The sequence below is a fragment of the Sphingobium sp. C100 genome (assembly GCF_000508185.1).
GTDB lineage: Bacteria > Pseudomonadota > Alphaproteobacteria > Sphingomonadales > Sphingomonadaceae > Sphingobium.
Map to the genome: position 1 here is coordinate 1 of NZ_AYOY01000079.1, position 57671 is coordinate 57671.

53 protein-coding genes and 1 pseudogene are annotated in these 57671 nt (G+C 60.0%); 24 read left to right on the forward strand and 30 right to left on the reverse strand.

Annotation, left to right across the window (positions count from 1 at the left end; genetic code table 11):
• Nucleotides 1–68: 68 nt before the first annotated feature.
• The 8 genes from C100_RS31160 to C100_RS31195 all read right to left on the reverse strand — a co-directional run bounded on the left by C100_RS31160 (nt 69) and on the right by C100_RS31195 (nt 7339).
• Nucleotides 69–992 (reverse strand): catechol 2,3-dioxygenase, encoded by a 924-nt coding sequence (locus C100_RS31160; protein WP_024018961.1) that lies wholly within the window; start codon nt 990–992, stop codon nt 69–71.
• Between the two features lie 18 nt (nt 993–1010).
• Nucleotides 1011–1862 (reverse strand): alpha/beta fold hydrolase, encoded by an 852-nt coding sequence (locus tag C100_RS31165; protein ID WP_008828135.1) that lies wholly within the window; start codon nt 1860–1862, stop codon nt 1011–1013.
• Nucleotides 1863–2029: 167 nt separating this feature from the next.
• Nucleotides 2030–2635, reverse strand: coding sequence for a glutathione transferase GstA (gstA, locus tag C100_RS31170; protein ID WP_008828134.1), 606 nt, complete (start codon nt 2633–2635; stop codon nt 2030–2032).
• A 42-nt stretch (nt 2636–2677) separates the two neighbouring features.
• On the reverse strand, nt 2678–3166 hold the full coding sequence (locus tag C100_RS31175) for an aromatic-ring-hydroxylating dioxygenase subunit beta (protein ID WP_008828133.1): 489 nt from the start codon (nt 3164–3166) through the stop codon (nt 2678–2680).
• Entirely contained in the window at nt 3163–4443 is a 1281-nt protein-coding gene (locus C100_RS31180) for an aromatic ring-hydroxylating dioxygenase subunit alpha (RefSeq protein WP_008828132.1), read from the reverse strand. Before C100_RS31180 ends, C100_RS31175 begins: the two co-directional genes overlap by 4 nt.
• 10 nt (nt 4444–4453) lie before the next feature.
• Nucleotides 4454–5404: a PdxA family dehydrogenase gene (locus C100_RS31185; RefSeq protein WP_008828131.1), complete on the reverse strand. Its 951-nt coding sequence runs from the start codon at nt 5402–5404 to the stop codon at nt 4454–4456.
• Nucleotides 5405–5429: 25 nt separating this feature from the next.
• A complete protein-coding gene (locus tag C100_RS31190) occupies nt 5430–5924 on the reverse strand; it encodes an aromatic-ring-hydroxylating dioxygenase subunit beta (RefSeq protein WP_008828130.1) in 495 nt (164 codons plus the stop codon).
• Nucleotides 5921–7339 carry a Rieske 2Fe-2S domain-containing protein gene (locus C100_RS31195; RefSeq protein ID WP_008828129.1) on the reverse strand — a complete coding sequence of 473 codons (1419 nt, stop codon included), beginning with the start codon at nt 7337–7339 and terminating at the stop codon, nt 5921–5923. The genes C100_RS31190 and C100_RS31195 overlap by 4 nt, the downstream gene beginning before the upstream one ends.
• 231 nt (nt 7340–7570) lie before the next feature.
• Between C100_RS31195 and bphC the strand changes: the two genes are divergently transcribed.
• The 17 genes from bphC to C100_RS31280 all read left to right on the forward strand — a co-directional run bounded on the left by bphC (nt 7571) and on the right by C100_RS31280 (nt 27091).
• Complete coding sequence (bphC, locus tag C100_RS31200) at nt 7571–8470, forward strand: biphenyl-2,3-diol 1,2-dioxygenase (RefSeq protein WP_008828128.1); 900 nt, start codon at nt 7571–7573, stop codon at nt 8468–8470.
• Nucleotides 8471–8514: 44 nt separating this feature from the next.
• On the forward strand, nt 8515–8841 hold the full coding sequence (locus C100_RS31205) for a non-heme iron oxygenase ferredoxin subunit (protein WP_008828127.1): 327 nt from the start codon (nt 8515–8517) through the stop codon (nt 8839–8841).
• Nucleotides 8841–9329, forward strand: coding sequence for an aromatic-ring-hydroxylating dioxygenase subunit beta (locus C100_RS31210; protein WP_008828126.1), 489 nt, complete (start codon nt 8841–8843; stop codon nt 9327–9329). Before C100_RS31205 ends, C100_RS31210 begins: the two co-directional genes overlap by 1 nt.
• 24 nt (nt 9330–9353) lie before the next feature.
• The gene (locus C100_RS31215; protein ID WP_008828125.1) at nt 9354–10616 is read left to right on the forward strand and encodes an aromatic ring-hydroxylating dioxygenase subunit alpha; all 1263 of its coding nucleotides are present in this window, start codon (nt 9354–9356) and stop codon (nt 10614–10616) included.
• Nucleotides 10613–11206 carry a 2-hydroxychromene-2-carboxylate isomerase gene (locus C100_RS31220; RefSeq protein WP_008828124.1) on the forward strand — a complete coding sequence of 198 codons (594 nt, stop codon included), beginning with the start codon at nt 10613–10615 and terminating at the stop codon, nt 11204–11206. Before C100_RS31215 ends, C100_RS31220 begins: the two co-directional genes overlap by 4 nt.
• 27 nt (nt 11207–11233) lie before the next feature.
• Nucleotides 11234–13414, forward strand: coding sequence for a TonB-dependent receptor (locus C100_RS31225; protein ID WP_024018963.1), 2181 nt, complete (start codon nt 11234–11236; stop codon nt 13412–13414).
• A 27-nt stretch (nt 13415–13441) separates the two neighbouring features.
• A complete protein-coding gene (locus tag C100_RS31230; protein WP_031308877.1) occupies nt 13442–15937 on the forward strand; it encodes a TonB-dependent receptor in 2496 nt (831 codons plus the stop codon).
• 125 nt (nt 15938–16062) lie between these two features.
• The gene (locus C100_RS31235) at nt 16063–17535 is read left to right on the forward strand and encodes an NAD-dependent succinate-semialdehyde dehydrogenase (RefSeq protein ID WP_008828121.1); all 1473 of its coding nucleotides are present in this window, start codon (nt 16063–16065) and stop codon (nt 17533–17535) included.
• Nucleotides 17536–17701: 166 nt separating this feature from the next.
• Nucleotides 17702–18307 (forward strand): UbiX family flavin prenyltransferase, encoded by a 606-nt coding sequence (locus C100_RS31240; RefSeq protein WP_206377528.1) that lies wholly within the window; start codon nt 17702–17704, stop codon nt 18305–18307.
• 2 nt (nt 18308–18309) lie between these two features.
• Nucleotides 18310–18879, forward strand: a complete 570-nt coding sequence (locus tag C100_RS31245) for a hypothetical protein (RefSeq protein ID WP_008828119.1) — start codon at nt 18310–18312, stop codon at nt 18877–18879.
• Nucleotides 18876–20471: an FAD-binding oxidoreductase gene (locus C100_RS31250; RefSeq protein WP_051211397.1), complete on the forward strand. Its 1596-nt coding sequence runs from the start codon at nt 18876–18878 to the stop codon at nt 20469–20471. Before C100_RS31245 ends, C100_RS31250 begins: the two co-directional genes overlap by 4 nt.
• A gap of 5 nt (nt 20472–20476) precedes the next feature.
• Nucleotides 20477–21916, forward strand: a complete 1440-nt coding sequence (locus tag C100_RS31255) for an aldehyde dehydrogenase family protein (protein WP_008828117.1) — start codon at nt 20477–20479, stop codon at nt 21914–21916.
• Nucleotides 21917–21935: 19 nt separating this feature from the next.
• Entirely contained in the window at nt 21936–23390 is a 1455-nt protein-coding gene (locus tag C100_RS31260) for a non-oxidative hydroxyarylic acid decarboxylases subunit C (protein WP_226869789.1), read from the forward strand.
• Complete coding sequence (locus C100_RS31265; protein WP_008828115.1) at nt 23387–23611, forward strand: non-oxidative hydroxyarylic acid decarboxylases subunit D; 225 nt, start codon at nt 23387–23389, stop codon at nt 23609–23611. The genes C100_RS31260 and C100_RS31265 overlap by 4 nt, the downstream gene beginning before the upstream one ends.
• The gene (locus C100_RS31270; protein ID WP_235219029.1) at nt 23568–25091 is read left to right on the forward strand and encodes an FAD-binding oxidoreductase; all 1524 of its coding nucleotides are present in this window, start codon (nt 23568–23570) and stop codon (nt 25089–25091) included. Before C100_RS31265 ends, C100_RS31270 begins: the two co-directional genes overlap by 44 nt.
• Before the next feature lie 31 nt (nt 25092–25122).
• On the forward strand, nt 25123–25488 hold the full coding sequence (locus C100_RS31275; protein ID WP_008828113.1) for a c-type cytochrome: 366 nt from the start codon (nt 25123–25125) through the stop codon (nt 25486–25488).
• A gap of 418 nt (nt 25489–25906) precedes the next feature.
• On the forward strand, nt 25907–27091 hold the full coding sequence (locus C100_RS31280; protein WP_008828112.1) for an acyl-CoA dehydrogenase: 1185 nt from the start codon (nt 25907–25909) through the stop codon (nt 27089–27091).
• 94 nt (nt 27092–27185) lie between these two features.
• Here the strand turns inward: C100_RS31280 and C100_RS31285 are convergent, their stop codons facing one another.
• The 10 genes from C100_RS31285 to C100_RS31330 form a co-directional block, all read right to left on the reverse strand.
• Nucleotides 27186–28361, reverse strand: coding sequence for an acyl-CoA dehydrogenase family protein (locus tag C100_RS31285; RefSeq protein WP_031308881.1), 1176 nt, complete (start codon nt 28359–28361; stop codon nt 27186–27188).
• Nucleotides 28348–29223, reverse strand: a complete 876-nt coding sequence (locus C100_RS31290; protein ID WP_037517491.1) for a MaoC/PaaZ C-terminal domain-containing protein — start codon at nt 29221–29223, stop codon at nt 28348–28350. The genes C100_RS31285 and C100_RS31290 overlap by 14 nt, the downstream gene beginning before the upstream one ends.
• A 22-nt stretch (nt 29224–29245) precedes the next feature.
• Nucleotides 29246–30106 carry an FAS1-like dehydratase domain-containing protein gene (locus C100_RS31295; RefSeq protein ID WP_024018969.1) on the reverse strand — a complete coding sequence of 287 codons (861 nt, stop codon included), beginning with the start codon at nt 30104–30106 and terminating at the stop codon, nt 29246–29248.
• On the reverse strand, nt 30103–31695 hold the full coding sequence (locus tag C100_RS31300) for an acyl-CoA dehydrogenase family protein (RefSeq protein WP_008828108.1): 1593 nt from the start codon (nt 31693–31695) through the stop codon (nt 30103–30105). The genes C100_RS31295 and C100_RS31300 overlap by 4 nt, the downstream gene beginning before the upstream one ends.
• 2 nt (nt 31696–31697) lie before the next feature.
• A complete protein-coding gene (locus tag C100_RS31305; protein WP_008828107.1) occupies nt 31698–32912 on the reverse strand; it encodes an acetyl-CoA C-acetyltransferase in 1215 nt (404 codons plus the stop codon).
• Nucleotides 32909–34123 carry a CoA transferase gene (locus tag C100_RS31310; RefSeq protein ID WP_008828106.1) on the reverse strand — a complete coding sequence of 405 codons (1215 nt, stop codon included), beginning with the start codon at nt 34121–34123 and terminating at the stop codon, nt 32909–32911. The genes C100_RS31305 and C100_RS31310 overlap by 4 nt, the downstream gene beginning before the upstream one ends.
• Before the next feature lie 108 nt (nt 34124–34231).
• The gene (locus tag C100_RS31315) at nt 34232–35401 is read right to left on the reverse strand and encodes an acyl-CoA dehydrogenase family protein (protein WP_008828105.1); all 1170 of its coding nucleotides are present in this window, start codon (nt 35399–35401) and stop codon (nt 34232–34234) included.
• Nucleotides 35402–35411: 10 nt separating this feature from the next.
• Nucleotides 35412–36329, reverse strand: a complete 918-nt coding sequence (locus tag C100_RS31320; RefSeq protein WP_024018971.1) for an SDR family NAD(P)-dependent oxidoreductase — start codon at nt 36327–36329, stop codon at nt 35412–35414.
• A 43-nt stretch (nt 36330–36372) separates the two neighbouring features.
• A complete protein-coding gene (locus C100_RS31325; RefSeq protein WP_229710705.1) occupies nt 36373–36900 on the reverse strand; it encodes a TIGR02444 family protein in 528 nt (175 codons plus the stop codon).
• A gap of 95 nt (nt 36901–36995) precedes the next feature.
• Complete coding sequence (locus tag C100_RS31330; protein ID WP_024018972.1) at nt 36996–37913, reverse strand: alpha/beta fold hydrolase; 918 nt, start codon at nt 37911–37913, stop codon at nt 36996–36998.
• A gap of 82 nt (nt 37914–37995) precedes the next feature.
• On the opposite strand from C100_RS31330, the gene hpaH reads away from it, so the two are divergent.
• The 3 genes from hpaH to C100_RS31345 are packed head-to-tail and all read left to right on the forward strand — an operon-like array spanning nt 37996 to nt 40780.
• Nucleotides 37996–38811 (forward strand): 2-oxo-hept-4-ene-1,7-dioate hydratase, encoded by an 816-nt coding sequence (gene hpaH / locus C100_RS31335; protein WP_008828101.1) that lies wholly within the window; start codon nt 37996–37998, stop codon nt 38809–38811.
• Nucleotides 38812–38820: 9 nt separating this feature from the next.
• Entirely contained in the window at nt 38821–39609 is a 789-nt protein-coding gene (locus C100_RS31340; protein ID WP_008828100.1) for an HpcH/HpaI aldolase family protein, read from the forward strand.
• Between the two features lie 4 nt (nt 39610–39613).
• On the forward strand, nt 39614–40780 hold the full coding sequence (locus C100_RS31345) for a CaiB/BaiF CoA transferase family protein (protein ID WP_024018973.1): 1167 nt from the start codon (nt 39614–39616) through the stop codon (nt 40778–40780).
• Between the two features lie 9 nt (nt 40781–40789).
• On the opposite strand, the gene C100_RS31350 is transcribed toward C100_RS31345, so the two are convergent.
• Nucleotides 40790–42022 (reverse strand): multidrug effflux MFS transporter, encoded by a 1233-nt coding sequence (locus tag C100_RS31350; RefSeq protein ID WP_024018974.1) that lies wholly within the window; start codon nt 42020–42022, stop codon nt 40790–40792.
• 100 nt (nt 42023–42122) lie between these two features.
• Nucleotides 42123–42974 (reverse strand): IclR family transcriptional regulator, encoded by an 852-nt coding sequence (locus C100_RS31355; RefSeq protein WP_008828097.1) that lies wholly within the window; start codon nt 42972–42974, stop codon nt 42123–42125.
• Between the two features lie 194 nt (nt 42975–43168).
• On the opposite strand from C100_RS31355, the gene C100_RS31360 reads away from it, so the two are divergent.
• The 3 genes from C100_RS31360 (at nt 43169) to C100_RS31370 (ending at nt 46417) form a co-directional block, all read left to right on the forward strand.
• Nucleotides 43169–44098 carry a fatty acid desaturase gene (locus C100_RS31360; RefSeq protein ID WP_008828096.1) on the forward strand — a complete coding sequence of 310 codons (930 nt, stop codon included), beginning with the start codon at nt 43169–43171 and terminating at the stop codon, nt 44096–44098.
• Nucleotides 44099–44160: 62 nt separating this feature from the next.
• Nucleotides 44161–45480, forward strand: a complete 1320-nt coding sequence (locus C100_RS31365; RefSeq protein WP_008828095.1) for an LLM class flavin-dependent oxidoreductase — start codon at nt 44161–44163, stop codon at nt 45478–45480.
• A gap of 4 nt (nt 45481–45484) precedes the next feature.
• Complete coding sequence (locus C100_RS31370) at nt 45485–46417, forward strand: 2-dehydropantoate 2-reductase (protein WP_008828094.1); 933 nt, start codon at nt 45485–45487, stop codon at nt 46415–46417.
• Here the strand turns inward: C100_RS31370 and C100_RS31375 are convergent, their stop codons facing one another.
• The 9 genes from C100_RS31375 to C100_RS31415 form a co-directional block, all read right to left on the reverse strand.
• Nucleotides 46418–46828 carry a BphX family protein gene (locus C100_RS31375; protein ID WP_008828093.1) on the reverse strand — a complete coding sequence of 137 codons (411 nt, stop codon included), beginning with the start codon at nt 46826–46828 and terminating at the stop codon, nt 46418–46420.
• 10 nt (nt 46829–46838) lie between these two features.
• Nucleotides 46839–47123, reverse strand: a complete 285-nt coding sequence (locus C100_RS31380; RefSeq protein WP_008828092.1) for a DUF1330 domain-containing protein — start codon at nt 47121–47123, stop codon at nt 46839–46841.
• Nucleotides 47124–47167: 44 nt separating this feature from the next.
• Nucleotides 47168–48235 carry a tartrate dehydrogenase gene (locus C100_RS31385; protein WP_008828091.1) on the reverse strand — a complete coding sequence of 356 codons (1068 nt, stop codon included), beginning with the start codon at nt 48233–48235 and terminating at the stop codon, nt 47168–47170.
• Between the two features lie 13 nt (nt 48236–48248).
• Nucleotides 48249–49262, reverse strand: a complete 1014-nt coding sequence (locus C100_RS31390; RefSeq protein ID WP_024018975.1) for a ketopantoate reductase family protein — start codon at nt 49260–49262, stop codon at nt 48249–48251.
• A gap of 25 nt (nt 49263–49287) precedes the next feature.
• Nucleotides 49288–50295, reverse strand: coding sequence for a dihydrodipicolinate synthase family protein (locus C100_RS31395; RefSeq protein WP_235219030.1), 1008 nt, complete (start codon nt 50293–50295; stop codon nt 49288–49290).
• 7 nt (nt 50296–50302) lie between these two features.
• Complete coding sequence (gene ppdK / locus C100_RS31400) at nt 50303–52969, reverse strand: pyruvate, phosphate dikinase (protein WP_008827668.1); 2667 nt, start codon at nt 52967–52969, stop codon at nt 50303–50305.
• A gap of 72 nt (nt 52970–53041) precedes the next feature.
• Entirely contained in the window at nt 53042–54139 is a 1098-nt protein-coding gene (locus tag C100_RS31405) for an NAD(P)-dependent alcohol dehydrogenase (RefSeq protein WP_024018976.1), read from the reverse strand.
• Between the two features lie 42 nt (nt 54140–54181).
• Nucleotides 54182–54706: an aromatic-ring-hydroxylating dioxygenase subunit beta gene (locus C100_RS31410; protein WP_008827666.1), complete on the reverse strand. Its 525-nt coding sequence runs from the start codon at nt 54704–54706 to the stop codon at nt 54182–54184.
• A 25-nt stretch (nt 54707–54731) separates the two neighbouring features.
• Nucleotides 54732–56111: an aromatic ring-hydroxylating oxygenase subunit alpha gene (locus C100_RS31415; RefSeq protein WP_008827665.1), complete on the reverse strand. Its 1380-nt coding sequence runs from the start codon at nt 56109–56111 to the stop codon at nt 54732–54734.
• Between the two features lie 137 nt (nt 56112–56248).
• Here C100_RS31415 and C100_RS31420 point away from each other — a divergent pair, with 137 nt between their 5' ends.
• Entirely contained in the window at nt 56249–57178 is a 930-nt protein-coding gene (locus C100_RS31420) for a DMT family transporter (protein ID WP_024018977.1), read from the forward strand.
• Here the strand turns inward: C100_RS31420 and C100_RS47805 are convergent.
• Nucleotides 57155–57520: pseudogene (locus tag C100_RS47805) on the reverse strand (transposase); the annotation flags it as partial. The gene C100_RS31420 and the pseudogene C100_RS47805 overlap by 24 nt on opposite strands.
• Between the last annotated feature and the right edge of the window lie 151 nt (nt 57521–57671).

Genomic DNA, 57671 nt, shown 5'->3' on the forward strand with positions numbered 1-57671 from the left:
GGCGGCAGCCGCTGCCTTGAGCGCCAATTCGTGGCCTACTGTCCGGACCGAAACCACCCCGTCCATGATCAGGTGTTCACCGTCATGAAGCGGTCGTTGAGCGCCTTTTCGTAGTAGAAGATGGCCTTGCCGGCGTTCTCTGCCTGCCACAGGCGCTGCGGATTGTCCGGATAATAAATGTAACCGCCGCTGAAGGTTTCGTTGCGGTTGCCCGAGGGATCGAAGAAGTAGATCGTCTGCCCGCGGGTGATCCCATGACGGGTCGGCCCGATATCCAGCGAAATATCGTAGCGGCTGATGATGTCGGCGGCATGGCCAACATCGTGCCAGGATTCCAGGTTGAACGAGGTATGGTGGATCTTACCGTCTTCGGGATAGCCTAAGAAGGCGACATCGTGTGCTTTGTTGCTGCAGCTAAGAAAGATGCCGAGCCGGGCGCCGCTGGTTTCATCGACCAGTTCCTCGGCGACTGAGAAATCAAGCGCATCGACAAAAATCTTGGCCGAACTGGCTATATCCACGCCGTTGAGCGCACAGTGATCAAAGCGGGTGGCACGCATGCCACGTGGCTCCACGACCCAGACATCGGGGTTCTTGACGGCCGGACCGGTGGCCGACAGCGCCATCTCGGCGTAAAGTTCGAAGACGTGCTGTGTCGGCGTGTTAAACCGAATCTTGCGGCCTACACCGGGATCTTCCCCCGCCGGGATCACGTCGACATGGACACCGATATCGAGCAAGCGCTCGGTAAAATGGTCCAAGTCCGCGTCCTTGGCGACCTTGAAGCCCATCACATCCATGCCCGCCTGATCGGCCTCGCGAAGGATGATACTGTGACGATCGAATTCGTCGAACGCCTGGAAAAAGGCCCGATCCCCCTCGCGATTGACGAAGTTTAGACCAATCCGGTCGCGGTAGTGGATAATGGCCTCGTCCAAGTCCAGAACCCTGAGCTGGACATAGCCAGGACGAATTACACCAGTCAAAGCCATGAAGAATCTCCTCTCCGATCAGGCCTTGAGGCCATGCTTAAAGAACTCGGCAACCATCCGGTTGAAACTTGCCATCCGCTCGATCTGCACCCAGTGTCCGCATTCGGCGAACAGGTGCAGATCGGCCCGCTGCATCAGCGTGGCCAAGCGTACGGTAGAATCGAGCGGGATCACCTGATCGGCAATCCCGTGCAGGATCAAGGTCTCGTGCGCGATTGCGGCGATGTCCTCCTCGCGGCTGGCGAGCATCGCCACGTTGGCCTGGCGGTCGGCGCCGCCGAACGTTGCATGATAGGGTTCATGTGCTTCGGGCCGGGCGCTGGCGACATAGCGCGACTGGATCAGATCCTCCGTCAGGCGGCTGTGATCCCAGGCAAGGTACTTGAGCGATTCGCGCATGGCCTCAACTGACGGCACGTAGCCCCAAACCTTGTCGAGCGCAGGAGTAATCGGAAAGTTGAGCCCTGCAGGCCCCATCAGAACGGCGCGTTCCACCCGATCGGGGTGGGCAATCATGAATGCCAGCGTGATCCCGCCACCGAACGAGTTGCCGACCATCGAAATCTTGTCGATGCCCAATCCGTCGAGAAAACTGGCGAGCTGATCGACCCAGACCTGCTTGTCTTCGATCCGGCCCTTGCTGTCCGAATAGCCGAAACCGAACATGTCGGGCGCGATGACCCGGAAATCCTGAGCAAGAACCGGAATGTTCAGGCGCCAGTTGGCCCATGCAGTCACGCCAGGCCCGGAACCATGAACCAACAGGACCGGATCGCCCTCGCCGACGTCATGATAATTGGTCGAGCTTCCGCCGATGACGAACGAATTGGCGATTTCCGGTCGGCTCGTGTCCAATGTCGCGCTTGCCATGATAGCCAACCAGTCCTTTCCCGCTTCGTTGATTTTGTATCCACATGGTGTCGGGACCGAGTCGGCGAACTGACACCTTACAGTAGCTTTCATTGCACTATTTCAAACGCATTGGCAAATAAAGAATGCGGCGAGGCGGCAGAAATCGCCGCCTCGCGCATGCCCGATCAGACGAGCCCTTCGGCCTTGAGTGCTGCGCCAACCGACGGGCGCTGCGCGATCCGGCCGCAATAAGCACCAAGGTTGGGATAGGCGCTCATGTCGATCCCGACATGGGCCGGCCAGCCCAGCATCACGAACAGATAGATGTCGGCGACGCTGAATTCAGAACCGGCATAGTGTTCCTTGTCCAAAAGTTCCTTGTCCAGCGCACCCAGATGATTCTTGACGGCGGTCGAGGCCGCGAGCTTTGCTTCGTCGCTGCTGCCGGGTGTGAAAAGCGGTACGAACGCCTTGTGGAATTCCGACCCCAGAAAACTCAGTCGGCTGATCAGGCGGTAACGCTCCAACGTGCCATCACGAGGCGCCAGGGCCGCGTCTGGCTTCTGATCGGCGATGTAGAGCAGGATCGCAGGATTTTCAGTCAGGGTTTCGCCACTGTCGAGGGTCAGCGCAGGAACTTTGCCTGACGGATTGACCGTCAGGAAATCGTCTCCGGTCTCTACCTTGCGGGTCGCCAGATCGACCTTCACCGCATCGAACGCCGCACCGGTTTCGCGCAGGGCAATATGCGGTGCGAGCGAGCAGGCACCAGGGCTAATGAACAGCTTCATGGATAGTCTCCTTTTGGGCAAACCAGGAAATGCGGGATCGGCTCAGATCGGGGTCGCCAACAGGGTGGCGATTCGCAGCGTGTCGTAGATGCAGGTCCGGCTCTTCAGACGAACGGTTCCACCGCTAAGATCGAACCAGTCGACATATTTGCCGGCATTGTAGATACGCGTTTCACCATCGTTACGGGTCTGGAAGACGACATAGCTGGCTTCAGCAGAAACCTGGTTGCCTTCCGCGCCGGTGATCACCGCACGCCCGATCAGGTGCCGGTTGAAATGTTCGGGGAAGACGTTTGCCTTGCGCAGCGCGACAACCCGATCCGCCAGCATCCCTTTGCTGTCGCAATACATCACAGCTGCGGGCAAGCCGTTATCGACATTCTCGCGCGCGATCACCTGGTACAGGCAATCGTCAACGAACAGCGTAGGCCATTGCTCGAGCCGGTCATCATCAAGGCAAAGCCCGTAAGCCGCGTTGAAATCGTCGATCGCACTTTGCGCGACTTGCGCTACTTCGGCTGCAACGCTCATGCCCGGCCCTCCGCTGCGAGATCGGCCAAGGCATTGCCCATCAGCCCGAGATAGCCCTTCCAGAACCCGCGCACGGAATTTTCATCCATACCCATCGGGGCGTATGACGGTCGGACATCGTCCCCGCCCATCTCGACAAAGCTGCGCTTGCCTTCGGCACCGATCGTGCCCTGCTGGCACAGTTCGACCGCTTCGCCGTCTTCCATCGAAATCAACCCAGACGGTCCAACCAGGTTGAGGTTGCGAAGGCGGTGGCGAGTCGTTTCATCATCATCGTCGGCATAGCCGAAATAGGTCCAGACCAGCTCGGTCTTGTCGGTCCCGTGGGGCACGATCTGCCTGGTGGCGAGGGTGTTCTGGATCTGCTGGACAACGACAGACGGGAAGATCGACTGGATGTGCAGTCCGACATCATCAGCGATCTCCGGGCGGAATGCCAGCAGGCGCTCGTCCTGCAACTTGGCCTCACCCTGCATCTCGCGGTTGGCCTCGTCACCGAACGAGCCGTAGTCGACATCGCCCTTGGGCTTAGACACGGTAAAGACGGTGTGGTAGCCCTCGTCCGAAACCAGACCCGCGCTTTCCTGGCTCTGGCGGTAGATGCCGAAAGTGGGATAGAACAGGTGCAACAGACCGCCGTGGTAGCTGTCACGACTGTTTTCCGAATAGAGCTTCCAGTTGCCGGCCATGAACTGTCGCGCATAGCCCAGAACCTTGACCGGGCGCTGGAAGACGCGCTGAATGTATTTGCGCATCACTGGACCCAGAAAGTCGTCGAGCGGGGCGATGGTCGGGTTGAAGGTGCCGAACACGAGGCCGCCGAATGTCTCGACCCGCAACCGCTCCAGCGAATGCTCGGCCATATTGAATTCCTTCGAATAGCCGCCCACGCCTTTCAGCCCCCGCCGGAACGGCACGCCGACAAGCGCACCGGTCGCGTCGTAGGCCCACTGGTGATAGACGCAGACGAACGCCCCGTCGGCCTGGTTGCCACGCAGCGAGCGGCACACGGTTGCGCCCTTGTGGGCGCAGCGATTTACCCAGGCATGGATGGTGCCATCGGTTGCCCGCGTCACCACCACCGGAGTATTGCCGACATGGGTCGAACGGAAATCGCCGCTGTTGGCCAGCTCGGCTTCGAGGCCGAGGTAGCACCAGGTCTGTCCGCGAAAGATGTTTTCCTGTTCGGCAGTGAAGATCGCTTGGCTGTGATAGACTGCGTAATCGACCGCAGTCGGCTCCGACCCCGCGGCGACGGGCATGGTTTCGGCGTTCATGGTCTTCTCCCTAAGCTTGTTCGAAACCGCGGCCCGAAGCGAGTCGTCCGCAAGTGCGCATCGCGCTCAGCATCATCGCGGCATCGGCCTTGCCGGTACCGACGATGTCGTAGGCGGTGCCATGGGCCACCGACATGTGCAGGTACGGCGGCCCCATGATGATCACGCTATTGCCCGAAAAGCCCCAGGTCTTGACCGCGATGTGGCCCTGATCGTGGAACATCGCCAGGACCATGTCGTAGCGACCCTCGATGCAGTGGCGGAAGACCGAGTCAGGCGCGATAGGCCCTTCGACATCGATGCCCCTTGCCCGCGCGGCTTCAATCCCAGGCGCAATTTCAAGGCGATCCTCGTCGCCCATGGCATGTGGGTTGAGACCGGCAACCGCGATCCGCGGTTGGGCGATGCCCCACGATTGCATGGCCTCGTGCAGTTGCCCCACCGCCGTGGCGACGAGATCGGCTGAAATGACGTCGATCACTTGCCGCAGCGACATGTGGTCGGTGAGATGCGCAACCCTGAGCGGCCCGGTCAGCAGCACCAGATAGCTTTCGCCCGGGGTCGGGCTGATGACCCTGTCGAGCTTCTTGGCAAGTTTAAGCGAACCAGTGCTGATCGGCCCCATGATCGTGGCGGCGAAAGAACCGTCGCGGGCCAACGCGTCGAGCTCATCCAGCCATTGCGCGGTGGCGTGCCCGGCGGCCTCGGTGTCCTCGCCCAGGGGCAGAACGCCATCGGGCAGCGCGCCGGTATCGATGACGTCGATGATCGCGGGATCGTCGCTGGGTTTTTCGAAGCCGCGCATCACCCGCAGCCGTGCCTTGGTGCCAGTGAAATCGAGCGCCCGCTCTACCGCCGCAGCAGACCCGACCAGCACGGGGATCGAATCCGTGTGTACGGCACCGTCGGCCAGCGCCCTGACAGCCACTTCGGGTCCGATCCCGGCGGGATCACCGATCATCGTCCCCACGACGGGGCGCACCCGCTCAGAGGCTGTAGACATCGGCTACTTCTTGGAACAGATCGGTGACGACAACCGTCTTCTTGCGGCGGATCACGAACGAATCATCCCGAGGTTCGAGATCATAGAAGGCCCACCCGCTGAGAGTGGCGACTTTGCCTTCCAGCACCGAAACCGTGGTCCAAGACGTCCGCGCATGCACCTGGTCATCGCTCTCCTCAGCAGACAGCAGGGAGAACTGGTGAACCGTGCGTGGCTGCGGCGTGCTCGCCGCCGAGCGCCGGGTCCTGATCCGGAACACCCGATCCTCAAGCCCGCCCCGGTTGGGATAGTAGATCAGCGAGACTTCGTTCTGCGGATCCGCAGTCGGCCGTTCGTGATCGTCCCAGGCTGGAACCCAGTATTCCGCCTCTTCGTGATAGAGCGCCAGCCAGGCATCCCAGTCCTTGTCGTCAAGCGCCATGGCTTCCTGACCGATGAAGCGGGAAACCGCCAGCCAGCGCGAATGGAATGCGGTCATCGTGCCTTCTCCAGTGAACGCTCAAGGAAGGCGGCAAGCTCGCTGCACTCGCTGTCGATGGCCTTTTCCATGAGCGTGAGCCATTCGTCATGGATCGCCACATAGAGGCCTTCGTCGGCAACCGCCGGGCTGCTCAGCACCACATTGAAATCGAGCGGCTCGCCGAACTTGCCCGGGCCGGTGTCCCAGCGCGTCGAACCGCGCGACATCTCGTTGTAGCGGCCTTCGCCGGCGCCATACCCGGTCTGGCAGTTGTTGAATTCGGTCAGGTCGTCCGGGGTCGCCATGCCGGTCGAATTGAAGAAATCCTCATACTGACGCAGCCGCAGGGCCCGCGCCTCGGGGCTTTCGCCGACCGGGGCGATGCACACCGTGCTGACTTCGGTCTCATCCAGGGCCAGCGGCTGGATGATGCGGATCTGCGTGCTGGTCTGGTCCATCAGGAAGACGTTGGGAAACAGCTGCAGGTTACGGATGCGCTTGTTCATCCACTTGGCCTTTTCGGCGCCGTAGGACTCTTCGAGCCAGTCGATGATCTCGAAATTGGGGCGATCCATGAAGTTGGCATAGTCGGCCCACAACACCGTGTGTCCGTTGTGGAACGAGAACGACCCGCCATCGCGCGCGGTGAAGCCATTGAAGCTAATCGCCTTGGTTTCGTTCTTCGAAATGCCTTCGACGCGGCGCTGAACCGTCATGAAGTAGTTGGCATGCGTGGTCATGACGTGATAGCCGTCGAGCCCGTTCTCGACCTGCATCTTCCAGTTGCCGTGATAGCGGTAGCGGTTGGTTCCGGGCAAAACTTCCATTGCGCCGGACTTCGACTGGTCCACCAGGATATCGATGAAATCCCGCGCGCCGGCGAGGTGATCGACCAGCGGGACGACATCGGCGGAGAGGCTGGCAAAAATGAAGCCGCGGTAGCTTTCCACCCGGGCGACCGGTTGAAGCCCGAAATCGGCGCGATTGAATGCCTCCGGATAGCCCCCGATGCTCTCATCGGTGACGTCCAGCAGGTCGCCCCCGGACGAGAACGTCCAACCATGAAACGGGCACATGTGGTTGCGCTTGTTGCCGGCCCGCTCGCGGCACAGGCGCGCGCCACGGTGCGAACAGGCATTCACGAAGGCGCCGACATCGCCGGACTTGTCCCGGGTTACAAGGATGGGGACGCGGCCGATTTTCGTGGTGATGAAATCGTTCGGCTTGGAAACCTGGCTCTCGTGCGCGAGGTAGACCCAGTTCCGTTCGAAGATGTACTTCATCTCGAGCTCAAACAGCGCAGCTTCGGTGAAAGCGGCGCGGTCCAGCTGGAAGATCCCGCGCTCGTGATCCTTCTTGAGCCAAGCGCGCATGCGCCCTTTCAAGCCCTGCAAGTCGGCAATCCTGCCGCCGATTTTATCATTGAGTTCCATCGATCCTCTCCCGTTCTGTGCGTCGGGCACCCAATACCATCCGCGAATCAACCGCAGATGGCACACGGTGATTACCTCATCCCATCATTTCGTGCAACGTATTGCACAATGAAAAACGTTCTGGTAGGTAGTGGGTCAGAAATGGCTGAAACCGGCGGCTCGAATCGAAGCAAGGTTGCCAGCAAATCGCAAAATGGCCCTGTTTTGGGGTGAATTGGGAGAGTTTGAACTATGTCGGTCGTCACCGAACTCGGCTATCTTGGTCTTTCCGTTTCCGATCTCGCTGCCTGGCGCGCTTACGCCGCCGAAGTCGCCGGCATGGAAGTCGTCGATGAAGGCGAAGGGGATCGGCTCTATCTGCGGATGGACCTTTGGCATCACCGCATCGTTCTGCACGCTGATGGCAGCGATGACCTGGCCTACATGGGCTGGCGCGTGGCCGGGCCGCAGGAATTCGCCGCGATGCAGGAAAAGCTGAGCGCGGCGGGAATCCCCTTCACCGTGGGCACCGAAGCCGAAGCGCGCGAGCGCCGCGTTCTCGGGCTACTCAAGCTGGCCGATCCGGGCGGCAATCCGACCGAGATCTTCTTCGGCCCCCAGGTCGATACGCACAAGCCGTTTCATCCTGGCCGTCCGATGTTCGGCAAGTTCCTGACCGGATCGCAAGGCGTTGGGCACTGCATTCTGCGCCAGGACGATGTCGAGGCGGCGGCTCGTTTCTATGAACTGCTGGGTCTGCGCGGTTCAGTCGAATACCACCTTCATCTGCCGAACGGCATGGTTGCCCAGCCCTACTTCATGCACTGCAACGAACGACAGCATTCTGTTGCTTTCGGTCTTGGGCCGATGGAAAAGCGCATCAATCACCTGATGTTCGAATACACCGAACTCGATGATCTCGGCATGGCCCATGACGTTGTGCGTGCGAAGAAGATTGACGTCGCGCTCCAGTTGGGCAAGCACGCCAACGACCAGGCCCTGACGTTTTACTGCGCTAACCCGTCGGGTTGGCTGTGGGAATTTGGCTGGGGTGCGCGCCAGGCGCCGAGCCAGCAGGAATACTACACCCGTGACATCTTCGGTCATGGCAACGAGGCTGCTGGTTACGGAATGGACGTTCCGCTGCTGTGACAATCTTCGTGTAAATCAATTCTTGACAGGAAAACAACCCCATCATGTCGAACCAATTGCGCCTTTGTGAAGTTGCCGGCGTAAAAGACGGCGAGCCGGTCGCGGCGTTCGCCGAAGGAATGCCCGCCCTCGCAGTATATAATGTTGATGGCGAGATTTTCGTTACCGACAATCTTTGCACTCACGGCAATGCCATGCTGACCGACGGATATCAGGATGGCGACATCATCGAGTGTCCGTTCCATGGCGGCTCGTTCGACATCAAGACCGGCGCAGCCAAGGCCTTTCCCTGCCAAGTGGCGATCGCGTCCTATCCAGTCGAAATCGAGGATGGTTGGGTCTGCATCACGAAGCCCGAAGGAGCAGCCTGATGGGCCTTCCCACCCTTGAGCAGATGCAGTTTCAGCATGCCGCTGCGCAACTTAATGCGCTTCATGCGGAACTGATCGATGACGACCGGTTGGAAGAATGGCCTAACCTGTTTGAAGAAAAGTGCCAGTACAGTGTGATCTCAGCGGAGAACCACAATCGTTCGCTGAACCTGGCTGCGGTGTTCTGCGACAGCCGCGGCATGCTGGTCGATCGCATCGTCTCTTTGCGCCGCGCCAATATCTTTCCCGCGCACAGCTACCGGCATATTCTCGGTCCGACCCGCGTGAAGTCGACCAGCGGGCAGATCGTCACCACACAGACCAACTATGTGGTCCTGATGACGCGCAACGACGGTCAGACGTCGATCTACAATTCCGGAAAATATGTCGATCAAATCGACGTTTCCGGCGCTGGCTCGCGCTTCCTTTCCAAGACCGCAATCTTCGACACCCACCTCATCGATACGATGATGGTCCGCCCGATCTAGCTGCAAAGTTGAAAGCACCCAATCATGTCCATTGCCCAGCAACAAGACACCTTGGATCAAGCCCCGTCCACTGCCGGATGCCGGGTTCCGTACCGCGTTTTCACCGATCGCCAGTACTATGATCGCGAACAGGAGAAAATTTTTAAGGGTGACTGCTGGTCCTTCGTCGGACTTGAAGCTGAAGTTCCGAAGGCAGGTGATTTCAAATCGACCTTCGTGGGCGAAACGCCGGTGATCCTCACGCGCGACAGCGACGGCTCGGTGCATGTCGTGGTCAATCGCTGCGCCCATCGCGGTGCCCTGGTCTGCCGCGAAATGCGCGGCAACCGCTCAAGTCTGGAATGCGTCTACCACCAGTGGGCCTACGACCTGAAGGGTAAGCTGATCGGCGTGCCCTTCCGCCGCGGCCTCAAGGGGCAAGGCGGGATGCCTGGCGATTTTGACATGAGCCAGCACAATCTGAGACAGTTACGCACCGAATCGGTCAACGGTCTGGTCTTCGCTTCTTTCTCCGAAACGGTTGAATCCTGCCGTGATTTCCTCGGTCCGATCGTGGTCGAGCAGATCGAGCGGATCATGTGCAAACCCGTCACCGTTCTGGGCGACCAGCGCCAGCGCATCCGCGGGAATTGGAAGCTTTACGCGGAGAACACCCGCGATCCCTACCACGCGAGCCTGCTGCACCTATTCCACAACACGTTCGGTCTGTATCGCTCAACCCAGACCGGTAAGGCGCTTATGGATGCCAACAAACGCCACTCGCTGCTCTATTCGATCGCGGCCAGCAACGACGATGCCGCCGACAAGCAGGCCTACGGCGATTCCCGCACCTTCGACACCGAATTCAAGCTGCAGGACATGTCGCTGCTGAAAGGTCGGCAGGAGTTCGCGGACAATGTCACTCTGGTGATCCTCGCGGTCTACCCCAACCTCGTCCTCCAGCAGATCCAGAACACGCTCGCCGTACGCCAGACCGTGACTTACGGCCCAGACGAATTCGAATTGGTCTGGACCCATTTCGGCTACCAGGACGACGACGAGGAAATGCAGGCCATCCGGCTAAAACAGGCTAACCTGATCGGACCTGCAGGACTCATTTCGATGGAAGACGGCGAAGCGGTGGAAATCGTCCAGAACGCCATCGTCGGCGAGGCAAGCGCGACGTCCTACATCGCGATGGGTGGCGGTCGAGCCGAGGATGCCGACCATCTCGTCACCGAGGGCGCGATCATCGGGTTCTGGGACAATTATCGCAAAATGGTCGGCTTTGAGGTGGAACCGGCATGACCCGCACGATCGACTTCTACTTCGATTTCATCAGCCCGTTCAGCTACCTTGCCCAGCTCAAGCTGCCGGAGATCGCGCGGGCAGCGGGAAGCACGGTGGAATACTGGCCGATTGACATTCCTGAAGCCAAAATTGCCGCCGGCAACTATGGCCCGTCCAATCGCGAAGTCTTGCCCAAGATCAAGGTCATGAAGGCAGACCTTGAGCGCTGGGCCGAACGTTATGGGGTGCCCCTCACCTTCCCGGCGAGCTTCGCTTGCGCAGACTGGAATTGCGCGGTGCTGTTCGCCCGCGAGCACGGTAAGGCCGAGGCATTTGTGACCGATGCCTACCGCCGGATCTGGGGCCAGGGGATCGATCCGGGCGACCGCAACGAGCTGGCCGCATGCGCCAAAGCAGCGGGTCTCGACGCTGAGGCGCTGATTGCCTTCGTTGAATCGCCGACTGGCCAGAACGAATATCGCAAGGCCCGGAGCCAGGCGATCCAGCGCGGCGTGTACGGTGCGCCGCTGATGTTCGTTGACGACCAGGTTTTCTGGGGGAATGACCGATTGGATTTTCTTGCCGAGTATTTGAACAAGTCAAAATAAAAAATTCGATTACACAAGGGGGGATGCATGAAAAGGTATGATTGCTTTTTTGTCGCCTTGTTGGGAGTGACCGCGCTGACGCCGCAGATGGCCTTAGCACAAGACTTCACAAGCGAAACGGACGAATCCCAGCCTGCCAGCACGGGTCTAGGTGACATTATCGTCACCGCCACTCGGCACGAGGCCAAGCTGCAAACCGTGCCGGTTGCAGTTACTGCGGTTACCGGCGATGCTCTTGCTTCCGCCGATGTTTCAACGGTCCGCTCCCTCACTCAGGTTGTGCCAGGCTTCATCGGCAGCCGTAATATGGGTGTCTTCCAGCCGGTCGTACGCGGCGTCGGCTCAACCGGCATTTCGGTTGGTGATGAACCCAATATCGCAACCTACGTCGACGGCGTCTACCAACCGGAATCGGCCGCCAACTGGATCGACCTGGTCGAGGTCGAGCGGGTCGAGGTGCTGCGCGGGCCGCAGGGCACGACCTTCGGTCGCAATGCCACCGGCGGACTGATCAACGTCATCACCCCCGATCCCAGCTTCGACTTCCGCGGCAAGGCTTCGCTGCGCTTGGGCCGGATGAGGCGCGATGCCGGCGATTACGACGCCCGGCTCTATTTTACCGGGCCAATGGGCGACAAGGTCGCGGCTGACTTTGCCGCGCTTTTCCGCAAAAACGACGGATACATCGACGATCTGGTCCGTGGAGGCACTCTGGGCAACCAGCGCGTCATCGACCTGCGCAGCAAGTTGCTGTTCAAGCCGACCGACAATTTCAAGGTTGTTCTGACCGGGGAATACTTCAACCAGGAAAGCACCACCAATTCGCCGCAGCCGCTGGATGGCAACACCGCAGGCAACAATTGGCCGGGCGTGATCGTACCGACCCGTGCCTGGCAGGCCTCGTTGACCGAGGTGCCGTTGCTCAACCTCACACGTTGGAGCGCGGCACTGCACACCCGGCTCGATCTGGGTAGCGTCCTGCTTGAAACCACCACCGGTTTTCTCAACCTGCGCTGGCGGCAGACGACCGATGGCGATGCCTCGAACATAAAGCTGTCGAACTTTCCGGCAGTGTTTGAATCGGAGTCGGGCAGTCAGGAAATCAAGCTGAGTTCGGCCAATCCCGGCCGCTTCCAGTGGCTGGTCGGCGGGTACTTCTACCAGTTCGGCGGTGGTGCCCCGGTCCTCGAGCCTTGGACCACCACCAACCCAGCTCTGCCCTTGGCAGGGCCGTCGTTGACACCCAAGCTTGATGGACGCTCATTCGCGGTCTTTGCCGAAGGCACCTATGAGGTTCAGCCGAACCTGTTCATCACGCTCGGCGGCCGATACACTACCGAGACGCGCTGGTTTAGCCAAAGTAACAATGGCGTATTGCTGGTCAATGACGTTTCAAAAACGTTCAAAAAGTTTAACTACAAAGTCGGTATCCGTTATGAGGTGACCGACAAGACTAACGTCTACGCCACCTACAGCACCGCGTTCAAGAGCGGGGTATACAACATGGCGGGAATCAGCGGCACCCCGGTCAATCCGGAGAACATCAAGGCGGCTGAATTCGGGATCAAGTCCGATCCATTGGAATGGCTGCGCACCAACCTTGCCGCCTATTATTACGACTACAAGGGCCTCCAACTTCAGTCGAAGGCTCCGACCGGTCCCGGATACATCCTGCAGAATGCAGCCAACGCCGAAATCTATGGCGGCGAGTTTGAGACCATCATCAATCCGGTCCGCGACCTAAGGCTGCGTGCGGCGGTTGCCTATACCCATGCCCGCTACAAGGATTTCCCCAACGCCCAGGGCTTTACGCCGATCGTGAATGGCAACGGCAACTACGCCGGCAACGTGGCTGCTCCCTACGATGCTTCAGGCAAGGTCATGACCCGGGCGCCTGAATGGTCGGGCAATGTGGGGTTTGATTGGAGCCATGACGTCGGCAACGGGCGCGTCACTCTGGCCGGAAATCTGCTGTGGAGTTCCAGGGTATACTACGACTTCGCCAACATATTCTCGCAGCGCCCCTACACCCTGTCTAACCTCTCGATCAATTGGCAGCCTGGAAGCGAAGCCTTCAAGGTCGGCCTGTGGGTGACGAACCTGACCAACGAGAAGGTGCTGCAAACCGTGCGCCCCGGAACGTTGGGAACCGACGGGTTCTATGAACAACCTCGTAAGATTGGAATAACTATAGAAACGAAAATTTAAACAATAACTTTAATCAAGGAGGATGCCATGAAGAAAATTAATCATCCAAAAATAAAAAATCTACTGCTGTCGAACGCGCCCCCGATGCTCGCGCTCTTACTGCTAGCGCCGACCCATGTGTATGCACAAGACAGATCGGATAGTAACCCACAATCCGAGACAGCAGTTTCAGGACTTGGTGATATTATTGTTACAGCTCGGAAACGCTCTGAAAATCTGCAGGAAACACCCATCGCGATCACGGCGATGACTGGTGAGATGCTCGAAGAAAAGCAGATCGTCAACGTAGCGGAAGTTGCCAAGTTCGCTCCCAATGTCAACATTTCGCCGGTTGCTAACATCTCGGGTTCGAGTGCCTCGATTACCGCTTTCATCCGCGGCGTCGGACAGACCGACTTCAACATCACTGTCGATCCCGGCGTTGGCGTCTATGTAGATGGCGTATATGTCGCGCGTTCCGTCGGAGCGCTACTCGACATGGCAGACGTTTCAAGCGTCCAGGTCTTGCGCGGTCCGCAGGGTACGCTGTTTGGCAAGAACACGATCGGCGGAGCGATCGTGGTCAATTCGGTTGAGCCGCAGAAGGATTTCGACCTGAAGCTCGAAGCGGCAACCGGCCGGTTCAATCGCGCCGATTTCAAGGGCATTATCAATGTACCGCTGAACGACAACCTAGCGATGCGGGCTGTTGCTTCCTATGAAACGCGCGACGGCTATCAGAAACGTCTGTTCGATGGCGGTCGCCAGGGTAACAAAGATAGCTTTGGTGGGCGTGTCGCCTTTAAATGGGAACCGACAGACAAACTCACGGTCAATCTCAGTGGGGACATCAACATCCGCCGGGAGGAGATGGCCGCATCTACTTTAGTTAACCTTTTTGAATCGCCCAACCTGCTTCAGATCGTCAATTGGAATGGGCGGACCTTAGCATTCCCAAGCTCTACATATGCATGGAACAAGCTACAGGGGGGGGCCGGTGTTTGTGGCGCGGACGGTCAGCTTGCCCCAGTCAACAATCCCCTGTGTGCAACTACCCAATGGGTAACTGGCAATATCGACTCGACTTGGTCGGGCACGAAAAACCAGTCGGATTTCGATTTGTGGGGCACCAACCTGACACTCGACTATGATTTCGGTGGCATTAACCTCAAATCAATCAGCGCCTATCGCGACCAAAAGGCAACAATCCAGTTCGACTTTGATGGCACGCCCCATCCCTATCTGCAGCTGACCAACAATATCGACTTATGGCAGGCATCACAGGAGTTGCAGCTGACCGGCAGTTTGTTGAACGACCGGTTAAAGTTTGTGCTCGGCGGATACTATCTGAAAGAAAAAGGACAGGACAAGAATGATCTGCGCTTCGGGTTTGCGGATTTCTTCAGTGGTGGCAAGATTGACAACGACAGCTATGCCGCTTACCTGCAGGCCACTTTCAAGGTAACCGACCGATTTTCCATAACACCGGGAATTCGTTACACGGACGAAACAAAGCGTTTTGACCCGTCGTTCCAGACTATTAACCGTGATTACACGGCACCTCTCGGGCAGGCAGGAATTCTTCCCTATCCAGATGGTGTATTCATCGCTTTCAGCCAATGCGTTACTGGCCAACCCACGCCATTGCTAGTGACCGACCCAGCCAGCCCACTATTTGGTTTCCCACTACCTGGTGGATGCGCTCCTGCCGCCACCAACCCTGGCGGAAACCACACGATGCCGGCTGTTCAAGTTGCTGTAAAGGCGAAGGAGTGGACACCGGCAATTTCAATGGACTATAAGATTAGCGATGATGTTCTCGCATATGCATCATATTCTAAAGGCTTCAAAAACGGCGGATTTACTCAACGAATATTTCCTGCTGAGCAAGTTGCCCCTTCTTTCACTCCTGAATTTGTAGAATCTTATGAGATAGGTCTTAAAACAGAGATTTTTGATCGTCGACTTCGCGTTAATATCGCTGCGTTTCTTTCCGACTACAGCGACATCCAAGTTGTTGTAAACGAAGGCATCGCGCCTAGGGCGCGCAATGCTGGCACTGGTCGAATTAAGGGCTTCGAGATTGAAGGCGAAGCAGCTCCTGCCGATTGGTTGCGACTGACATTCGGTGTTGGTTATCTGGATGCTTATTTTCGTGAAATCGATCCGGCGGCATTCCCGATAGGCCTCAATTCGAAGTTTGCCTTCGTGCCGGAGTGGACTGGCTCGGCTTCTTTCAACGCCGATGTTTATCGAGGAGACAGGGGCAAGCTGACTCTTCGTGGCGATTGGTCGTACCAGAGCACAACGTACAAAGATGCGCTAAACAGTTCTGAATTAAAGCAGCCTGGCTATAGCGTATTCGGCGCAAGCGCATCATTTACTGAGAGTAGCGAGCATTTTACAGTGACAGCTGGTGTAACTAACCTGACCGATAAGCGGTATATTCAGGGCGGATATGTCGACCGTGACGTCGCGGGGACAGCGCTGGCAACTTACTCACGTCCGCGTGAATGGTTCCTTAAGCTGGCCTACAAGTACTAACGCAAGAGCAGAGGGCGGCGGTTCGCTGCCGTCCTCACCGTTTCGGACGTGCTTGCTTCGGAAGCACCGCCTAACCGACCAACATCCGCTTGGCATCTGGTCCTGCGGCCACAGGAGTTCAGACATTGGCTGTCACAATCCCTCCACTCCACCGCAGCGATTTTCTGACCAACCAGTCGATCATCAACGGGAAATCAGTAGAAGCCAGCTCCACCTTTGATGTCACGAACCCCGCCACCGGCAAGACGCTCGCAACAGTTGGCCTACTGGGCGAAGCCGAAACTCGCCAGGCGATCGAAAGCAATTCCCGCACCTATGCCGATTGGCGAAAGCGATCCGCGCAAGAGCGTGTCCGACTGCTGCAGGGCTGGCTAGCACTGGTCCAGCTGCATCGCGAGGATCTGGCCCTGCTGATGACCGCCGAACAGGGCAAACCGCTGGCCGAAGCGCTGGGCGAGGTCGATTACGCCGCAAGCTTCATCCAGTGGTTCGCCGAAGAGGCGCGCCGTGTCTATGGCGAGGTCATTCCGGCCAGTTCCGAGCGGCGGATTATCGTGATCCGTCAGCCGGTCGGCGTGGCTGGCGCCATTACGCCGTGGAACTTTCCCGCCGCGATGATCACCCGCAAGGTCGCGCCTGCACTGGCGGCGGGCTGCACCGTGACCCTCAAACCGTCCGAACTCACCCCGCTGACCGCTTGCGCTCTGGCAAAGCTCGCTCTCGAAGCGGGCATTCCGCCCGGCGTGTTCAACGTGGTCTGCGGGGATGCACCCGCGATCGGATCGGTCCTGACCAGCCATCCCGATGTCACCAAGTTCACTTTCACCGGTTCGACCGCGGTTGGCAAGCTGCTGACTGCGCAATGCGCCACCACCCTGAAACGGGTTTCGATGGAACTGGGCGGCAATGCCCCGCTGCTAGTGTTCGACGATGCCGATCTCGATCAGGCGGTCGAGGGGGTGATCGCATCGAAATTCCGTAACACCGGACAGACCTGCGTTTGCGCCAACCGGATCCTGGTGCAGAGCGGCATTCATGACCGCTTCGTCGAGGCGCTGGCCGCCAGGGTCTCCGCGTTCCGGGTCGGCAACGGCCTTGAAGGTGCAACCGACCAGGGACCGTTAATCACCGCATCAGCCTTGGCCAAGGTTCACGGGCATGTCGCCGACGCCGTGGCGCAAGGTGCCCAGCTGGTCACAGGCGGCAAGGGACACGAGGCCGGAGAGCTGTTCTTCCAACCAACTGTTCTGACCGGAGCGAGCCCGGCGATGCGGCTAGCGGACGAGGAGACTTTCGGGCCGGTTGCCCCGGTGTTCCGTTTCGAAACCGAGGTCGAAGCGCTAACGCTTGCCAACGCCACGCGCTCGGGGCTGGCGGCCTATGCCTTCACCCGCGACATTGACCGCGCCTGGCGGGTTTCCGAAGGACTTGAGACCGGGATGGTCGGCTTAAACAGCGGCATCGTCTCGACCGAGACCGCACCGTTTGGCGGCATCAAGGAATCGGGACTTGGCCGAGAAGGTTCGCGACACGGTATTGAAGAATTCTTGGAGATGAAGACCATCAGTGTTGGGGTCCGGAACGAGAGTCCGGTGTAAGCGGAATGCGGTCCCGAGGAGTCAAGATTTTCGTTGCTCAATGCGGAATGCATTGTATGATGTCGGCAAAAGAGTGGGAGACGGAATTCAGCATGCCCTTCAGGGTTAGGCCTTATGCTACCTTGACCGCCCAGAACGCGCAGGAAAGTGTCCTGCCGTGAAGCGCATGGTCGTGGGGATGACCGGCGCAACCGGCTCGGTCTATGGCCTTCGCCTGCTTGAGCTACTGCGCGAGACGGGCGGTTGGGAAACCCATCTGGTGATGTCTCCGGCGGCGCTGCTCAACATTCGCGAGGAACTGCCCGAAGGCAAGGCCCGGCTCGAAGCACTGGCCGATGTGGTGCACAACGTCCGCAACGTCGGCGCCTCGATCGCCAGCGGTTCGTTCGTGTGCGAAGGCATGGCGATCGCGCCCTGTTCGATGCGCACGCTGGGCGCGGTGGCGCACGCCCTGTCCGACAACCTTATCACCCGTGCGGCCGACGTGATGCTGAAGGAACGGCGCCGCCTTGTGATGATCACCCGCGAAACGCCGCTCAACCTGGCGCACCTGCGCAACATGACGGCCTGCACCGAAATGGGGGCGATGATCTTCCCCCCGGTGCCGGCTTTCTATGCGCGGCCGACCTCGCTGGCCGACGTGGTCGATCACAGCTGCATGCGGGTACTGGATCTGTTCGGGCTTCATTTGAAGTCGGAGAAACGCTGGCAAGGCCTTAGCAAAGAGGCGGCAAGCCTTGTTTCGGGTGCTGGGCAAATGGAAGGGAATTGAGAATGGCGTGGGATGTCAGCCGTCGCACCGTCGTGAGCGGTGGCGCCGTGGGTGCTGTCGTTGCCGGTCTGGGAATCGGCCGCAGCGCTTTTGCTCAGCGGCCGCGCAAGATCATCGTCATCGAAGAGACGCACGTTCCCGAAAGTCGACTATTTGCCGAAACCTTTATCAATTCGGGGCGCGCAGCGCAGGTTGTCCGGATCGACCGGAGCTTCAACGGCCTGCTGCATGAACTTGAAGCGGTTGAAGGCGTGCTGGTCGGCCTTACTTCCGATCCCGCGGCGATGATCGCCGGGCAGATCCTTGTGGCCGGCGGCGCCCGCCCGCTACTGCAGTGGACCCATCAATACCGCAAGCTGCGCTGGGAACACCAGACTGTCGGCGCGCCAACGCTGCTTGCGCGGGCCAGCGTCGGCTGGCCCAGCGTTCTTGCCCACCACATGCAGGATGCGCTCGTCGGCGATCGCCAGGATGCCGAACTGCGGTGCCAGTCAGGACATTGCGGCCTCGGTGGCAAGAGCCCCGGCATGCTGGTTTCATGGGCATTCGAAGTGGGAGTACAGCAGTCGTGAGTACGCGCATGCCACAAGGGGTCGACGCCGCAACCTTTACCAAGGCTCTGGACGAATTAGCGGCTATCGTCGGCAAGGAATGGGTCTTCGTCGATGAACTGCCGCTGTCGGCCTATCGCGACGCCTATTCACCGCTGGCCGATGGCGAGATGCTGCCCTCGGCTGCCGTGGCACCGGCCAACATGGAACAGATTCAGCAGGCGCTGAAGGTATTCAACGCTTACAAGCTGCCGATCTGGACATTCGGCAACGGCCGCAATTTCGCTTATGGTGGCCCGGCCCCGCGCCAGTCCGGTTATGTCATGTTCGACCTCAAGCGGATGAACCGCATTCTCGAAGTCAACGAGAAATACGGCTATGCGCTGGTCGAACCAGGCGTGTCCTATTTTCAGCTTCACCGCCATCTGCGCAAGATCGGCAGCAAGCTTTGGGTCGATCCTGCGGCACCAGGTTGGGGCGGCGTCATGGGCAACGCGCTTGAACATGGCGCGGGTTACACCCCCTACGGCGATCACTTCGTCATGCAGTGCGGCATGGAAGTGGTCCTTGCCGACGGTAAGGTCGTCCGCACCGGTCAGGGCGCGATCGAGGGGTCGCAGCATTGGCAATCCACCAAGCATGCCGCCGGTCCGCATTTTGATGGCATGTTCACCCAGTCCAATTTCGGCATTGTGACCAAGATGGGTATCTGGTTGATGCCCGAACCGCCGGGCTACAAGCCGTTCATGATCACTTACGAGCGCGAGGAAGACCTTGCCGCAATCTTCGATGCGGTGCTGCCGCTGAAAATCAACCAGGTTATCCCGAACGCCGCTGTGGCGGTCGATCTGTTGTGGGAAGTGTCCGCCAAGACCACGCGTCGCCATTACTTCGACGGCAAGGGCCCTATCCCGGATTCGATCCGCAAAAAGATCGCGTCGGATCATGGGTTAGGCATGTGGAACTTCTACGCAGCGCTCTATGGCCCGCCACCGATCATCGAGAACAACTGGAAGCTCGTCGAGGCAGCGATGATGAGCATTCCGGGTGCCAAACTGCACCTTGACCGCGAGAACGACCCCGCCTGGGACTATCGCGTCCAGCTGATGCGCGGTGAACCCAACATGACCGAGTTCAGCATCATGAACTGGATCGGCGGCGGCGGGCACATCAACTTTTCGCCAATCTCGGCACCCGACGGCAAGGAAGCGCTGAGCCAATACAACTTGATCAAGCAACGCTGCCACGATTTCGGGTTCGACTATATCGGCGAATTCCTGGTCGGCTGGCGCGACATGCACCACATCCTGATGATCATGTACGATCGCGCCGACGACGGCATGCGCAAGAGCGCCTATGACCTGTTCGGCAAGCTGGTAGACGAGGCAGCCGGTGCGGGCTTCGGCGAATACCGCACCCACCTCGCCTTCATGGACCAGATCGCCAAGACCTATAAGCACAACGATGGGGCGCTGTGGGACCTGCACCACCGTCTCAAGGACGTGCTAGACCCCAACGGCATCCTCTCCCCCGGCAAGCAGGGGATATGGCCCCAGGCGATGCGCAACCAAGCGCAATCACACGGCCGGCTGAACAAAGACTTCAAGGATTGACGACCATGACGCAAATTGAGCACTGGATTGGCGGCACCGCCGTGGCTGCAACGGGCGGGGCCTATTTCGACGATCTCAACCCGGTCGACGATTCGGTCTATTCCCGGGTCCCCGCCGGCACCGCGGAAGACGTGAACCGCGCCGTGGAGAACGCGCATCAGGCCTATCTCCAGCATCGCGATCTGCCCGCCGCAGTGCGCGAAGGGTGGATCGCGAAAGCCGCCGAAATCATGGAGCGCGATACCGCCAAATTCGCCGACGTGCTGGTCGACGAAATCGGTTCGCCGATCGCCAAGGCCGGGTTCGAAACCCGCTTCGCGGTCAGCTTCCTGCGCGCGGCGATCGGCGTGCCGCGCCGGATTCGGGGGGAAACGATCCCTTCGGACACCCCTGGGCGGTTCAGCATGAGCCTGCGCCAGCCGGTCGGTGTGGTCGCCGGGATTACCCCGTTCAACGTGCCGCTGATCAAGGGGATCAAACAGTCGGCCATGGCCCTGGCCACAGGCAACGCCTTCGTGCTGCTACCCTCGGAAGCCGCGCCAATGATCGCCGATCTGCTCGCTAAATTGTGGAAGGAGGCCGGCGTTCCCGACGGCTTGTTCAACGTGGTCTACGGCAATGGCGCGGAGATCGGCGACGTGCTGACCGGCCATCCCAAGGTCGCATCGATAACCTTCACCGGGTCCTCGCGCGTCGGCAAGCACATCGCCGAAATCGCGGCCCGCAACCTCAAGAAGTACACGCTGGAGCTGGGCGGCAAGAGCCCGCTGGTGATCTGCGCCGATGCCGATCTGGACAAGGCGGTCAACGCCGCGCTGTTCAGCATCTTCATGTACCAGGGCCAGGTCTGCATGGGGGCTTCGCGGATCTATGTGGAACAGTCGATCTTCGACCAGTTCGCCAAGGCCTTCGCCGCCGCGACAGGCCGCGCCAAGAGCGGCGACCTGCGCGATCCTACCACCATGCTGGGCCCGATAATTTCCGAACGCCAGCGCGACCGGGTCTGCCGCCACATCGACGATGCCCGGTCCAAGGGCGCAGAACTGCTAGCCGGTGCTGAGTGGAACGGAAACGTATGCTCAGCGACGGTACTGCGCGGCGTTACAGCCGAAATGACCGTGTTCGAGGAAGAGACCTTCGGCCCGGTCACCTCGCTCTTTCCGTTCAACACACTTGAGGAAGTGCTCGAACTCGCCAACAACACCGAATACGGCCTCAGCGCGTCGATCTTCACCCGCGATCTCGACAAGGCTCTGGCCTTTGCCCAACGTGCCGAAGCGGGGATGGTCCACATCAACGCGCCGACCCTTCACGACGAGCCCCACGTCCCGTTCGGCGGAACCAAAGCGTCAGGTTTCGGGCGCGAAGGGACCGAAGCCGATCTCGAGATCATGACCGAATGGAAATGGGTCACGATCCAGTCGGCGACTGAGGGCGGACACTGACAGGCGGGAACGAATGACCATGAACGATCTCCCTAACCGCGCCCGCTCGATCTCGTCGCTGCGCGACTTCCTCGAACTGCTCGAGGATGCCGGCCAGGCGATCACCTGGAGCGATGCGGTGATGCCCGAACCCGGCGTGCGCAACATAGCCGTCGCCGCATCGCGCGATGCCAACGGCGCGCCGGCGATCGTATTCGACAATATCACCGGTTACCCCGGCAAGCGCTTGGCGGTGGGCGTCCATGGTTCGTGGGACAATATCGCCCTGCTGCTGGGCCGACCTAAAGGCACGACCATCCGCGAGCTTTTCTTCGAGATCGCCGGCCGCTGGGGCGATCAGGAAGCGCAAATCAGCTTTGTCCCAGAAGCCCAGGCCCCGGTGCACGAATGCCGGATCGAACAGGACATCAACCTTTACGATGTCCTGCCGGTCTATCGGATCAACGAATATGATGGCGGGTTCTACATCGGCAAGGCCTCGGTCGCCTCGCGCGATCCGCTCGATCCAGACAATTTCGGCAAGCAGAATGTCGGCATCTATCGCCTGCAGATCCAAGGGCCGGACAGCTTCACCCTGATGACGATCCCCTCCCACGACATGGGACGTCAGATCATGGCGGCCGAACGGGAAGGCGTTCCGCTAAAGATTGCGGTCATGCTGGGTAATCATCCCGGCCTTGCGGTGTTTGCTGCCACCCCGATCGGCTACGAGGAATCGGAATATTCCTATGCCTCGGCGATGATGGGCGCGCCAATCCGGCTGACCAAATCGGGCAACGGGATCGACATCCTGGCCGACAGCGAAATCGTGATAGAGGCCGAACTGCAACTGGGTGAACGCGAGCTGGAAGGGCCGTTCGGCGAATTCCCCGGTTCCTACAGCGGCGTGCGCAAGGCGCCGATCTTCAAGGTCACGGCGGTGTCGCACCGGCGCGATCCGATCTTCGAGAACATTTACATCGGGCGCGGCTGGACCGAGCACGATACGCTGATCGGCCTGCACACCTCCGCCCCGATCTATGCCCAGCTGCGCCAGAGCTTCCCCGAAGTCACCGCGGTCAACGCGCTTTACCAGCACGGACTGACCGGGATCATCTCGGTCAAGAACCGCATGGCCGGCTTTGCCAAGACGGTCGCGCTGCGCGCGCTGAGCACGCCGCACGGCGTGATGTACCTCAAGAACCTGATTATGGTCGATGCCGATGTCGATCCGTTCGATCTCAACCAGGTGATGTGGGCGCTTTCGACCCGCACCCGTGCGGACGATATCATCGTGCTGCCCAACATGCCTGCCGTGCCGATCGATCCTTCGGCAGTGGTCCCGGGCAAGGGGCACCGCCTGATCATCGACGCGACCAGCTATCTCCCGCCCGATCCGGTGGGTGAAGCGCACCTTGTCACCCCGCCGACCGGGGACGAGATCGACGCCCTGAGCAAGCGGATCCGCGAAATGCAGCTGGGAGCCCTGTCATGACCACCACCGTCTGCGGGCGCTGCAAATCGAGCGGCGCTGTCACCGATCATCAGGGCAGGCAGGACGGCGCGGTCGTGTGGACGATCCTGCGCTGCCCGACCTGCAACTTTTCCTGGCGCGACAGCGAACCGGCCCGCGCTATCGACCCGGCTGTGCGCTCGGCCGATTTCGCCGTCGATGCCGGCGATCTCCAGCGTTATCCCAAGATTCTCCAGCAATAAGGCTCCCAACGCCATGATCGATCAAGCCCGCCAGACGGCCACGCTCGGCACCCTCGCCCAGGCACTCGGCAAGGCCGCCGTCGATACCAGCCCGCAGACCCTGGCCCGCTATGCTGTCCCAGGGATGGCACCGGCAGGCGTGGTGCTTCCGGCCGATGAAGCCCAGCTCGCCAAGGTGCTGGAAGCTGCGCGCACCAGCGGCGGTGTGGTCCAGACGGTCTGCAACGGCGCCTACGGACTTGAAAAAGCCGTACAGGACAAGGTGATCGTGCTTGACCTGCAGAAGATGAACAAGGTCCTCGAGGTCAATGACGAACTGGCCACCTGCCTTGTCGAACCGGGCGTCACCTTCCGCCAGCTCGATGCCCACATCAAGGAAAAGGGAATTAAGTTGTGGGTCGACTTTCCCGGCAATCCCGATGAAAGCGTGGCCGCCAGTTTCATCAACCGCCGCCCCGGCTACACCCCCTATTCCGATCATTTCCTGATGCAGTGCGGGCTCGAGGTCATGCTGGCTGATGGCAAGATGGTGCGCACCGGCATGGGCGCCATGCCCAAGAGCACCTGCTGGCAGCTGTTCAAGTTCGGCTATGGCCCTTGGGTCGATGGCCTGTTCACCCAGTCCGATTTCGGGGTGGTGACCAAGGTGGGCATGTGGATGATGCCGCAGCCCCCGGCGCACCAGACCTTCATGGTCTCGGTCCCCAAGGAGGACGATCTGGGCGCGTTGTTGGACGTGCTCGGGCCGCTCAAGCTCAACATGGTGGTGGCCAATGGCGTCGCGGTGGGCAATGCGCTCCACGAAGCGGCCCTGCTCGGCAAGCGCCGCGCCGATTTTGAGGGCCAGGGGCCGATGGCGGCAAGCGCGGTCAAGGCCGCTGGTGAGGTGCTCGGACTAGGCTACTGGAACCTTTACGGCTCGCTCTATGGCCTGCCCGGCAACGTCGCGATCCTGTGGGACATGGTCAAGGGCGCGTTCTCGTCGATCAGCGGCGCAAGGGTGATTACCGATGGCAAGGGCATCGATCCCAAGCTGTGGGCCTGGCGGATGGGCACTATGACCGGTGTGGTGGCCGATCCCCCGGCCAGGACAGCAGGCTGGAGCGGCGACATGGCGCTTACGGTCAACCCGGTCAGCCCTGTGGATGGCGAGGAAGCCGTCAAGCTCTATGAACTGTCGCGCGATATCTGTGCCAAAAACGGCTTCGACTTCGTTGGCGAAACCACCGCGATCTGGCGTTCGGCCAACCATCGCCAGGTGCTGCCCCATGCCGCCGGGAAGGGCGAGGATGCGGTACGGGCCAAGACCTGCGCCGAAGCCCTGATCGCCGCGCAGGCCGAGGCCGGCTTCGGCCAGATCCTGACCGACCCCGGGCTGGGGGCGGCGGTTGCCAAGACCTATGAAAAGGGTGGCCGCTCGGCCCTGCATGCGCGGGTCAAGCAGGCGCTTGATCCCAACTCGATCTTTGCCTCGGTCTGAGCCGATGCGTCGCCATGCCTGCGGAGGTAAAATGAATAAGTTCCTCGCCCTTTCGCTTTTCGCTGCACTTGCTGCCTGTTCGTCCGCACAAGGCGAATCAGTGGTGGACGGTGCGGAGAATTATGAGCGTTACTGCGCAGGTTGCCACAACCCCGGCCCGGGCCACGGTGGCACCATGCTGCTGGCCGAAAAAGGTGCTCCGGTGCCTTCGCTCATCGGTCGCAAGGACTTAGATTACGATTACCTACATTCGGTCGTTCGCCAGGGCCTGATCGAAATGCCGCCGTTCCGACCGACCGAATTGTCGGACGCGGAGATCAAGCAGATCTACGATCACATCGTGGCGCAGAAGCTTCCCCCCGCAAAGGCCGAACCCGCCAAAAACAAGGCACTTTGAGGTCAAATCAAGCTGGGCGGAAAAGGTCGACAGGGTTCGTAAGGCTGAAATTGCTAGGGTGCCAACGGAGTATGCGGATAGCTGGTTGCTTTGGTGAGCACGCACCTTGTGTTTGATAGTCGTCATTATCGATAGCTACGGTACACAAGTGATCGCTTAGTTACGCTGTTGTCTGGTTCCGCTCGCCGCACCACAAAAGCGCTTTCGGTCCAGCTTTCCTCGCTGGCCCGGTTGGCCTTGTGCTCGGCAGCGTAGCCTTCCTGGGAATTTCAGCTCGCTACAACCGCATGCGGGTATTTGCGTGGATTGTTTCACTTTCAGTCTTATCGCCCAAATCACAAAACTCGCGGTAACGGTTGAAGAACTCCTCGCCATTACGGGATATGAACTTAATTTCATTATATGACGAGCTGAATGTATGACTGAAATGGCACGCTTTAATTGGAGCGATCCCTTCAACTTTGACGATCAACTGACTGAAGAAGAACGAATGGTGCGTGATGCGGCTCATGGCTTCGCGCAAGGGGAACTTCAGCCCCGGGTCATCAATGCCTTCCGCGAAGAGCTGGATGCAGCAGAGTTGTTTCCACTCATGGGACAAGCCGGCTTGCTTGGAGCGACGATCCCACAGTCTTATGGCGGTGCTGGAGCTGGCTATGTCTCCTACGGCCTGATCGCGCGTGAGATTGAGCGCGTGGATTCGGGCTATCGGTCAATGGCATCGGTGCAAAGCTCGCTCGTCATGTATCCGATTTTTGCTTTCGGCTCGGAAGAACAGCGGTTTAAATATCTGCCTGGCCTAGCCGCAGGCTCGCTGATCGGCTGCTTCGGCCTGACAGAACCTGATGCGGGATCTGATCCTGCGGGCATGCGCACAATCGCGAAGAGGATTGATGGTGGCTATGTCCTTTCCGGCATAAAAACATGGATTTCGAATGCTCCTTTCGCCGACGTCTTTGTTGTCTGGGCAAAGAGCGAAGCACATGATGGGGCCATTTGCGGCTTCGTGCTTGAAAAGGGCCTGAAGGGGCTTTCCGCTCCCAAGATCAAGGGCAAGCTCAGCCTGCGTGCCTCGACCACCGGCATGATCTTGATGGACGAGGTTGAGGTTGACGAAGAAGCCTTGCTCCCCGGGGTCCAGGGTCTCAAGGGCCCCTTCGATTGCCTAAACCGCGCACGCTATGGGATCAGTTGGGGAGCGCTCGGCGCCGCGGAATATTGCATGCACGCAGCCCGCCAATATGGACTTGATCGGCACCAGTTTGGAAAGCCGCTTGCCGCCAACCAACTTTATCAAAAGAAGCTCGCCGATATGCAAACGGACATTGCGCTAGGGTTGCAAGCCTCATTGCGTGTCGGCCGCCTAATGGACGAAGGCAGGTTCGCGCCGGAGATGGTCTCTCTCGTCAAGCGTAACAATGTCGGAAAATCGCTTGATATTGCGCGCCATGCCCGAGACATGCACGGCGGTAATGGCATCAGCGATGAATATCAAGTCATGCGGCACATGGTGAATCTGGAAACCGTCAACACCTATGAAGGCGCGCACGATGTACACGCGCTCATCCTTGGTCGAGCACTCACTGGCATTGCCGCATTCTAGGGTAGGCCACCTTTCTTCTTCAGTGTTGCGCTGCCTGGTCGCAGCAACAGTCGTTGTGTCGAGTGAGCGGAAACGACGGAGCGTGGTGGCCGCCTCAATAGCTTCGCGGTAGTTTCAGGACATGCTCTGCGATGAATGACAATATGAGATTGGTCGAAACAGGTGCCACCTGATAAAGGCGGGCCTCTCGAAATTTCCGTTCGATGTCGTATTCCTCAGCAAAGCCATATCCGCCATATGTCTGGATGCAGGCGTTGCCCGCTTCGACTGCTACGTCCGCGGCAAGCATTTTTGCCATGTTCGCCTCGGGTCCATGTTCAAGCCCCGCTTCGTAAAGGCGCGCGGCCTCATGGACCATGAGCTCGGCAGCGCGCATATTTGCGTGGGCTCGCGCGATCGGAAAAGAGACGCCCTGGTTCATGCCAATGGGGCGATCGAACACCACCCGTTGATTGGCATAAGCAATGGATTTTCGGGTGAACCATTTCGCATCACCGACGCATTCGGCAGCAATAAGAACTCTTTCCGCATTCATGCCCGAAAGGATGCAATGAAAGCCCTTGCCTTCTTTGCCTAAGAGATTGGCGACCGGGATGCGCATCCTGTCGAAGAAAAGTTCCGTCGTGGCATGGTTCATCATGGTGCGGATAGGCCGGATCGTTAGCGAACCCGCGGTGCGAGCCTGGTTCATATCGACGATGAATATGGAAAGACCGTCGGTTTTCTTCGTCACTTGATCGCGCGGCGAAGTCCTCGCTAGCAGCAGCATGAGATCGCTGTGTTCGGCGCGACTGGTCCAGATTTTCTGGCCGCTCACCACGAAATAGTCCCCATCGCGAACTGCCGTCGTCCTTAACGCAGTGGTATCGGAGCCGCTTCCCGGCTCGGTTACGCCGAAAGCCTGCAAGCGCAGTGCGCCGCTTGCGATCGCGGGCAGATAAAGGCGCTTTTGCTCATCCGATCCATGTCTAAGGATGATGGCCATGTTATACATCTGGGCATGGCATGCCGCTCCGTTGCAACCCATCGCTTGAATCGTCTCAAGGATGGCAACTGCAGCCGAAAGGCCCAGACCTGATCCGCCATATTCCTCGGGTATAAGTACCGAAAGATAGCCAGCGCTCGTCAACGCATCGACAAAAGAAGTCGGATATTCGCGATCAGCGTCGAGCTTGCGCCAATATTCACCCGGGAACTTTTCACAAAGCCGGCGCACACCGTCGCGGATTTCGTGAAAGTGTTGAGGTTCGAAAGGACTAAGAAACTGCATCGCCCTCATCCGGAGAGATTGTGAAAAACCCTTGATCTGCAACGATGACGTCGCGCTCGAGCACCGATGCCCGAAAAGCGCCGTTATTCCAGATTTCGGTTCTGATGGTTTCACCAGGGAACACCGGTGCGGCGAAACGCAGTTGCACTGCGCGCAGGCGCTCGGTCTGGTAGCCGAGCCGCCCGCGGAGGATGGCGTGAACGATGATGCCCATCGTGCCCAGGCCGTGCAATATCGGCATCCTGTACCCGGCGCGCGCCGCGATTGCTGGATCGCTGTGCAGCGGGTTGAGATCTCCATTTAGACGATAGATCAGGGCCTGTTCGGGACCGGTCGTCAGGTCAATGACAAGAGCGGCATTGCCTTCCGCCACGGGTACCGGCGAACTTCGCGGAGCTTCGCCTTCCCCTCCGAACCCGCCGCCGCCGCGAATGAAGATCGTACGTTCAAGACAGGCAAAGCAGGTGCCGCAATCATCGCGGATATTGGTTTCGGTGAATATCAACGCGGCCTTGCCCACGCCTTTGTCGACAATGTGGGTGACGCGGGTTGTGCTTTCGACTTCGCCAGTTGCCGGAACCGGGCCAAGCAGTACCATGGATTGACCGGCATGCAGGACGGAAACCGGATCCACACCGGAATCAGGGTGCCCCAGCCAGAACCCGGGACTCGCGAGAACGAGCGCCATGCCGGGCATGGCAACCGGTCCACGAAGGGGATCCACGAATGGCAGCTGCGCGAGGTCGGTAGGATCTCGCCCCATCCCGATCGATAAGGCGTAAAATGCAGCATCGCGTGGAGTGACGGTCTGACGAACCGCAGGAATACGAAAGTTGAGCAATTTTTGCGGATCGATTGTCACTTTCAATTTCCCTGGAAGGTGGTCAAAGGGTGGCGCTGGCAACCATGATCGGACGGCCGTCGCGCGCATGGGCGACGAACTGAACACTATTACCGTTCGCGCGAAGCGCCAAATGCAGTTCCTCGCCGCAGATCGCGGCAGACACCGCTCGGCAATCGAAGCACCGAAGCGCATTGTCGCCGAAGTGCTGCTGGGCGAGTTCCAGCAGCAGTGTCGCCGTCAACGGACCGTGAACGACGAGGCCGCGATACCCCTCGATTTCGCAGGTGTAGGCCCGATCATAATGAATCCGGTGACTGTTGAAGGTCAGCGCCGAAAATCGGAACAGCAAGGCTTCCGAGGGGACCAGCGCGCGGTGCGCAACCCATCGAGATCCGTCGAAGGTCATGTCAGGCGGCCGCGGCAGCTCTGCGGGCCCCAAAGGCATGGGATCCCGATAAACGATCGCTTGGGTTTCGCGAACGAAGATTTCGCCTTTGCAGTGGATTTCCTGTGCCATCTCGACAAAAACAAGCTTGCCGGTCGCGCCTTGCTTTTCGGCGATGGAATTGATCCGCGATCTGCGCTGCACCTTCTGGCCGATGAGCAACGGCGAAAGAAATTCGATCCTGCTCGATGCCCACATCCGGCGCGACTGAGGAAGTGGTGGCATGAAGCTGCTTTCGCCGCCGCGCACCGGATGTCCATCCACGCTCAATGCGGCTGTTGGCGCGTCTGGCAGGCAAAGGCACCAATGATAGCCTTGCGGCACGCTGCCATCTGCCGGCGCAACGCGGTCGAAAGTCGCCAGCCACCGTCGTGCGGCAGCGGGTTCCAGATAGTCGTGACGCAATTCTTCACGACCAATCCAGCTTTGCCATTGTACGTACGGCTGGGTGGTCATATATCATCCCCGGTCAGGCCGCGGGCAATCACCTGAGCCTGAATTTCCGCAGCGCCCTCGAAAATGTTGAGGATGCGCGCATCGCAAAGGATGCGACTGATCTCGTATTCAAGGGCATAACCATTGCCGCCGTGGATCTGCAGCGCAGCGTCGGCGTTCGACCAGGCGGCGCGAGCGGCAAGCAACTTTGCCATGCCGGCCTCAATATCGCAGCGCTTGTCCGAATCCCTGGCTCGCGCGGCAGCATAGCAGAGTTCACGCGCCATCACAAAATCGACAAGGCTCATCGCCAGCTTGTCCGACACGCGCGGAAACCCGACGATGGCCCTGCCGAATTGCTTGCGAACCAAGGCATAGTCGAGGCCCAGTTCGATGGCCCGCCGCGCGACGCCGATAGCCCGCGCGGCGGTCTGGATGCGTGCGCCCTCGAAGGTACGCATGAGCTGCTTGAACCCTTTCCCCTCCTCGCCGCCCAGCAGGGCGTCTGCCGGCGCGGTCATGGCATCGAACTGCAGGGCATATTCGCGCATCCCGCGATAACCGGGGACCTCGATCTCGCTTCCGGTCATGCCAGGGGCTGGGAAACCGTCATCGCTCGTGCCCCGAGGCTTGGGCACCAGCAACATCGACAGCCCGGCGTAACCCCTGGCTTCAGGTAATGTTCGCACCAGCATCGTCATCAGATCTGATCGGCTGGCATGGGTAATCCAGTTTTTCGCCCCGTTGATGACCCAGTGATCGCCGTCGTGCCGTGCGCGGGTTTGAATGGAGCCAAGATCCGATCCGGTGTCGGGTTCGGTGAAGGCTGCTGACGGCAAAACCTCGCCGCTTGCGATCCTGGGCAACCACCAGGCCTTTTGCGCTTCGGTGCCGTTCAAGCCGATCAGTTCGCCGGCGATTTCCGACCGCGTGCCAAGCGAGCCCGCGCCAATCCAGCCCCGCGACAATTCCTCGGTTATGATGCACATCTTTAGCTTACCGAGGCCAAGTCCCCCATAGATTTCGGGTATGCAGACTCCGAATGTACCGAGATCGGCCATGGCCTGAATCACTGCCTCGGGGATCAGATCATTCGCCAGATGCCATCCGTGAGCCTGGGGCACGATGACAGCATTGGTGAAGCGACGGTATTGCTCGCGGATCGTGTCGGCTTCGGCATCATCGAGCGACTCGCTTGGCCATTGCCCCTGGGCCAGGGCTGCAGCCACTTCGCCTCTGGTTGCAGCATAGTCCACATCGAGTAGGTCCACGCACCGGTCGAAAAGCGTGCGGGCAGCGCTGCCAAGTCCGAGGTCGCCGGGGCGGAAGATTTCGTTCTGGCCCATCGGCAGGCCGCCACCGATCTGGCCAATGCATTCAGCGAAGGCCAGAGTGGCGATCCTGGCGTCAAAGTCATTCTTGCTGCCCCTGGCTTCGGACCATTCGAGCACCGCTTCAAGCGCAGCCACAAGCGTGGCCACCCAGGCATAACCGTGCGCGGCCCGCTGCTCCTCATCAATCCTTCCGGACACCAAGCGCGCGCCCAACGCTGCCTTGACCGAGTCGCGATAGTCTCTCGCGGCGTTCAGGGCCTGGCGCAGATCAGCCACCTTCAGGCCGCGCGCTCGAAGATTGCGGCGATGCCTTGTCCGCCGCCGATGCACATCGTCTCAAGACCGTAGCGGCCTTTCGTGCGCACAAGTTCGCGGGTAAGGTTGGCAAGAATACGACCACCGGTTGCACCGATCGGGTGGCCAAGCGATATACCCGAACCATTGACATTGAGGATTTCGTTCCGGCCGTCGTCATCCGACCAGCCCCATCCTTTCAGAACCGCCAGGACTTGCGGTGCGAAGGCTTCGTTCAGCTCAACCAGATCAATATCGCCCCAGCCAAGGCCGCTGCGGGCGAACAAGCGTTGCACTGCAGGAACGGGACCAATTCCCATACGACTGGGATCACAGCCCGCCGCGGCCGAGCTATGATAAAAGGCGATCGGTTCCACCCCCAGTTCGTCGAGTTTGTCTTCGGCCACCACAAGGCAAGCGGCAGCGGCGTCGTTCTGCTGACTGGCGTTGCCAGCGGTTACGACGCCGCCCTCAATCGCCTTCAGCGCGCCGAGCGAAGCCATCGTCGCGTCGCCGCGATAACCTTCATCGTGTGCGAAGATGGCAGGCGCGCCCTTTCTTTGCGGCACCACAACCGGCACGATTTCGTCGTCGAACATTCCATTCGCCCAGGCGGCCGCGGCCCGCTGGTGGCTGCGCACGGCATAGGCATCTGCCTGTTCCCGGCTGATGTCATAATCCCTGGCAAGATTTTCGGCCGTTTCGATCATGCCGGAGATAACACCAAAACGCTCCGTCGGCTGAGACATAAGGCGTCCGCGCGTCAACCTGTCGTGAAGGGTGATACTGCCGGAACGTTTGCCCCCGCGAAGGTCGGTTGAATAATGTTCGACGTTGGACATTGATTCGACCCCGCCGGCGACAACAACGTCGGACATCCCCGTCTGCACCATCATCGCGGCGTTGACGATCGCCTGTAGCCCCGAACCGCAGCGCCGGTCGAGCTGATAGCCGGGGACTTCAAGCGGCAGGTCGGCAGCCAGCCATGACCAGTGGCCGATGGCCGGCGCCTCGCCGTTGCCATATCCCTGACTGAACACGACATCGTCGACCCGGGCGGGATCGATCTTCGTGCGCTCGATCAGGGCCTTGAGGATGACTGCGCCAAGCTCGCCTGCAGTCATCGGCGAAAGAGAGCCGCCAAACTTGCCCACCGCAGTGCGGATCGGCATGACAATGGCTGCGCGACGAAGGGTCATTTCGGGTCTCCACTCGCCATGTTGCCCACAATACCTGCGTCGATCAGGCGGGCGATTTCGGCGGCAGGCAGCGAGAGCAGATCCGCCAGGACTTCTTCGGTATGCTGGCCATTGCACGGCGCGGGACAAGGATCCCGACGGTGCATTTGGGGAACGGTGGCGAATGTGCCCGCGGCGGGATAGTCGAAGCCGCTGGGATTTGGCACCATCCCGAAAATCGGATTGTTCGCTACCAGCGCTGGATCGTGAACCGCATCAAGCATCCTGCGATAGGGCGAAAAGACGATTCCCCCCGCATCGAAGGCAGTAGACAGATCGGCGTAATCACGCGACCGGATCGCCCGTTCAAACAAGGGATAGAGCATGTCACGCAAGGTATATCGGAGGCCGTCATCCTGTTCGAAAGAAACACCGCGCTCTTGTTCGATGGCCGCAACATCTTCGGAAAGGCCCAGCGCCCCCAGCAAATGGGCCCACTGGCGATGCGTGGCAACGACAATCATTGTCCGCACCCCGTCGCGCGTGGTGAAGTCGCGACCGAACAAACCATAAACTGCATTGCCAAGGCGCGGACGATCCCGGCCCGTATAGAGCATTTCTGCAAGTCCACCGAGGTTGGCGACCGTGCCAATCGCCACGTCTGACAACGGCAGCCGGATCTCGCATCCTTCGCCACTGGTGCTTCGCCACTGCATCGCGGCAAGCATGGCGAATGCTCCGTATGCGCCGGAAATGAGATCCCATGCGGGCAGGACATGATTGACCGGATCGGGGCCCGTTCCAGTCAGCATAGGGTATCCCACGGCATTGTTTATGGTGTAATCGAGCGCGGGCGAGCCATCGGCCCATCCCATTATCCGCAAGGTGACAAGATCCGGACACCCCTGCGCGAGGAGGGCATGGGACAGGAAACCATCCACCGGAAAATTGGTGATGAACTGGCCGGTTGCCCTCACGAGTTCCTGCACTATTTCACGCCCCTCAGGCCTGCGAAGATCAACCGCGACTGACTTTTTTGCACGATTGAGATTCTCCCAATAGAGCGAATCATTCGCCGCCGTCACAGGCCAGCGCCGGTAATCGGGGCCGCCGCCAATCTGGTCGACGCGTATCACCTGTGCGCCAAATTGCGCGCAATAAAGGCCCGCCGTGGGAGAGGCGACGAATGACGATGCCTCAATGATCGATAGGCCATCGAGAAAATTATACATGGCGTTTGATCCGGCCCGCAGGCGAATTGGCCATGCGCCAGGGCGGGGCGGAATGAACCCCCTGGCCGCCCATGGTGCAGCCTGCGGATGAAGTGCAACCCACGAAGGTCAATTCGCCGCCGCAAATTCACGCAGCATGTGCTTAGCGATCTGGAGTTGCAGGATCTGGGTCGTGCCTTCATAAATCCGATATATGCGCGCATCGCGGAAGAAACGTTCGGCATCGTATTCGGCAAGATAGCCGGCACCGCCGTGGATCTGGACGCAGGCATCCACCACGCGGCCGCACATTTCTGTCGCGAAAACCTTGAACGCCGCTGCTTTGCGCAAGATGTTCTCGCCTGCGTCGGCGCGCCGAGTGACATCGTCCATCATGCATTCGGCGGCATAGATTTCGATCTCGCTCTGGGCGAGCATCTGCTGGATCAACTGGAAGTTGGCAATCGGCTCGCCGAATGCCTTGCGCTCGGTCGCGTATCGGATGGCGCTATCCAGCGCCCGGCGGGCATAAGCGGTCGCTGCGGCGCCCACCGACATCCTGCCGTTGTCGAGGCTCATCATCGCGAATGCGAAGCCCTTGCCAAGTTCGCCGCCGAGCAGAGCCTCGCTGCCAACGTGGACATCTTCCAGCCCGATATCGGCGATATGGCTACCCGACTGGCCCATCTTCCTGTCCGACTTGCAGATCGTCACGCCGGGTATGTCAAGCGGGACGATGAATGCCGATATATGGGCGTTTTTGGGCAGATTTTCCATGGCCGTCCGCGCCATGATCAGTCCAACCTTCGCAAAGGGCGAGTTGGTAATATATCGCTTGGTGCCATTGAGAAGCCAGCCGTCGCCGGTCGGCACCGCAGTCGTCTGCAGACCCGCCGCATCTGATCCCGAACCCGGTTCGGTCAGGCCGAAAGCGGCGATTTCACCCGCGGCAATGCGCGGCAGCCATGCAGCCTTCTGCGCTTCTGTTCCACCATTCTTGAGGGCTGAGGCGAACATGCCGACATTGATCGAGATGATCGAGCGGAATGCCGGCATCGCATAACTTAGCGTGTGCATGGTGCGGATATACTGGCTGATGTTCATGCCGGCGCCGCCATGCTCTTCCGGTATGGTCAATCCAAACAGACCCATGTCGCGCATCGCTTCGAGGACGTTTTCGGGGATGAGGTCGGTTTCAATAATTTTGCGCTCGACAGGAATGAGCCGGTCGCGCACGAAGCGTTCAAGCTGTATCAAGAATTGTTCGAAGACTTCTGCATCCATGCCGGCGTTGCTCATCGGTTACCTGTCAGATTGGATCATAAGGAAAGACATGCGCCGAGACTTCATCGGCGCGCGCGAAGCTGCTGCGAAACGAAGGTACAAGCTCGTGGGCAATTGCCTCCGGCGTCCAGCCTTCGACCTTGGTCATCGACCGGATCGGCCGGGGCTTGCAAAACAGGGCGATTTCATTCTTGCGAACCGCGAAAATCTGGTTGGTCACGTCCTTGGATAGGTCGGATGCCAGATAGGCAACCAACGGCGCGATCTTGTCTGCCGACATGGATTGCAACCGTTGGACACGTTCGTGTTCGGCAGGCGTTGTCGCGGGAATTGACGAGGTCATGCGGCTCCACGCAAAAGGCGCGATGCAGTTCGAGCGGACGCCAACTCGCGCCATGTCGAGCGCGATAGACTGCGAAAGCGCGACGACGGCCAACTTTGCCGCCGAATAGTTCGCCTGCCCGATGTTGCCGATCAGACCGCTCGTCGAAGTGAAATGAACGAAACTGCCCGCCTTCTGTTCACGAAAATAGGGCGTGGCGGCCTTGGAAACGTTGAAGACACCAGTAAGATTGACCGCGATGACGCTGGTCCAGTCCGCGTGACTCATCTTGTGCCAGATGCTGTCTCGCAAGATGCCTGCATTGTTCACGACCGCATCGATTCGGCCAAATTTCCGTACCGCATCCTCGATAATGCTCTGCGCCTCCGCCGGATCTGCAACATTACCGAAGTTGGCCGCCGCTTTGCCCCCGGCACCGATGATGTCGTTAGCGGTGTTCTGAGCGAATGCGGTATCGCCGCCGTTGCCCGCCTGCGCCACGCCAGGATCGTTGACGATAATTGCCGCCCCCTGCGCGGCGCAATACAACGCCAGTTGGCGACCTATTCCGCGCCCGGCACCAGTGATCGCGACAACTGATCCATCCAGGCACCGATCCATATCCCGTTCCTCAAATGCAATTAGCCCGACAGGCAGGACTGGCTCAATGCCAGGCTCTGGCAACAAGCTCACCCAGTTCCTCTGCCACTCCGCCAGATGTGCTCGCCAAGGTACAATAGTTGGCAAAGCTTGCCTGGACTGCTGCTTCGGACGACTCGGCACGGGTCAACTGGTCCAGGTCCAGCCCAGCGAGCATTTGGGACTGGACCAGACGTTCACCATGCAACTCTGCCGTCTTCAGCGCCGCATAGGCTGCGGCGTTAATTTCCGACTCAGGCGTACATTGGCACCACTGCTTCATCCAGCGCCGCACCGAACGGACCGGTTGCACGAAGCGTTCATTCGCAGTTGCTGCCGAGTGCTGCGCGGCCTCGATGTCCGAAACAGCGAGAATGGTGCAACGCGCCCCTGCCAACCAAAGGCAAAGCAACACCGTGTTGACGTCACACCCATGCTGATCCTGCAAGGCAAGGCAGGAAGCTGCCACGCCCGGCTTGGCATAAATGTGTAAGGAATAGTCCCATAACGCCGCCGCGTGCTGCTCCACCTGAATTGAAGCTTCATCACCCACTGGCGGCACGGCCGGGCCTTGGTCCGACCGTGCCGAAGTACCCAATCGCGGACCTTGGTGAAAATGCTGACCAGACATGCAACGAGGCCAACCGCCTAGAACGTGCGGGCGCCGAAATGGATTTCCATCATCGGACGCATGACATCCCACCGTTCCAGCTGCGACCAGTGGCCCGAACGGTCGAGAACGTACAGTTCGGCATGCTTGAGATGCTGGATCAGGTATAGGCTGGTGTCGAGCGGCACCACCCGGTCCTGACGGCCATGGAAGATCAGCACTTCGTGCGGCATTTTGCCCAGCAGTTCGGGCGGCATGTTGAGCGTCTCAATGCCGTTCTTCATCGAATCGATCATCTTGACCGCGGTCTTCATGATTCCCGGATCGGTGGCGATCTTGTAACGGTTCTCGACGATTTCCTCCATGCCTTCGAACTTCTCGGCATCGTAGGCGAAGCTGTGCATCACCTGGCGATAGCGGGCATATCGTGGGTCGGAATAGAACGAGAGCAGGCGGATCAGTTCCGGGGTGCGCGGGCCGGGGGCTCCGATCGAACCCATCAGCACCACCTTGTCGATTGTGTCGGGCTCCTCGCTCATCATTTGCAGGGTCAGCGCGCCGCCCATCGAATTGCCTACAACGTGGGCCTTCTTCACACCGAGCGCCTCAAGCAGGCCAAAGCACTGGTCGACCCGGGTGCCGATCCAGCCCATCACGCTGTCAGGCCACGGATCGGGAATCACCGACTGGCCGAAACCGATCAGGTCGGGCGCGATCACGAAGAAGTTTTCGGCGAGGTCCGGCATCAGGTGATACCAGTTGGATGCGGCATGTGCGCCCGGACCCGCACCGTGAAGCAGCAGAATTGCCGGCTTGGACGGATCGCCCGCCAAGAGGGTGTGCGAGGTCAAGCCGCGGCCCGTGATCTTTTCTTCCCTGATAACCCCTTCAGCAGCCATGACATTCTCCCATGTGATCCTGACGATATATTCGCGCGACTCCTTGCCGGAGTTCACAGTCAATTTTGCCGGAGCCTAAGATATCGTTTGACATTGTGCAATGAGTTTTCCCAAGTGTTGCGCATTGGGAGCAGGACACATGACAGGCGAGACATTCGACGATCGACTGGTCGCGCAATTGGCGCAGGAACTCGACCATGCCGAGCAGACCCGCGAACGGATCCGGCCGTTCTCCGTGCGCTATCCAGGCATGCAGATCGAGGATGCCTACCGCATCAACCAGGCCTGGGTCGATCTCAAGCGAGAGCGCGGCCGGGCCGTCTTTGGTCACAAGATCGGCCTGACCTCGCGCGCGATGCAGCAGGCAGCCGGAATCACCGAACCCGATTACGGCACCTTGCTGGATGACATGGTGTTCGAACAGGGCAGCGACGTGCCGACCGCCCGGTTCATCACGCCCAAGGTCGAGGTCGAACTGGCCTTTGTGCTCGGGCGCCGCCTGGAAGGAGCACAGACGACGATTTTCGACGTCCTGAGCGCCACCGACTATGTGGCTCCGGCAATCGAGATCATAGACACCCGGGTGCATCCCAAGGATGCCGAAACCGGAGTGGCGCGCAAGGTCCTGGATACGATCAGCGACAATGCCGCCAATGCCGGAATCATCGTCGGCGGTCTGCCGGCGAAACCCGACGGGCTCGATCTGCGCCGCATCGGCGCCCTGCTCAGCCGCAACGGGGTGATCGAGGAAACCGGCCTTGCGGCAGGGGTGCTTAACCACCCCGCCAACGGCGTCGCCTGGCTGGTACGGCGGCTCGCGCCTTGGGGGCAAGGGCTCGAAGCCGGAGAAGTCGTGCTTGGCGGATCGTTCACGCGCCCGGTCGAAGCGGCGCCGGGCGATGTCTTCAACGCCGATTTTGGCGAGTTTGGTTCAATCGGGTTCCGGTTCGTTTAAGGGGCGAAAATGCAGACACCGGTCAACCGCTTCAAGGCGGCCTTGCGCGAAGGTCCGGTCCAGCTTGGCTTCTGGTTGGCCCTGGCCCATCCAGACATTGCCGAAATCTGCGCGGGCCATGGCTATGACTGGCTGCTGATCGATGGCGAACATGGCCCGCAAACCCTGCCCGGCATCGTCGCGCAGCTGCGTGCGGTCGAGGCGACGCCGCCGTGTTCGGCGATCGTCCGGATTGCCGGCCACGATCCGGTAGCGATCAAGCAGGTTCTCGATCTTGGAGCGCAGACTCTGATGGTTCCGATGGTCGAGACCGCCGAACAGGCCCAGGCCATCGTAACTGCGTCCCGCTATCCGCCTGCAGGCGAACGCGGCCTCGGCGGCGCCCGTGCCGCGCGCTGGGGTGGCTATCCTGCCTATGTCGCAGAAGCCAATGCGCAGGTTTGCATCATCGCCCAGATCGAGACCGCGACCGCCGTCGACAACATTGAGGCGATCGCCGCAGTGGACGGAATCGACGCGCTGTTCCTTGGACCTGCGGACCTGGCCGCGACCGAAGGTTTGCTGGGCGCAATCAATTTCGATGCCCTGTTCAAGCTGACCGGCGAAGCACTGGCGCGGATCGTCTCAACCGGCAAACCGGCCGGGATCCTTTCGCGCGACGAACGCCTCGTCCAGCAGTTCCTCGATGGCGGTGCCCGCTTCATCGCCAACGGGATCGACAGCTTCACGATGGCCAAGGGCGCGGGCGACGGACTCCGGGTCTGGCGTGAGCGTATCGCGGCACAGGGCGGCAACTGAGGCTATGGCAAAACCGGCTTGGCAGACGCCTCGTTCCAGTGACCCGGTCAAACCGCTTGATGGCGTCCGGGTGCTTGAATTAGCCCGCATCCTGGCTGGCCCATGGTGCGGACAGCTGCTGGCGGACCTTGGCGCCGAAGTGATCAAGATCGAACGGCCCCGCGTAGGAGACGATACGCGGCATTGGGGGCCGCCGTTCGTGACAGCAGAAGATGGCACCAATTTGGGAGCGGCTTATTTCCATTCGACCAATCGCGGCAAGCGGTCTTTCGCAATCGACATCGCCAGCGCGGAGGGCCAGGCCATCATTCGCGATCTGGCAAGCGGCGCAGATATCGTGATCGAGAACTACAAGGTCGGCGGGCTGTCGAAGTACGGGCTTGACCATGCCGCGCTTTCCGCACTGAATCCGCGCCTGATCACCTGCTCGATCACAGGGTTCGGACAAACCGGGCCATACGCCCACCGCGCAGGCTACGATTTCATCGCCCAGGCCATGGGCGGCATGATGTCGATGACCGGCGAACCCGATGGCGAACCGCAGAAGGCGGGCATCGCCGTGGCCGATCTGTTCACGGGCATGTACAGCACGGTGGCGATCCTCGCTTCGCTCAACCGCCGGGACCGCACCGGCAGCGGCGCCCACATCGACATGGCACTGCTCGACACCCAGGTGACTGTCATGGCCAATCAGGCGATGAACTGGATGACATCGGGTAATGTGCCGCGCCGGTTCGGCAACGGTCACGCCAATCTGGCACCCTATCAAGCCTTCCCCACGCTTGACGGGCCCTTGGTGATTGCGGCCGGCAACGACGGCCAGTTCGCCAGCTTGTGCCGCGTTTTGCGGTGTTCACTGCATGAAGACCCACGCTTCGCCACAAATCCTGCCCGTCTCTCGAACCGGGCGGAACTGGTCACAACGGTCGAGGGGCGCACGGCCCAGTGGAACCGACAAGCGCTGTTCGACGCGCTTGAAGAGGTTGGCGTGCCAGCCGGACCAATCAACGAACTCGACGAAGTGTTCGCCGATCCACAGGTCATCGCCAGGGGCCTCGCCGCAATGGCCGGAGGGCGCAAAGGCGTCGCCAGCCCGATCGTGATCGACGGGGTGCGAATGGTTTCGGATCTGGCCGCGCCGGGAAGTCCCGAGTCGGTCGGAGACGAATAGGCGGCGCAGTCAGTTCGCAGCCTGAACCGGTATAGGTCCCCCGAACAATCGCCAGCCTTCGCTGAACAGTACAAGCACGATGGTCACGCTCGCCACCCCGAAGAACGAATAGGCCAGAGGCAGCGGGGAACCATTGTAGGCCTGCCCGATCAGTGCGCCCAGCCCCGCGCCAAGCACCAAACGGAAGAACGTCTGAACAGAGGCCGCGGCCCCGGCCACCTTGCCGAATGGCTGCAGGGAAATCGCAGTGAAATTGATGAAGACCGTGATCAGCAAGCACATGTTCGCGGATGTCAGAAGCACGAACTGAAGCAGGGTTTCGCCCGGTCGGGATGCCACATAGATCTGGCCGATCGACACAAGGAAATGGCACAGGATGGCGGCATGGCCGATCCCTCGGATGCCGAAACGGTGTACGATAGCGGAATTGGCAATGCTGGCCAGCATCATCGAGCCCGCCATCAAGCCAAAGATTACCGAATAGGCCCCACCGGCCCCGAAATGTTCGCCGATCAATTGCTGCGAGCTGTTGATGAAGCCGAAGTGAGCGCCGAAAATCAGGGCCATGCCAATGACGTAACCGATCGACCGGCGATTTGTCAGAACGAGGCGGATGTTGCCGAACAATTCACTCGCACCATGAGACTGCCGCCGGGAAAGCGGCAGCGTTTCTTCCATGCGGAAGAAATACCAAGCTGACACTCCCATCGACAGCACCCCGATGACGATGAAGACGGCACGCCAGCCGAGCGCTGTAAAGATCACATAACCCAAACTTGGGGCGAGGGTCGGGACTGCCATAAACAGCATCGCGACAAAGGCCTGCAGCTTGGCCATGTCTTCGCCCTGATAGCGGTCGCGAACGATCGCCAGAGGAAGGACGGTCAGGGCGGAAGAGGCACAGCCAAGCAGCGCGCGGGCCGCCAGCAGGACCGAAAAGTCAGCCACGAAAGCACAAAGCAGATTGATCAGGGCGAACAGAACCATGCAAACCAGCAGGACCGGCCTCCTCCCAAGCCGGTCGGAGATCGTCCCCGGGACGAGCGAAAACAGGCCCGAGCAGATCAGGAAGGTGCCGATGACCCATTGCCGCTGGTTTGAACCGCTTGCTCCCAGATCGGTTGCCATGGCACCCAAAGCCGGAAGCAACGTTGTAAACCCAAGTGACTGCAATGCCTGGATCATCGCCATCATGGCGATGAACTCCCGTTTGCCGATTGGCTCTTTATCGGACAGCGACAACGTTCATACCTTCCGGATGGTCGGGCCTGGCAGCGCCCCCGCCATGAAGCCGGTCCACCAATATGGAGGCCCGTCCACTTCTGATGTAAAGCCGCAGGAGCTATCCTTGCCAGCCGATCGCACGACTCGCTGCTATGGCCGCCGAAAGGATCTTTTCGATCTTCGTCTTCGAATAAAAATGCTTGTCCTGAACTCGCGAGAGAACGCTCATCGTCGCAACAAGCCTGTTCGCGGAATCAAACACAGGTACACTCAAGGCAGAGAGACCAGGCACAACCGTACCCTGTGTGGTCGCGTATCCCAGCTCGCGCGCTTGGACTATCTGCCTTTCCAGTTCGTCGTCGGAAACCACCAGCCCGCTGGCGCGCTCTTGCTCGATGACGGGCTGGGTCAAAGTTCGTGAACAATGGGTCAAATACAGGATGCCAGTCGACGAAGCCTGCAATGGCAAAACAGAGCCGACGTGCAAACTGGTAAACAGGGGCAGACCGCCATCGATCCAGCGAATCACCGATGGCCCGTAATTACCCCAGACCGCCAGCAACCCTGTCGTTTGCAGTTCTTCCAGCACGCTCGCCAGATTATCGCCAGCGATCCGTACCGGCTCCACCCGCGCCAGCGCGGCCATGCCAATACGAACTGAAAACTCACCTAGTGCATAGCGGCCATTCTGGACATTCTGCTCGACCACGCCTGTATTGACAAAAGCCAGCAGGTAACGGTGTGCCTGGCTGCGTGACAGACCCGATTTCTCGGCAACTTCACGCAGATGTGCGCCATCCCTTGGGCAATCCATCAAGGCCCTGAGGACGCGAACACCAATTTCCACGGACTGGATAGCCTTGCGCGGCGAATCATTCGCGCTCAAATCTTCGGGAGGCAAGCGCTCGTTAGCCTGATGTTCGATTTCATCACCTTTAGCTGTAAGCTGGCTAGCCTTGCGTGCGTTCATCGGTATTCCCCTTCACCAGCCACTCCCCGGCCCCAAAGCCCCTTGCATTATGGGAAAGGAGTTGCATATTGTCCAACGAATAGTGTAAGGTGCAAACGCGTGCAAGGGGATGATCTGAGTCAATTGCGACAAAGAGGCCGAGCGTCAACCCAACCAGGCGCTTAAAAACCAGTGAGAGGAAAGGAAGTCGGGTAATGGCTGCAATCGCGTTTCCCAGATCGTCCGAAGAGCATTTCGAAGAGTTGCGAAAGGCGCCCGTTCTCGCCCTGCCGACAGCTCTCTTGTTTGTCGTTTCCATGGCAGGGATCGCAACGACCTGGTACCTGGCGCTGAACGCTATGCTTCCGCTTTGGGTCGGTGCGATCTCAAACGGCCTCGTCACCTATCTGCTTTTCAGCGTGATCCACGACGCCTCGCACAAGTCGCTGTCGAGCGTTGGCTGGATCAACGAATCGATCGGCGCGATCGGCTTGTTCTTCCTCTTTCCCTATGCCCCGATGGTCCTGCTCCGCTGGGTCCACAACAAGCACCACACGCATACCAATGGACCCAAAGACCCCGACCGGTTCGAGCATGAATCGCCCTGGTGGCAGGTTCCATTCCGCTGGACCTTCTTCGATGGTGCCTACATCTGGTATTTCGTCAAATATGGTCAGAACGTGCGCAAGAAACATGGCACCGAACTGCTTGTCTTCTATTCGCTCCTCGCGCTGCTGTTCGTTGCGGCAATTTACTTCGGCTTCGGCTGGGAACTGTTCATGCTGTGGTTCGTGCCGTCACGGATCACGCTGTTCATCATCGCCATCGTCTTCGTCATCCTGCCACATCATCCCGCGATCATCGCGCAAGACGAAGACCCTTACATGGCGACAACCATGCGGTTCGGCTGGGAATGGTTGCTCAACCCGCTGCTGGTTTATCAGAATTACCACCTGATCCACCACCTCTGGCCTGAAATCCCGTTCTACCGGATGCACAAGGCCTATTACCTCAAGTACGATGAAATCAACGCCAACCGCATCCCGCGCCAGAAAGCCTTCGCCCTGAAGCCCGAGAACTATGACGACCACTTTGCGGTTCGCCGGGAACTCGACCAGGCGCAAGGCAAGGCAAGGCCTGCCTAACGAAATAACGGCCGGACCGTTCGGTATGGTCCGGCCGTACCTCCAGACCGGGAAACGCACTGATGGCCAAGCAACTTCACCTTGGCGCGTTCATGCGCCCGGTCAGCATCCACACCGGAGCCTGGCGGTATCCAGGTGCCTTACCCGACGCGAACTTCAGCCTGGCAGCGATCCAGCGCTTCATCCGCAGCCTTGAAGCTGCCAAGTTCGATTATTTCTTCATGGCTGATCACCTCGGCGTGCTCAACCTGCCACGCCAGGCGCTGATGCGCAGCCACACTGTGACCTCGTTCGAGCCATTCACGTTGCTTTCCGCACTGGCCGGGGTGACTGAGCGAATCGGCCTCGTCGCAACGGCCTCGACCACTTACGACGAGCCGTTCCATGTCGCGCGCCGCTTTGCCTCTCTCGATCACATCAGCGGCGGGCGGACCGGCTGGAACGTGGTGACCACTTCGAATCCGGACAGCAGCCGCAACTTCGGCCTGGAGACCCAGCCAGATCACGCCGCGCGCTATCACCGCGCCCGCGAGTTTCATGACGTTGTGACCGGGCTGTGGGACAGTTTCGCCGACGATGCCTTCGTTATGGACGCAGCAAAGGGCATCTATTTCGACCCCGCCCGGATGCGTGCGCTGAACCACAAGGGCGAGCATTTCTCGGTCACCGGGCCGCTTAACATCGCCCGTCCGGTTCAAGGCTGGCCGGTCATCTTCCAGGCCGGTGCCTCGGACCCGGGCCGCCAGCTCGCTGCCGAAACCGCCGAAGCCGTATTTGCTGCGGAATCGACGCTGGAAGGCAGCAAAGCCTATTACGACGACGTCAAAGGGCGGGCGGCGACGGTAGGACGCAATCCCGATCACATCAAGATCATGCCGGCCGTATTCCTGGTTGTTGGAGACACCGTCGAGGAAGCCCACGCGAAGCGCGCGAAACTGGACAGCCTGGTCCACTACGACAGCGGCATCCATTCACTGTCCGGCATGCTGGGTCACGACGTATCGGGCTTCGATCCCGATGGCCCCCTGCCCGACATCCCCGAATCCAACGCCAGCAAAAGTTCGCGGCGGTTCATGATCGAATTGGCCAGAGCTGAGAGCCTGACGATCCGCCAGCTCGCCGCGAAGGCCGGCAGCTATGGCGGTTTGGCTTTTGTCGGCACCGCCAAGACCATCGCCGACGAGATGCAGCATTGGCTTGAGCAAGGCGCTTGCGACGGTTTTACCACCATGTTCCCTTACCTGCCGGAAGGCCTGGAAGACTTTGCCGGCAAGGTTGTGCCCGAACTGCAGGCGCGCGGCCTGTTCCGCACCGAATACGAAGGCGAAACGCTGCGCGACCATCTAGGCCTGCCGCGCCCGGACAACCGCTTCTTCGCCTGATGCGGTGAGCCGGTTTGTCATCATCGGCGCCGGGGCAATCGGCAGTTTCCTGAGCACGCGGTTGCACAACGCCGGGCATGAAGTTCTGCTGATCGCCCGAGGAGCGCGGCTCGAGGCCTTGCGAAACACGGGCGTGCTGCTGTCCGAAGGCGGGGCCGAGCGGCAAGTGCGTGTGCCGGTGTCCGCAGCATGCGATCCCGCAACGCCGCCGGATCATGCCATCCTGGCAACCAAGACGTTTCAGATCGAATCGGCGCTTGCCCTGCTCGAACCACTGCGCGGAAGCCGCTTCACGCTGCTGACGGTGCAGAATGGGGTCGAAGCACCCGGCATCGCCCAGGCCGCCCTGCCCCGCGCTGTCGTGCTTGGCGCACGCATGCACGGCTTCTTCGAGCTGGAAGACGGGATCGTGCGCCACACCGGCGTCCCCGCCACGCTGCTGGCCGGCCCGGTCGCCGATCGCGCAACCGACCCGGCTGCCGGACAGGCCTCGGCAATCCTTGCGGGCGACCTTATTGCCGCTGGGGTCCCCACCACTCTGACAGGCGACATGCGCCCAGCGTTGTGGGACAAGTTCCTGATGGCCGCGACGATCGGCGCGGTGGCCCCGGCGTTCGGCCTGAAGGTCGGTCAGGTGCTGGGCCATCCCCAGGCCAGCGCGCTTTTGCGCGAGGCCATGGCCGAGGTCGAACGGATCGCAGCGGCGTTGGGCATCGAATTGCCGCCCGATTGCATATACGAGAAGCTGGACTTCATCGGCCGCTTTCCACCCGACGTCACCAGTTCGCTGCAGCGCGATCTCGAAGCGGGCAGACCGTCGGAATTCGTCCACCTCAGTGGGGCCATACCCCGCTTCGCGCGACAGGCCGACCTGCCCTGCCCGGCCACAGACGAAATCCTCGCGCGGCTGCGCGCCCGCGGGCTTCAACCTGATTGATCAGACGATATCCCGCTCCATCGCGCGCCTGGCAAACCATGCACCCGCCATGATCACAGCATGCGCGGCCAAGGTCGTCAAGCCGACCCACAAGGCTTCGCCGCTCCAAACGACGCTATAGATGTCCCAGGCGGAGCCGACGAGTTCGGTCAGCACGATCACCGGAACCAGCGCCCAGTAGCGCAACGGATCGCGCGCGCCCCACAACGCCACGAGGCCGATTGCTGCCAGTTGGATGCCAACGATCAACCAGGCATCAAGCAGCAGGCCGAAAGACGGCGTCCCCTGCCCCAGCGCAATACCGGGGTAGATCAGCCGCAGGGCCCCCGCATAGACCGGCGGCCAGAGCAGCACGAGATTGCAGAGATACCAGATCCCCACGGCGATCAGGTAAGTGCGCAGAACCTTCATGGCGGCCTCCTCAGGCGATCGCGAAGATATCCGATGTGGCGCAGGCGATGCGCGCATCCTTGTGCGGCGCATAGTCCGGATCGTTCATGAAGGCGTCGATCGCCTCCATCGAAGGAAACCGGATCACCACGACATAGTCAGGTGCGGCTCCCTCGCCCTCATAACGGACGAACTCGTGCGAACGGCAGACCATTTCCCCGCCGTGGCGTCCGACCAGCGCCGGAACTGCGGCCATATAGCCTGCCACCCAGGTTTCGTCGTGCGATTTGATCGATCCGATGAAATAGGCAGCCATCACTCCGTTTCCTTTGGTCAGCGCCGGGACCGCCAGCTTTCCCGCTAGAGCCCCAGCAAGGTGTTGCGAACAGCTTGCGCAAATCCCGCAGTTGTCCCGTTTCCGCCAAGATCGGGGGTCCTCGCGATATCGGGCGCAATGAGCGCCGTTTCGAGTGCGCGCATCACCAGCGCGGCGGGCTCGGTTTCGCCGAGATGCTCCAGCATCATTGCACCCGACCAAATCTGGCCGATCGGATTGGCGATGCCCTGCCCGGCGATGTCCGGGGCAGACCCGTGGACCGGCTCGAACATCGAAGGGAACCGCCGTTCGGGGTTGAGGTTAGCAGAAGGAGCCACAGCGATGGTGCCAGTGATTCCCGGCCCCAGATCGGAAAGGATATCACCAAAAAGATTCGAACCAACCACCACATTGAACCGTTCGGGCGACATCACAAAGCGTGCGGCGAGAATATCGACATGATACTGATCGGCGGCAACATCGGGGTATTCGGCGCCGATCGCGGCAAAGCGCTCGTCCCAGAACGGCATCGAATGATAGAGTCCATTGGACTTCGTCGCGCTGGTCACATGCCTGCGCCCGCTCCGCCGAGCGAAGTCGAAGGCATAGCGCAAGATGCGGTCGGTGCCCCGGCGGGTGAAGATCGCCTGCTGGACGACGATTTCGTTCTCGCCAGTTCCGGTCCGACCGCCGATCTGGGAATATTCGCCTTCCGAGTTTTCGCGCACCACCCAGAAATCGATGTCGCCGCGAGCCTTGTCGCGCAGGGGCGAAGCGATGCCCGGCAGCAGCCGCACCGGACGCAGATTGACGTACTGCTCGAACTCGCGCCGGATCGGCAACAGCAGCCCCCACAGCGAGATATGATCGGGTACCCCGGGAAAGCCGACCGCGCCGAGGAACACCGCATCATGATCGCGCAACCGGTCTAGCCCATCATCGGGCATCATCTTGCCGGTTTTGAGGTAGGTCTGGCAGCTCCAGTCGAAGTGCCGGAATTCGAGCACGAAACCGCACTTGGCCGCTGCCGCCGTCAGCACCGCGATTGCGGCAGGCACCACTTCGCGGCCAATTCCATCTCCCGGAATGCTGGCGATGGAATAACGCCTCATGGTCAATCTTTCCCTACAGATAGCTGTTCAAAGTCTTGAGCACCCGATAAGCGCTGAGAAAGGCTGGCGCAGGAACCTGCAGTTGCTCCGCTGCCGCCGCGAGCGGCCCCAGGACCTCGTCAACTTCCATCCGCCGGCCCGCCACGAGATCGTCATGCATCGAGGTGCGGACGGGACGGTTTTCCGGCTTGAATCTGGTGCCCATCGCCATGACACCGTACACTGCCTCTTCAAAGCTTTCACGGTCAATCTCGACCAATCTGGATACAGGCGCGAAATAGTTCTGCGGTTCGTAGCCAAGTGCCTTGTAGATCGCCAGCAGATCCTTGACGACGTGGACATAGTGTTCGGCGCCTTCGCGAACCGCCACACCATCCACAAAATCGAGCTTTGGAAGCGCGCCCAGCGTACTGGCGCTCCACGACGATGCTCCACCGACCTGAACCACTTTTTCCCAATGGACATGGACGATATCGGGAGTTGAGCGCGAACCCATGCCCGCAGCGTCGAGCGCTACGGCCATGATCCGCGTGCGCTCGCTCTCCCCGCCTTCCAGCTCGCCGAAATAGGCGGTGACGGGAACCGCCATGTGATTGAGCGCCTTGCCCGGTTCGAGCAGGGTCGCCCCGTCCATGATCGAGCCGCCGATCACCTTGTCCTTGCCAAACGCGGCCTGGAGTTTGCCTTCCTTGCCCACGCCGTTCTGCAAAGTCAGCGCGCAAGCGGTGCGATCGACCAACACCTGCGCATCGGCCAGCGCCTGATCGGTACCCTTGGCCTTGGTCAGCAGGATGTAATAGTCGATGTCGCCTTCAACCTCCTCGGGCGTTTCGACCGCGAAGAGGTTTTCGCGCTGGACGAATTGCGCCCGCACACCCGAAATACTCAGGCCATCCCGGCGGATCGCCTCGACATGGGGCTTGCGCGCAATCAGCGTGACCTTGTGGCCGCCGCGCGCCAGGAATCCGCCGATGACCGAGCCTAGCCCGCCGGCACCGTGGAAACAGAAATGCAATTGCTTGGACATGCTTTGGGATTCCCGTTGGTTCGGCTCAGGCAATGCCCAGTTCGACCAGCTTGGCCCTGATCTGCTCTTTCTTTTCCGGCGTCACATCAGCCACCGGCGGCAGGATCGGGCCAGCCTTGAGGCCAATCGCTTCGTACCAGGCCTTCACATTGGCAAGTGCGCTGGCATAGGTCGCGGTGCGGGCGATATCCCACAGGAAGTTGTCGTGATAGAATTCGCGGACTTCGCTGAGCTGATCGGAAGCGGCCCGCGCTTCCTCCCATTTTCCTTCATGCGCCAGGCGGATGTATTCCTTGGCGAAATGGCGCTTCTTGCCGTACAGCATGTAAGACAATTCACCCCAGCAAACGGTGCCGCCAAGACGCAGATCGTCGAGGAAGAAGTATTCGAATGGCTCCATCGTGTTGAAGCCTTCGGGCATTAGCTGGCGGATTTTGATTGTCTCGGCACGGCTCATGGCACCTTGTTTGACGCCGATCACGGTATCGATATCGGCCAGGCGGCGCATCAGGTCCCAGCTCAGCACGGTTCCCGAAACCGGGGTCCGGTAGAGGCAGACGGCCAGATCGGTGTTGTCGGTCAGGAACTTGAACCAGGCATAGATTTCGTCGTCGCGCTTGAGCTGCACAACCGGGTTGATCACCTCAGCCCCGTTATACCCGAGCTTCTCGACGAACTGCATCTTCTCGATCGCGGTATAGACGCTGGGATCGAGCACGATGGTCCACAGATCGAGCCGCCCGGCATTCGCCTCGGCGACGATCTCGTGATAGCGAAACCAGTCTGACGCTGAGACGTTCCAACATTCGGAGATGAACCCGCCGACGGCCAAGCCATCTACGCCCATTTCGACATATTTATCGATGTTGTAGCGGATACCGTCCACATCGAACTTGTAATCGGCGGTCATCGGGGTAATCGGACACTGATAGAAGCCCCTGACGGTCTTCGTAGCCCAAGCCTTGGCGTCCTTACGATCATATTCCATTGATGTGCACCTCATCTCGATTTGGTTCAGAATTTCAGCTTGCATCTGCCGTTCATGAAGGCGCCAGCGCCGCCTGGGCCGCAGCCAGTCGGGCAATCGGCACCCGGAAAGGCGATGCGCTGACATAGTCCAACCCGATCTCCTCACAGAAAGCGATCGTGGCCGGATCGCCGCCGTGCTCGCCGCAGATCCCCAGTTTAAGGTCGGGCCGAGTTTCGCGCCCTTTGCGCGATGCCATTTCGATCAGCTTGCCGACCCCTTCGATATCGAGAGTGACGAACGGGTCCTTGGCGATAATGCCTTTTTCCACATAAGCACCCAGGAAACGCGCCGCATCGTCGCGGCTGATGCCCAGCGTAGTCTGGGTCAGATCATTGGTTCCGAACGAGAAGAATTCCCCGCTTGCAGCGATTTCGTCGGCAACCAGGGCTGCCCGCGGCAGCTCGATCATGGTGCCAACGCTAAAGGCGATCCGCTCGCCTTTTTCGGCGAACACGACTTCAGCTACCCTGTACAGGGTATCCTTCAGTGATTCGAGTTCACGCGGCAATCCGACCAGCGGGATCATGATTTCGGGACAGACCGCCATGCCCGCCTCGCCCGCGACTTCGAGCGCAGCCTCGAAAATCGCGCGAGCCTGGATTTCGTATATTTCGGGATAGACCACGCCAAGTCGGCAGCCTCGATGCCCCAGCATGGGGTTGGTTTCCGCCAATTCGATTGCGCGATTCCGAACCTGCTCCACGTCAATACCCATCGCCCGCGAAAGCTCGGTGAACTCGCTATCCGTATGCGGCAGAAACTCGTGCAGCGGCGGATCGAGGAGGCGGATGGTGACTGGCAAGCCTTCCATGATCTCGAAGATTCGTCGGAAGTCGGCGCGCTGTTCGGGCAAAAGCTGGTCGAGCGCGGAGCGTCGTTCCTTTTCGCTGTCGGCCAGGATCATCTGCCGCATAGCGAGGATCCGACTTTCATCGAAGAACATGTGCTCGGTTCGGCAAAGCCCGACCCCTTCGGCCCCGAACCGGCGGGCCATTTCGCAATCGAGCGGGGTTTCCGCGTTGGTCCGAACCTTCAGGCGGCGATGCTTGTCAGCCCATGCCATCACCGTTGCGAAATCGCCCGAAAGTTTGGGCTGGATTGTCGGTAGTTCGCCCAGGAACACTTCGCCGGTCGAACCGTCGATCGTAATGAATGCGCCCTCTTCGAGCCGCTGGCCGCCGATCTCGGCGACCCGCGCGACCGGGTCGATCTTGAGACTGGCGGTGCCCGCCACGCATGGCCGGCCCATACCCCGCGCGACCACGGCCGCGTGGCTGGTCATGCCGCCGCGCGCCGTCAGAATGCCGGTTGCGACGTGCATGCCATGGATGTCGTCAGGCGACGTCTCATGCCTGACGAGGATGACCTTCTCTCCAAATTCGGCCCACCGTTCCGCTGTTTCCGCATCGAATACCACACCCCCCGAGGCTGCCCCGGGCGAGGCAGGCAAACCCTTTCCGAGCAGCACCCGCGGCGCATTCGGATCGAGCGAGGGGTGAAGCAACTGGTCGAGCGAGGCCGGGTCGAGGCGGAGCAGCGCGGTCACTTCGTCGACCAGGCTCTCTTCGACCATGTCGACGGCAATCTTGAGCGCGGCCATGGCAGTGCGCTTGCCCGAACGGGTCTGAAGGAGGTAGAGCCTGCCGCGTTCGACTGTGAATTCGATGTCCTGCATGTCGCGATAGTGGCGCTCCAGCAGTTCGAACACCTCAGCAAGTTGAGCATAGGCCTTCGGCATCGCTTCCTGCATTGAGGGAAGCCGCGCACCTGCGGCTTCGCGGGCAGCCCTGGTCAGATACTGGGGCGTGCGGATGCCGGCGACAACATCCTCACCCTGGGCGTTGGCCAGCCATTCGCCGTAGTAGGCCTTCTCGCCGGTTGCAGGGTTGCGGGTAAAGGCGACACCGGTAGCGCTGGTCTCGCCAAGATTTCCGAACACCATGGCCTGGACGTTAACCGCCGTGCCCCAATCTCCGGGGATATCGTTCAGGCGCCGGTAGACCTTGGCTCGCGGTGAGTCCCATGAGAGGAACACCGCCTCGATTGCCGTCCAGAGTTGTTCATGTACATCCTGAGGAAAGGCCGCGCCGTGATGGGCAAGCACGAGATCCTTGAAGGTCGCGATCAGGCCGCGCAGATCGTCCACTCGAAGATCGATATCCTCATCGACGCCGCGATCTTCCTTGATGCGGTCAAGGGCTGCCTCGAATACGCCATGCTCGATTTCGAGCACGACACTGGAATACATCTGGATGAAGCGGCGATAACTGTCGAGCGCGAACCGCTCATCCCCGGAGGACTGGCCCAGGCCGGTGACGGTCGCATCATTGATGCCAAGGTTGAGGATCGTGTCCATCATCCCCGGCATGGATACCCGCGCTCCCGAACGCACCGAGACCAGCAGGGGATCGCGAGGATTGCCGAACGTCTTGCCCGTCGCCCGTTCGACCAGCCCCAAAGCAGCCGAAACCTCATCGCGGATGCGATCAAGTGAAGCTCTGCCGTGGTCAAGATAAGCGAGGCATTCGCCGGCGGAGATCGTGAATCCAGGCGGGACGGGCAGCCCGATCCGCGCCATCTCGGCGAGGTTGGCCCCCTTCCCGCCCAGGACGCGCTTGTCGAGGTCAATCTGACCTGCGACCAGAACGCCGGAACCGAAGGGAAACACACTCGACATTGTTAAATTCCTGAGGTTCAGGTGCAGGTCCAAGGCGGCGCAATTCGATTGGTGCGCCGCCCCAGAAGCGATCTACATTTTGAGAATGGCCTTGATCGCCTTGCCGGTCTTTTCGGTATCCTCGACGGCCTGGTTGATCTGGTCGAGATCATAGAAGGTGCAGAGCTTCTCGAACGGGAACAGCCCGGCCTTCTGCATCGCAATCAGTTGCGGGATGAAGACCTGCGGGGTGCTCGATCCTTCGACTACGCCACGCAACTTGCGGCCAAACAGCATGTTGTTCATGTCTAGCGAAAATTCGGTGCCCAGCTGCGCCCCGCCGACCACTGCGGTTTCACCCATGTTGTGCGTGCTGTCCACCGCCGAGCGCAGCACCGCTGGAATGGCGGTAGTATCCATGGCATAGTCGGCGCCGCCACCGGTCATCGCGACGATCGCTTCCTGAGCGTTGACCGTGTTGGCGTCGATCACATCGGTGGCGCCCAGTTCACGCGCCAGTTCCAAGCGGCCTGCGTTGCGGTCAACCGCGATGATCTTGAGGCAGCCCGAGGCCTTGGCGGCCATCACTGCGCTGAGGCCCACCGACCCGGCCCCGAAGATCGCGATCGAGGAGCCAGGTTCGGGACAAAGCGCATTGAGGATGCTGCCCGCCCCGGTCTGGATGCCGCAGCCCAGTGGGCCCAAAAGTTCGATCTGTGCGTCGTCGGCAACCTTGACGCAGTTGTTTTCCGACGCGATCGAATAGGTCGCGAACGAGGATTGCCCGAAGAAGCAGGCGTTGACCTCTTGGCCGTGGCGGGTAATCGGCGTCGAACCATCCAGGCGGCGGCCCATGAAATTGAGCGGGAACAGGCTCGGACAGTAGGCCTGATGCCCCTTGAGGCACGATGGACAGGTGCCGCAATAGCTGAAGGAGAGCACGACCTTGTCGCCTGGCTTGACAGTGGTCACGCCGCGTCCGACCTTTTCGACAACGCCCGAACCTTCATGGCCCAGCACCGCCGGCAGCGGCGTCGGGTAATATTGATCGCGAACCGTCAGGTCGGTATGACACATGCCAGCTGCAGCAACCTTGACCAGCACTTCGCCGTCGCGCGGATCCTCGATTGAGACGTTATCCAGAACGAATTCACCACCCTGACGCTCAATAATTGCCGCGTATGCGTCCATTATTTCTCTCCCGTTTCCTGATTTCTATTTGATCGAATTTGCTTATGCGAAGAAATAGAGATTCTTGTCCTGCACGACGCGCGCGTCGATATTCAGCTTCCTGCTGAATACCTTGAAGCCGCTGTCTGTTTTCCGCAGCTTGTCTTCGCGTCCCAGCGTGTGCACGTAAACTTCGCTCTGTCGGCGATTGCGGTGCACCAGAACATTGGAGAACACCTCGAATTCAAACGGTGCAATTTCGAATGCTTCGACATTGGTAACGAAATAGCGGATTCGTGATGGCGGATCTTCCATCCATACCTGGCCCGTCAGCAACCGGTCGACCCGCTGCTGCAGCTCGGCATAGTCATCGTTGTAGATTGCGGCATCCCCCGGGGTTGGATCCGGGCGGCGGTCACGTGCAAACCGCTGTTCGTAAACTGGCATCCAGTAATGGATATCTTCGGCGATTACAGTATCGAACCATTGGCGATATTGCTGGTTTTGCAACATCCGCACCTCGGCGGAATAGTGACTGACGATGGCATGATGCAGTTCCATGCCTACGGGCTTGCGTGTTTCGGTCATCTTGCGGTCCAGATTGCTGTCGGGATCAGTCTTGCGGCTCGGCTTGCTTCGCCGACAGACGTTCAGGCCAGAAATTACGGTTGGTCCACATTGCATCCCAGGTATCGTCATTGGCCCGGATGGCGGCCCAATCTGGCGCATCGAGAATTTCTTGCCAGAAACGATAAAAGCCTCGATACGAGGTTTCGCCGATGAAGCTGACCCCGACAATTCCTGGATAGACGGGGTGCGGCCCTTCGCGGTCCTTGCCCATGCTCGAATTCATCCGCCCCTTTCGGGTGATGATACCGTTGTTGTTGTAGGTGGCCGACGACATGTTTTCGCCATCGTCGCTTTCGAGCGTTCCCGCCGTACCAAATGAACGGATCGCTTCGCGCTGGATCGACCGCTTAGTTTCGGTGTCGGCATTCTTCGGCACCATGGTATAGGTCCAGACCTCGATTTCATGCGGCCCGCGCGGATGCCAGATCTTGAAGGTGTTGGTTCCGTAGAGGAACGAACAGTTGGGGAAGATCGACGTATTCCAGTGACCGACATAGAGCCGTTCGCGCTCCGGCCCGAATTTTTCGCGAATTCCGCCCCGCGTCTGCTCGAGATATTTGACGTACCCGTCGCGCTTGACGTGGATCGCAGTCGCCGCATTATCGATCAGGCCAAACCCGTGGCCATGCCGCATGGTGAATTGCAGACCAAGGTCGTCAAACGGCATGTCGGCGCGATTGCCCGACAGGCCAGCCAGCTCGCCCCCGATCATCTGGAGAGCGGCGGCATGCGTCCAGCCCACGTGATACCCATCGCCGACGAAGTTCTCGGTCGGGACTTTCCAATTGCAGGCGAGGGTGCTTTTCAACGGCGGCCCGACCAGTTCCAGACCACCGTCCGGACCGTCCCAGATCGTATCGAGGTACCAGCAGAAGTCCCCCAGATAGTCCTCAAGCGATGGCGCTTCGGGATCATGGCAGCCGAAGATGAAGCCCTTGTAAGTTTCGACCCGGATCGGCGCGAGCCCTAGCTTGGATTTGTCGAGATCGCTGTGATAGCACCGCTCTTCCATCGGAACATCGACGAGCGAACCATCCTGACCGAAAACCCAACCATGATAATTGCACACGAACGCCTTGGCGCTGCCGCTGTCAGCATGACAGATCTGGTTGCCGCGGTGCGTGCAGGAATTGATGAACGCCTTCAGCGAACCGTCCGGCTGCCGCGACAAGATGACACGGTCTTCTGCCATGTACGTCGTAATGAAGTCGCCCGGTTTGGGAACTAGCGAATCATGCCCGAGCATGAGCCAGCATCGCGAGAATATTCGCTCCAGCTCCAGCTGATAGACATCTTGATCCCAGAACACCCGGCGAGACTGGCTCGCACCGGCGTTATCGACGAGTGCCGACGATCCATTCATCGCATCGCTCCCATGCTTTTTGTTACGAGTGCCGCATAGTCGATTCGTGCTATACATGCAACGCGATGCACCATATGCAAAACCTACCGTTGGCGCAAGGACGATTCTCAAGGGGCGTTTGTGGGGAGAATGTTAGGTTGCAAGATGCCGATAGCAACACGTCCAGCATCCTTGGTCTTGGGTCCAGGCTCTGGCAATCACCAGCCCTATTGCTGTGTCTGGCCTCGTTCTTTTGGGCCCTGAATCCGATCGTCGGGCGGGCGGCCAAGGACTTGCTCTCACCTGTGACTCTGGCGTTCTGGCGGTGGGTGGTGGCGCTGGTCTTCGTGCTCCCTTTCGCTTGGCGGCACCTCCGCGACGACCTGCCCGCCATTGTTGGCGGCTGGCGGTTCCTTGGGCTCCTCGGGGCTGTAGGGGTGGGGCTGTTTTCTTTTCTCGTCTATCAAAGCCTGCAGTTCACCACCGCGACCAACAATCTTCTGTTGCAATCGACCATGCCGGTGATGACCCTGCTCATGCCAGTTGTGCTGTTTCGGGAGAGGGTGCGCCCGATCCTCCTCGTTTGCGCACTCCTTTCGATCACCGGAATCGCGTGGATCATGACCAAGGGGCATCCCGACTATCTGCGCTGGGATGCGCTGAACCGAGGCGATCTGCTCGCCATCATTGCGGTTTTTCTCTATTCCGCCTATGCCACCTTCCTGCGCCGCGCACCGGCGATGCACCACCTCAGTTTGCTGGCTGTCCTGTTCGGGGTCGGGATCGCGGCTTTGAGTGTGCCCTATGCCTGGCACCTCTGGTGGGCTGGCCTGACCGTGGCTTCACCTGCTGCGCTCGCATCGCTGCTCTATATCGGGATATTTCCTTCGCTGCTGTCCTACGCGCTGTTCAATCGCGCGGTCGCCTTGGTCGGCTCGGGCCGCGCGGGGGTCTACATGAACCTGCCATCGGTGCTCGGGGTCCTGATGGCCGTACCTCTGCTTGGAGAACGGTTCGCAAAATACCACCTAATCGGTTCGCTGTTGGTGGTTGCATCAATCCTCTTATCGCGTCGGGTCAAGACATAAGGTCAATGAGGCCCTGGCTGCTGCGGCGTATAGCAGAGCAGTCGCGGAATTTATGGTTCGCTCAAAGTCCTTGGCGAGGCGTCGGTTTCGATTGCTCCATGCGAAGTTCCGCTCGACGACCCATCGCCTTGGATGGACGACGAAGCCGGTCTGATCGGCGAATTTCCGGACGATTTCGACGGTCATGGCGGTAGCGTTGCGGACGCGATCGCTGTTGTAGGCGCTGTCGGCGAAGATATGTTCAACGCAAGGGTGGCGCTGGCGCGATTGCTTGAGCAGCGGCACAGCGCCATCGCGATCCTGCACCTCAGCGCTATGGACCAGCAAGGCGAGTGTCCGGCCAGGGCTTGCGGCCAGACAGCGCGCCCATTCGCCTCGTCCAGCGCGTGGCTGGAATTAGGCCGAGATTTGATGAACCGGACGATCTCCTTGGGACTAAAACTGAAGGCGTTGGCACGTCGCTTCCAAGCCGCGCCTTCATGGCGGCGTCGGC

Coding starts and splice junctions, on each gene's coding strand:
- ppdK (WP_008827668.1), bottom strand. CDS start 52,969: ATGTCGAGTGTGTTTCCCTTCGGTTCCGGCGTTCTGGTCGCAGGTCAG.
- C100_RS31240 (WP_206377528.1), top strand. CDS start 17,702: ATGGTCGTGGGGATGACCGGCGCAACCGGCTCGGTCTATGGCCTTCGC.
- C100_RS31210 (WP_008828126.1), top strand. CDS start 8,841: ATGGGCCTTCCCACCCTTGAGCAGATGCAGTTTCAGCATGCCGCTGCG.
- C100_RS31245 (WP_008828119.1), top strand. CDS start 18,310: ATGGCGTGGGATGTCAGCCGTCGCACCGTCGTGAGCGGTGGCGCCGTG.
- C100_RS31375 (WP_008828093.1), bottom strand. CDS start 46,828: ATGAAGGTTCTGCGCACTTACCTGATCGCCGTGGGGATCTGGTATCTC.
- C100_RS31280 (WP_008828112.1), top strand. CDS start 25,907: ATGACTGAAATGGCACGCTTTAATTGGAGCGATCCCTTCAACTTTGAC.
- bphC (WP_008828128.1), top strand. CDS start 7,571: ATGTCGGTCGTCACCGAACTCGGCTATCTTGGTCTTTCCGTTTCCGAT.
- C100_RS31190 (WP_008828130.1), bottom strand. CDS start 5,924: ATGACCGCATTCCATTCGCGCTGGCTGGCGGTTTCCCGCTTCATCGGT.
- C100_RS31395 (WP_235219030.1), bottom strand. CDS start 50,295: ATGCAAGCTGAAATTCTGAACCAAATCGAGATGAGGTGCACATCAATG.
- gstA (WP_008828134.1), bottom strand. CDS start 2,635: ATGAAGCTGTTCATTAGCCCTGGTGCCTGCTCGCTCGCACCGCATATT.
- C100_RS31220 (WP_008828124.1), top strand. CDS start 10,613: ATGACCCGCACGATCGACTTCTACTTCGATTTCATCAGCCCGTTCAGC.
- C100_RS31180 (WP_008828132.1), bottom strand. CDS start 4,443: ATGAACGCCGAAACCATGCCCGTCGCCGCGGGGTCGGAGCCGACTGCG.
- C100_RS31205 (WP_008828127.1), top strand. CDS start 8,515: ATGTCGAACCAATTGCGCCTTTGTGAAGTTGCCGGCGTAAAAGACGGC.
- C100_RS31275 (WP_008828113.1), top strand. CDS start 25,123: ATGAATAAGTTCCTCGCCCTTTCGCTTTTCGCTGCACTTGCTGCCTGT.
- C100_RS31260 (WP_226869789.1), top strand. CDS start 21,936: ATGAACGATCTCCCTAACCGCGCCCGCTCGATCTCGTCGCTGCGCGAC.
- C100_RS31405 (WP_024018976.1), bottom strand. CDS start 54,139: ATGGACGCATACGCGGCAATTATTGAGCGTCAGGGTGGTGAATTCGTT.
- C100_RS31160 (WP_024018961.1), bottom strand. CDS start 992: ATGGCTTTGACTGGTGTAATTCGTCCTGGCTATGTCCAGCTCAGGGTT.
- C100_RS31285 (WP_031308881.1), bottom strand. CDS start 28,361: ATGCAGTTTCTTAGTCCTTTCGAACCTCAACACTTTCACGAAATCCGC.
- C100_RS31345 (WP_024018973.1), top strand. CDS start 39,614: ATGGCAAAACCGGCTTGGCAGACGCCTCGTTCCAGTGACCCGGTCAAA.
- C100_RS31310 (WP_008828106.1), bottom strand. CDS start 34,123: ATGTATAATTTTCTCGATGGCCTATCGATCATTGAGGCATCGTCATTC.
- C100_RS31355 (WP_008828097.1), bottom strand. CDS start 42,974: ATGAACGCACGCAAGGCTAGCCAGCTTACAGCTAAAGGTGATGAAATC.
- C100_RS31215 (WP_008828125.1), top strand. CDS start 9,354: ATGTCCATTGCCCAGCAACAAGACACCTTGGATCAAGCCCCGTCCACT.
- C100_RS31230 (WP_031308877.1), top strand. CDS start 13,442: ATGAAGAAAATTAATCATCCAAAAATAAAAAATCTACTGCTGTCGAAC.
- hpaH (WP_008828101.1), top strand. CDS start 37,996: ATGACAGGCGAGACATTCGACGATCGACTGGTCGCGCAATTGGCGCAG.
- C100_RS31415 (WP_008827665.1), bottom strand. CDS start 56,111: ATGAATGGATCGTCGGCACTCGTCGATAACGCCGGTGCGAGCCAGTCT.
- C100_RS31315 (WP_008828105.1), bottom strand. CDS start 35,401: ATGAGCAACGCCGGCATGGATGCAGAAGTCTTCGAACAATTCTTGATA.
- C100_RS31255 (WP_008828117.1), top strand. CDS start 20,477: ATGACGCAAATTGAGCACTGGATTGGCGGCACCGCCGTGGCTGCAACG.
- C100_RS31365 (WP_008828095.1), top strand. CDS start 44,161: ATGGCCAAGCAACTTCACCTTGGCGCGTTCATGCGCCCGGTCAGCATC.
- C100_RS31340 (WP_008828100.1), top strand. CDS start 38,821: ATGCAGACACCGGTCAACCGCTTCAAGGCGGCCTTGCGCGAAGGTCCG.
- C100_RS31320 (WP_024018971.1), bottom strand. CDS start 36,329: ATGGATCGGTGCCTGGATGGATCAGTTGTCGCGATCACTGGTGCCGGG.
- C100_RS31380 (WP_008828092.1), bottom strand. CDS start 47,123: ATGGCTGCCTATTTCATCGGATCGATCAAATCGCACGACGAAACCTGG.
- C100_RS31295 (WP_024018969.1), bottom strand. CDS start 30,106: ATGACCACCCAGCCGTACGTACAATGGCAAAGCTGGATTGGTCGTGAA.
- C100_RS31270 (WP_235219029.1), top strand. CDS start 23,568: ATGCCGGCGATCTCCAGCGTTATCCCAAGATTCTCCAGCAATAAGGCT.
- C100_RS31195 (WP_008828129.1), bottom strand. CDS start 7,339: ATGGAACTCAATGATAAAATCGGCGGCAGGATTGCCGACTTGCAGGGC.
- C100_RS31225 (WP_024018963.1), top strand. CDS start 11,234: ATGAAAAGGTATGATTGCTTTTTTGTCGCCTTGTTGGGAGTGACCGCG.
- C100_RS31265 (WP_008828115.1), top strand. CDS start 23,387: ATGACCACCACCGTCTGCGGGCGCTGCAAATCGAGCGGCGCTGTCACC.
- C100_RS31360 (WP_008828096.1), top strand. CDS start 43,169: ATGGCTGCAATCGCGTTTCCCAGATCGTCCGAAGAGCATTTCGAAGAG.
- C100_RS31410 (WP_008827666.1), bottom strand. CDS start 54,706: ATGACCGAAACACGCAAGCCCGTAGGCATGGAACTGCATCATGCCATC.
- C100_RS31175 (WP_008828133.1), bottom strand. CDS start 3,166: ATGAGCGTTGCAGCCGAAGTAGCGCAAGTCGCGCAAAGTGCGATCGAC.
- C100_RS31185 (WP_008828131.1), bottom strand. CDS start 5,404: ATGATCGGTGATCCCGCCGGGATCGGACCCGAAGTGGCTGTCAGGGCG.
- C100_RS31305 (WP_008828107.1), bottom strand. CDS start 32,912: ATGACCCTTCGTCGCGCAGCCATTGTCATGCCGATCCGCACTGCGGTG.
- C100_RS31165 (WP_008828135.1), bottom strand. CDS start 1,862: ATGGCAAGCGCGACATTGGACACGAGCCGACCGGAAATCGCCAATTCG.
- C100_RS31390 (WP_024018975.1), bottom strand. CDS start 49,262: ATGTCCAAGCAATTGCATTTCTGTTTCCACGGTGCCGGCGGGCTAGGC.
- C100_RS31385 (WP_008828091.1), bottom strand. CDS start 48,235: ATGAGGCGTTATTCCATCGCCAGCATTCCGGGAGATGGAATTGGCCGC.